Origin of the sequence: Siccibacter colletis (assembly GCF_000696575.1) — a bacterium.
In the GTDB taxonomy this organism is placed as follows: Bacteria; Pseudomonadota; Gammaproteobacteria; order Enterobacterales; family Enterobacteriaceae; genus Siccibacter; species Siccibacter colletis.
The window spans coordinates 1-43794 of sequence record NZ_JMSQ01000018.1 but is presented as its reverse complement, the minus strand read 5'-3'; the positions used below and the strand labels follow the sequence as shown (position 1 = coordinate 43794).

At 56.3% G+C, this 43794-nt stretch carries 43 protein-coding genes and 2 pseudogenes; 31 read left to right on the top strand and 14 right to left on the bottom strand.

What is annotated here, in order from left to right:
* The 14 genes from tssD (ET34_RS23005) to ET34_RS0116355 all read left to right on the top strand — a co-directional run.
* A partial coding sequence (tssD, locus tag ET34_RS23005) for a type VI secretion system tube protein TssD (RefSeq protein ID WP_236633886.1) occupies positions 1-204 on the top strand: 204 nt, incomplete at its 5' end.
* A 144-nt stretch (positions 205-348) separates the two neighbouring features.
* A complete protein-coding gene (locus tag ET34_RS0116410; RefSeq protein ID WP_031523869.1) occupies positions 349-2310 on the top strand; it encodes a type VI secretion system Vgr family protein in 1962 nt (653 codons plus the stop codon).
* Between the two features lie 195 nt (positions 2311-2505).
* Positions 2506-2796, top strand: a complete 291-nt coding sequence (locus tag ET34_RS22600) for a hypothetical protein (protein ID WP_152548410.1) — start codon at positions 2506-2508, stop codon at positions 2794-2796.
* A 54-nt stretch (positions 2797-2850) separates the two neighbouring features.
* The gene (locus ET34_RS22360) at positions 2851-4107 is read left to right on the top strand and encodes a hypothetical protein (RefSeq protein WP_152548409.1); all 1257 of its coding nucleotides are present in this window, start codon (positions 2851-2853) and stop codon (positions 4105-4107) included.
* Complete coding sequence (locus tag ET34_RS0116395; RefSeq protein WP_031523867.1) at positions 4058-5005, top strand: hypothetical protein; 948 nt, start codon at positions 4058-4060, stop codon at positions 5003-5005. The genes ET34_RS22360 and ET34_RS0116395 overlap by 50 nt, the downstream gene beginning before the upstream one ends.
* Before the next feature lie 434 nt (positions 5006-5439).
* Positions 5440-6078, top strand: coding sequence for a hypothetical protein (locus ET34_RS23000; protein ID WP_236633884.1), 639 nt, complete (start codon positions 5440-5442; stop codon positions 6076-6078).
* Between the two features lie 509 nt (positions 6079-6587).
* Entirely contained in the window at positions 6588-7592 is a 1005-nt protein-coding gene (locus tag ET34_RS0116385) for a hypothetical protein (protein ID WP_035891609.1), read from the top strand.
* A gap of 62 nt (positions 7593-7654) precedes the next feature.
* Positions 7655-8467, top strand: a complete 813-nt coding sequence (locus tag ET34_RS0116380) for a DUF4123 domain-containing protein (RefSeq protein WP_031523864.1) — start codon at positions 7655-7657, stop codon at positions 8465-8467.
* A gap of 102 nt (positions 8468-8569) precedes the next feature.
* Positions 8570-9502: a hypothetical protein gene (locus ET34_RS22050; RefSeq protein WP_072002050.1), complete on the top strand. Its 933-nt coding sequence runs from the start codon at positions 8570-8572 to the stop codon at positions 9500-9502.
* Between the two features lie 359 nt (positions 9503-9861).
* The gene (locus ET34_RS0116375; RefSeq protein ID WP_031523862.1) at positions 9862-11460 is read left to right on the top strand and encodes a hypothetical protein; all 1599 of its coding nucleotides are present in this window, start codon (positions 9862-9864) and stop codon (positions 11458-11460) included.
* Positions 11411-12358 (top strand): hypothetical protein, encoded by a 948-nt coding sequence (locus ET34_RS0116370; RefSeq protein ID WP_031523860.1) that lies wholly within the window; start codon positions 11411-11413, stop codon positions 12356-12358. Before ET34_RS0116375 ends, ET34_RS0116370 begins: the two co-directional genes overlap by 50 nt.
* A gap of 125 nt (positions 12359-12483) precedes the next feature.
* Positions 12484-12750 carry a type VI secretion system PAAR protein gene (locus ET34_RS0116365; RefSeq protein WP_031523858.1) on the top strand — a complete coding sequence of 89 codons (267 nt, stop codon included), beginning with the start codon at positions 12484-12486 and terminating at the stop codon, positions 12748-12750.
* Positions 12747-13307 (top strand): LemA family protein, encoded by a 561-nt coding sequence (locus ET34_RS0116360; protein WP_031523856.1) that lies wholly within the window; start codon positions 12747-12749, stop codon positions 13305-13307. Before ET34_RS0116365 ends, ET34_RS0116360 begins: the two co-directional genes overlap by 4 nt.
* Positions 13308-13369: 62 nt before the next feature.
* Complete coding sequence (locus ET34_RS0116355) at positions 13370-14659, top strand: GIDE domain-containing protein (protein ID WP_031523854.1); 1290 nt, start codon at positions 13370-13372, stop codon at positions 14657-14659.
* A 4-nt stretch (positions 14660-14663) separates the two neighbouring features.
* On the opposite strand, the gene ET34_RS0116350 is transcribed toward ET34_RS0116355, so the two are convergent.
* The gene (locus ET34_RS0116350) at positions 14664-15626 is read right to left on the bottom strand and encodes a GlxA family transcriptional regulator (RefSeq protein ID WP_031523852.1); all 963 of its coding nucleotides are present in this window, start codon (positions 15624-15626) and stop codon (positions 14664-14666) included.
* Between the two features lie 48 nt (positions 15627-15674).
* Positions 15675-16451 carry an MBL fold metallo-hydrolase gene (locus ET34_RS0116345; protein WP_031523850.1) on the bottom strand — a complete coding sequence of 259 codons (777 nt, stop codon included), beginning with the start codon at positions 16449-16451 and terminating at the stop codon, positions 15675-15677.
* A gap of 211 nt (positions 16452-16662) precedes the next feature.
* Between ET34_RS0116345 and ET34_RS21080 the strand changes: the two are divergent.
* From ET34_RS21080 to ET34_RS0116330, 4 genes and pseudogenes are all read left to right on the top strand, one after another.
* Positions 16663-17009: pseudogene (locus ET34_RS21080) on the top strand (recombinase family protein); the annotation flags it as partial.
* A gap of 80 nt (positions 17010-17089) precedes the next feature.
* Positions 17090-17581 carry a type VI secretion system tube protein TssD gene (gene tssD / locus ET34_RS0116335; protein ID WP_031523848.1) on the top strand — a complete coding sequence of 164 codons (492 nt, stop codon included), beginning with the start codon at positions 17090-17092 and terminating at the stop codon, positions 17579-17581.
* 11 nt (positions 17582-17592) lie between these two features.
* On the top strand, positions 17593-17955 hold the full coding sequence (locus ET34_RS22045; protein WP_072002049.1) for a tlde1 domain-containing protein: 363 nt from the start codon (positions 17593-17595) through the stop codon (positions 17953-17955).
* A complete protein-coding gene (locus ET34_RS0116330; RefSeq protein WP_031523847.1) occupies positions 17952-18419 on the top strand; it encodes a hypothetical protein in 468 nt (155 codons plus the stop codon). Before ET34_RS22045 ends, ET34_RS0116330 begins: the two co-directional genes overlap by 4 nt.
* A 209-nt stretch (positions 18420-18628) precedes the next feature.
* Here ET34_RS0116330 and ET34_RS0116325 read toward each other — a convergent pair whose 3' ends face one another.
* From ET34_RS0116325 to ET34_RS22595, 4 genes are all read right to left on the bottom strand, one after another.
* A complete protein-coding gene (locus ET34_RS0116325) occupies positions 18629-19270 on the bottom strand; it encodes a response regulator (RefSeq protein ID WP_031523846.1) in 642 nt (213 codons plus the stop codon).
* Positions 19271-19273: 3 nt separating this feature from the next.
* Complete coding sequence (locus tag ET34_RS0116320) at positions 19274-20764, bottom strand: PAS domain-containing sensor histidine kinase (RefSeq protein WP_051640566.1); 1491 nt, start codon at positions 20762-20764, stop codon at positions 19274-19276.
* A 162-nt stretch (positions 20765-20926) separates the two neighbouring features.
* Positions 20927-21469 carry an RNA polymerase sigma factor gene (locus ET34_RS0116315; protein ID WP_051640565.1) on the bottom strand — a complete coding sequence of 181 codons (543 nt, stop codon included), beginning with the start codon at positions 21467-21469 and terminating at the stop codon, positions 20927-20929.
* Complete coding sequence (locus tag ET34_RS22595) at positions 21459-21797, bottom strand: hypothetical protein (protein WP_152548408.1); 339 nt, start codon at positions 21795-21797, stop codon at positions 21459-21461. Before ET34_RS22595 ends, ET34_RS0116315 begins: the two co-directional genes overlap by 11 nt.
* A gap of 15 nt (positions 21798-21812) precedes the next feature.
* On the opposite strand from ET34_RS22595, the gene sctW reads away from it, so the two are divergent.
* The 12 genes and pseudogenes from sctW to ET34_RS23255 all read left to right on the top strand — a co-directional run.
* Complete coding sequence (gene sctW / locus ET34_RS0116310) at positions 21813-22949, top strand: type III secretion system gatekeeper subunit SctW (protein WP_031523842.1); 1137 nt, start codon at positions 21813-21815, stop codon at positions 22947-22949.
* Positions 22950-22974: 25 nt separating this feature from the next.
* Positions 22975-25098: a type III secretion system export apparatus subunit SctV gene (gene sctV, locus ET34_RS0116305; protein ID WP_031523840.1), complete on the top strand. Its 2124-nt coding sequence runs from the start codon at positions 22975-22977 to the stop codon at positions 25096-25098.
* The gene (locus ET34_RS0116300; RefSeq protein ID WP_236633881.1) at positions 25098-25961 is read left to right on the top strand and encodes an FHA domain-containing protein; all 864 of its coding nucleotides are present in this window, start codon (positions 25098-25100) and stop codon (positions 25959-25961) included. Before sctV ends, ET34_RS0116300 begins: the two co-directional genes overlap by 1 nt.
* Complete coding sequence (sctN, locus tag ET34_RS0116295; RefSeq protein WP_031523837.1) at positions 25961-27313, top strand: type III secretion system ATPase SctN; 1353 nt, start codon at positions 25961-25963, stop codon at positions 27311-27313. The genes ET34_RS0116300 and sctN overlap by 1 nt, the downstream gene beginning before the upstream one ends.
* Positions 27297-27761: a hypothetical protein gene (locus ET34_RS0116290; RefSeq protein WP_031523835.1), complete on the top strand. Its 465-nt coding sequence runs from the start codon at positions 27297-27299 to the stop codon at positions 27759-27761. The genes sctN and ET34_RS0116290 overlap by 17 nt, the downstream gene beginning before the upstream one ends.
* Positions 27758-28318: a type III secretion system HrpP C-terminal domain-containing protein gene (locus ET34_RS21315; protein WP_051640562.1), complete on the top strand. Its 561-nt coding sequence runs from the start codon at positions 27758-27760 to the stop codon at positions 28316-28318. Before ET34_RS0116290 ends, ET34_RS21315 begins: the two co-directional genes overlap by 4 nt.
* Complete coding sequence (locus tag ET34_RS0116280; RefSeq protein ID WP_031523832.1) at positions 28315-29349, top strand: FliM/FliN family flagellar motor switch protein; 1035 nt, start codon at positions 28315-28317, stop codon at positions 29347-29349. Before ET34_RS21315 ends, ET34_RS0116280 begins: the two co-directional genes overlap by 4 nt.
* 6 nt (positions 29350-29355) lie before the next feature.
* On the top strand, positions 29356-30009 hold the full coding sequence (sctR, locus tag ET34_RS0116275) for a type III secretion system export apparatus subunit SctR (RefSeq protein ID WP_031523830.1): 654 nt from the start codon (positions 29356-29358) through the stop codon (positions 30007-30009).
* Positions 30010-30016: 7 nt separating this feature from the next.
* Entirely contained in the window at positions 30017-30277 is a 261-nt protein-coding gene (gene sctS / locus ET34_RS0116270; protein WP_031523828.1) for a type III secretion system export apparatus subunit SctS, read from the top strand.
* Positions 30277-31089 (top strand): type III secretion system export apparatus subunit SctT, encoded by an 813-nt coding sequence (gene sctT, locus ET34_RS0116265; protein ID WP_031523826.1) that lies wholly within the window; start codon positions 30277-30279, stop codon positions 31087-31089. The genes sctS and sctT overlap by 1 nt, the downstream gene beginning before the upstream one ends.
* Positions 31086-32171, top strand: a complete 1086-nt coding sequence (sctU, locus tag ET34_RS0116260) for a type III secretion system export apparatus subunit SctU (RefSeq protein ID WP_031523824.1) — start codon at positions 31086-31088, stop codon at positions 32169-32171. Before sctT ends, sctU begins: the two co-directional genes overlap by 4 nt.
* A gap of 293 nt (positions 32172-32464) precedes the next feature.
* Positions 32465-32539 (top strand): annotated as a pseudogene (locus ET34_RS23255) (DUF4225 domain-containing protein); the annotation flags it as partial.
* 2 nt (positions 32540-32541) lie between these two features.
* On the opposite strand, the gene ET34_RS0116250 reads toward ET34_RS23255, so the two are convergent.
* Entirely contained in the window at positions 32542-32856 is a 315-nt protein-coding gene (locus ET34_RS0116250) for a hypothetical protein (RefSeq protein ID WP_031523823.1), read from the bottom strand.
* 167 nt (positions 32857-33023) lie between these two features.
* On the opposite strand from ET34_RS0116250, the gene arsC reads away from it, so the two are divergent.
* Positions 33024-33449 (top strand): arsenate reductase (glutaredoxin), encoded by a 426-nt coding sequence (gene arsC, locus ET34_RS0116245; RefSeq protein WP_031523821.1) that lies wholly within the window; start codon positions 33024-33026, stop codon positions 33447-33449.
* Between the two features lie 18 nt (positions 33450-33467).
* On the opposite strand, the gene ET34_RS0116240 is transcribed toward arsC, so the two are convergent.
* From ET34_RS0116240 to ET34_RS0116210, 7 genes are all read right to left on the bottom strand, one after another.
* Entirely contained in the window at positions 33468-33884 is a 417-nt protein-coding gene (locus ET34_RS0116240; protein WP_031523820.1) for a type III secretion system chaperone, read from the bottom strand.
* Between the two features lie 36 nt (positions 33885-33920).
* Positions 33921-39959 (bottom strand): AvrE-family type 3 secretion system effector, encoded by a 6039-nt coding sequence (locus tag ET34_RS0116235; protein ID WP_031523818.1) that lies wholly within the window; start codon positions 39957-39959, stop codon positions 33921-33923.
* Between the two features lie 26 nt (positions 39960-39985).
* Positions 39986-40171, bottom strand: a complete 186-nt coding sequence (gene hrpT / locus ET34_RS0116230; protein WP_031523816.1) for an HrpT family type III secretion system protein — start codon at positions 40169-40171, stop codon at positions 39986-39988.
* 9 nt (positions 40172-40180) lie between these two features.
* Positions 40181-42208 (bottom strand): type III secretion system outer membrane ring subunit SctC, encoded by a 2028-nt coding sequence (sctC, locus tag ET34_RS0116225; protein WP_051640564.1) that lies wholly within the window; start codon positions 42206-42208, stop codon positions 40181-40183.
* A gap of 84 nt (positions 42209-42292) precedes the next feature.
* Positions 42293-42520 carry a hypothetical protein gene (locus tag ET34_RS0116220; protein WP_024550871.1) on the bottom strand — a complete coding sequence of 76 codons (228 nt, stop codon included), beginning with the start codon at positions 42518-42520 and terminating at the stop codon, positions 42293-42295.
* Positions 42521-42595: 75 nt separating this feature from the next.
* On the bottom strand, positions 42596-43189 hold the full coding sequence (gene sctL / locus ET34_RS0116215; protein ID WP_031523812.1) for a type III secretion system stator protein SctL: 594 nt from the start codon (positions 43187-43189) through the stop codon (positions 42596-42598).
* Complete coding sequence (locus ET34_RS0116210; protein ID WP_031523811.1) at positions 43176-43772, bottom strand: hypothetical protein; 597 nt, start codon at positions 43770-43772, stop codon at positions 43176-43178. The genes sctL and ET34_RS0116210 overlap by 14 nt, the downstream gene beginning before the upstream one ends.
* Positions 43773-43794: the final 22 nt, after the last annotated feature.

The window sequence follows — 43794 nt, the reverse complement described above, 5'->3', positions numbered from 1 at the left end:
AAGCAGGAGCACTTCTTCTCCACCACCCTGACCGACGCCACCATCGTGGACATCGACTGCCAGATGCCGCACTGCCAGGACCCGGCGAAGTCGGACTTCACCCAGCTGATTGAAGTCTCACTGGCCTACCGCAAAATCGACTGGGAGCACACCGTCGCCGGCACCTCCGGCTCGGACGACTGGCGCGCGCCTGTCGAGGCGTAAGCTCCGTAACCCGGCTGCGGCCGGGTTTTTGCGTTTGTGCTGAGGTGTGGCGGAGCCAGACCTGAGCACAACTTCATTTTATGGCCCCCCGCACGGTGAAAACCGGGCGTGCGGTAGCTATGGGCGTTCACAGGAGAAGGGAAGATGGCAAACAGTACGGGACTCCAGTTCACGGTCAGCATCGGGTCGCTGCCGGAGAGCACGTTTGCGGTGGTGGATTTTGAGCTGGACGAGGCGCTTAACCGTCCGTTCGCGCTGAGCCTGAACCTGGCCAGCCACCTGCCGGGGATTGATTTCGGCGCGGTGCTCGACCAGCCGTGCGAGCTGAAGGTGTGGTACGAGGGGCAGCTGCAGCGCAGCGTCAGCGGGATTGTCAGCCGCTTCGCCCAGGGCGAGACCGGGTTTCGCCGCACCCGCTACCAGGCGCAGGTGCGTCCGGCGCTGTGGCGCACCGGGCTGCGCACCAACGCCCGCATCTTCCAGGCGAAAAAGCCGGACGCCATCATCACCACGCTGCTCACCGAGGCGGGCATCACCGACTTCGCCTTCGCCCTGCGCCACGACCACCCGGAGCGGGAGTACTGCGTCCAGTACCGCGAGAGCGATTTAGCCTTTATTACGCGTCTGGCGGCAGAGGAAGGGATGTTCTTCTTCCACGAGTTTGAGGCCGGCACCCACCGGGTGGTGTTCGCCGACGACGCAGGCGCAGTGGCGAAGGGCGAGCCGCTGTTCTTCAACCTGGCAAACCAGGGCCTGTCCCAGGGGGCCTACGTCCGGCGCTTTCACTACGCCGAGGCGGTGAGCACCGCCGGGGTGGAGCTGAAGGACTACAGCTTCAAAACCCCGGCCTACGGCCTGTCGCACAAAAAGATGAGCGGCGAGCTGGACCACCAGGGCGAGCAGTACGAGCACTACGACTACCCTGGCCGCTACAAGGCGGACCCGAACGGGAAAGCCTTCGCCGGGTTCCGGCTCGACGCCCTGCGCGCCGGGGCGGTGACCGGAAGCGGGGAGTCGAACTGCGCCGGGCTGCGTCCGGGGCAGAGTTTTGTGCTGAGCGAGCACCCGAACCCGCAGCTGAACATCGCCTGGCAGACGGTGGGGGTGACCCACACCGGCCGCCAGCCCCAGGCGCTGGAAGAGGAGGGCGGCGGGGAGCCGACCACCTTCAGCAACAGCTTTACGGTGGTGAAGGCATCAACCACGTGGCGCGCAGTGATGGCGCACAAGCCGATGGTGGACGGCCCGCAGATAGCCACCGTCACCGGCCCGGATGGCGAGGAGATTTACTGCGACAAATACGGCCGCATCAAGGTGCAGTTCCCGTGGGACCGGTACGGCACGCGCAACGACCAGAGCTCGTGCTGGGTGCGGGTGAGCCAGGGCTGGGCCGGGGGGCAGTACGGCATGGTGGCCATCCCGCGCATCGGGCATGAAGTGGTGGTGAGCTTCCTGGAAGGCGACCCGGACCAGCCGATCGTCACCGGACGCACGTATCATGCGACGAATCTCTCTCCCTATCCGCTGCCACAGCATAAAACCCGCATGGTGCTGCGCTCGGACACCCATAAAGGCGACGGCTACAACGAACTGTCGTTTGAAGATGAAGCCGGGAAAGAGGAAGTGTTCCTGCGCGCCCAGAAAAACATGGCCGTGCGGGTGCTCAATTCAAAAGACGAGCGCGTGGAGTACAACCGCACCACCAGTATTGGTCATGATGAGGAGCTTGTCGTCGCCAATGACCGCAAGATCACGGTTGAGGGCAACCAGGATCACAAAACCACCGGCAACGTGATCGCGCTGACCGAAGGCGACGTCGGCGTGCAGGTGAAAGGTGACCTGGCCCAGAAGATTGCCGGGGTGTTCAGCATCGACAGCGCCGGCGATCTCACCATCCAGAGCGGCAGCAAATTAACGCTACGGGTAGGCGGCAGCTTTGTAGTGGTGCATGCGGGCGGCGTGGATGTCAAAGGTCCGGCTATCAACCTCAATTCAGGTGGCAGCCCTGGCGACCTGCTGATCCCGGCAGACCCGGCGATCCTGAAAGCCGCCGCCGCGCAGGGAACGATGTTTGTTGCACACTGCCCGAAGGAAGATAAGGCATGAATCAACGGATGACCTGGGCAGTGATTGATGGCGTGAACGATAGTGTTTGCGCCAAATCATTAGGGGCTTGATTCCAGTTTAAGCGCCTGAATTGCATATGATTACTAAAAAGAAAAAAGGGAACGAAATGGGCACTTCGACGACCTGGGCAATAATTGATGCTGCTGCTGAGCAGGATCTATTCGAGGACCAAATATGACAAGCTTAACAGCAGGTTCGCCATCGTGTAACTGTAAAAACCCTGATACATGTATCCACTCATTTACATTATCCTTTAACAATAAAGAGTATAAATATAAACAAAGCGGCTTCATTGATTCACTCGATATTATTGATGCTGGAGATGGTGAAAATATATCGCTCATGCTAGTTGGAAAAAATTGCATATCTAATAATCCAATGTGTCCTCGTGGGGTTATCTATGATATAGACCATCTGGACTCAATTAGCACCTTTAATAAAGGATTGGTCAATTACAAACTATAATATAAAGAATCAAAAGCAACATTGCAGAGGGATAATGATGCGATAGATTTTTTTGTGGATTACATCATCAATGAAAACCCAATCTCTAAACTACCAAGATCCACTTATTTTTTAAGGGTTGGACAATGTTCTGGAGAACCATTTATAGACAAGGCGTTAAGTTTAAGTGAAGGTGTTTCACAAATTCTTCATCTGGCACCAAGAGATTCTTTATGGTCTATAATAAATATTTATCCCAATTTATCATGGGATATTAATGCGAAGATTTCTTTGGATAATACCATCAAAGAATATAGCGATAAGCATCTAAAGGAACAACAAAAAAAGGCTAATGAATCAAAAGGAAACTCAAGGCGTGGATATCGAGGATGGACTAAAAGGGATCGAGTAGACATGACCACTTCGCTAGCTATGACAGGAGAGTTCAAATCTAAAATAGGCGCTTTAGAGCGAAATTATTCGATAAGCATGGGTAAGGATTTTAAAAAAAGCTATAAAAAAATTGAACTGCTTAATAAACCAATACAAACCATAGAGATGTTAACTAGCGCGTTTTCAACTCAAGATGCAGGTAGCGATGGTATAAAACTACTTACGACAGAAGTAATTTTTCCTACTTTAGAATTTAAAGGCGCTGGTGAGTTAAAGTACGATGATAATAAAAACGAAATTTATATAGAGAAGAATGTTACTGTAGGGATGACGCCTTTAATAGGAGTGCGAATTACTCTGGATTTACTGCAGGCCTTTGCAGCTTGGTATCATGCGGATGTTGTATTGGCGGCTATTCGGGAAAAGTTGGTAGCAGGAGAAGAAGACTTCAAAAACGGTGAAGATGCTGCTTATCTCGGCACAAAATTACATTTGATAGTTGAAGGTAACGTTGATTTAAAAGTTTCATTAAAATCATCCTCACAAAAAGAATGGGAATGGGAAACAGACGACTCATTAGAAGCCAAGTTATCCATTTCAATTGATGCTAATATTAGGGCAGGTATACGTTTATATGCTGTAAATGGCGCAATTGAAATTGGAGGAAGTGCTACAGCCGAAGGTTGTTTGGGGCTTGAAAGCAACAAAGGTGAGAACGTTGATTTAGTCTTTTATCACAATGGTATTGTTGCAAAATTTCATGTGGATTATACTTACGGCACAGGTCAAGGTGTAAGTAACATGAATGATGACTCTGGCATACCTAATTTGACTAAAGATTTAGGCTCTTCACAACCAAAAGCAAAAGTAGATAAGGAATGGATAATTTATGATAAGCTGGAAAAAGAAAAATCTATCTACAGGTTTGCTATTTTTTAGTTGCTTATTACCAACATTACTAAGCGCGGAATGTTTAGCCGAGACTAAAAAAATGATCTCAGAAAAATACCTAGTATCATTCAAAACTAAAAAAAGCACTTGTATCCTCCGTGTTAACGATTTACATGGTGCTGATAGCACATTGGCAGATTTACGAACAATATCTATGGGTTACAACTCCACAGCCTTCCTGGAAAATGGCCAAAATAAAGTCGAAGTACTCATGGGGCCGATGGACCATACAGATCCAGAGACACTATTTAGAGATAGTGAATGTACGGTTTCGATTAGCAAAGATAATCCTGACCAAAGTATTGAAGTCGCTAATTTCATAATGAATGTAAATGACAACAATAAAATATCTGCAGCTGATTCTGTAAATCACACTTATTCGAATCAAGGAAAATCCTTCTATGAAGGGTATAGCAATAATCCAAATGATTTTGGTCTCTATAAATTGGAGAGTAATATTTTTATAAAAGGCCTTCCGAAATGGTCTTGGGTAGATGCAACTCCTGTAACGGAAAATGATTTATCTAAGATACGTGCTGCGTATGAAAAGATATGGAAATTAATGTATGATCGTGATATCGAGGGGCTAATAAACATTTCCAGGATTTCTATAGAAGAGTTGGCATATGCAGAGGGTGCATCTCAAAAGTTAATTTTTATGTCAACCGATCTACCTCAAAATGTGGCTAATAATAATCTTCGAGCTATGCCCATAGATTGGAAAAAATATAGACTAAAAACTTATAGAGGGGGGCGCCTTTTTCGAATGACTGTGGGTTTTTTTGAAAACTCTCCTCTAAAAATGATGAACGCTGACGGTAAAGCTGTTTACGCTTATGCCCCTTATTTTTCAATGATAGATGGCAAGGTTGTTTTAGTAAGGTGAATTTTTAGGCTGCTAACGCAGCCTGCTTTCACGTTATCGGGAAAAACTATGCATATAAATTCTGTATTATGAGATGATACCATCAGGGATTGATATGCATATAAAACAAAGCGCTACTCATTTCGTATTGATGTACTAATGACGACGATTTATGCAGACGACAATGGCGTGAATTTTCGTTCAGCTTTTAGTATCAATAAATCCTTTTGCGCGATAATAACCAATGGAGTTCTCGGGATCGATAATCGAAACTCTGCTTTGGTTGGGCGCGGATACGGAACTTTTTAGTTGTCATTTAAAAAGTATTTTTGATTTTATTCAGCGTCTGTGAACGATTACTGGCGCATTAATCTCTCGAAACTAATTTTATTAGCACATAAAACATCCTACAAGGCATCACTTTGCAAGGCTCATTTAAAAATCAAAAGGAACTTATGATTATCAAAATTGCCGTAGTTAAGTCTTTATTGCTGTCAGTTCTGCTCGTCTCCACTGCAACTTTTGCTGCTAATGACAAAATGAGAATTCGATCTGTATTCGATATCAATAAATCATTTTGTGCTATAAAAACTAACGGCGTCTTAGGAATGGATAATCGTGAATCAGCCCTTGAAGGCGAAGGCTTAGGTACTTCAAGTACCAATGCCTTACTTGTTCTTGAAAATGGAATAAATGATATTACTCTTGAGATTGGTGCGCTAGGATGGTTCTCCGGTGAAAAAAAGAAACAAGAAGAGCGTGAACGTTTCGATCCTGATTCTTACTGTAAATTAGCTCTGACACTATTCTCTGGGGAAAACAGGAAAACGATCACCCGGATGAAAGTAACTATCAACAATAAAGGTATACCCCAAGTGTCCGAAGAAGACACGGATGGCAATAAAGTTGATGTAAAAAAAATATTGGCATGGCAAGTAGAAAAAGGACATTTTGATAAAGATTACTTTAACGAAAATTATTATCCTGCCGGAATGACGGTTTACCAGTTCACACAAAAAGTCTACCTGAAAGGGCTTCCGGAATGGCGTTGGGTTAAGGCTACACCATTTACTGGTAAGCCTGAGCAGATTTAGGCACTGAAAAACGCTTATGCTGAGCTTTGGCGTTTATTTTCTGCAAAGGATAATGAAGCCATCAAAAATAATATGAAATATCTACTAAATGCCTGGGCTACTGCAACCGACTCCAATGTTGATGACATATATAACAGTCATCAGTTTGTTGAGGGCTTCAAAAACAAAGGATTTAGGATGATCCCAATCAACTGGAATGACTATCAGGTTGAGGTAATGAATAAAGGCAGGCTTGTACGATTTGTAAATAAATCCGACCCAACCGTGTACCCTTTATCTAATTATTTTACAGATGACGACGGCGACATTGGTATTGAATCTTTCACACCAATTTTTTCGCTCGTAGAAGGTAAGTTCATACCTGTGATTTAAAGAACAGAGTCAATATTACAAATTTTCTAAGTGGATAGCGATAGTGTAACTATCGCTAAATTCCCACTGCACTAATCACCAATCACCAATCACCAATCACCAATCATTGGATGAACCTGACAGGGAATGTAATACAGATGAAACAAAGATTTGTTAATGTATGGTTTATGTTTGGCATATTGTTGACGCCGGGCATTTATGCTAAAAGCAATATCGTCCAGTTTCGATCATTGTTTGACATTAATGAATCCTTCTGCGCCATCAAAACCAATGGCGTATTAGGAATGGATAATCGTGATTCAGCTCTTGAGGGTGTTGGGCTCGGTACTTCTAGCACTAATGCTATGCTTCTGCTGGAAAATGGAGTTAACGACATTACCCTTGAAATGGGCTCACTTGGTTGGTTTTCTAAGGAGAAAAAGACTCAGGAAGAGCGTGAGTTTTTCAATCCTGATTCATATTGTAAATTGTCGCTAACACTTTTCTCTGGGGCAGACAGGAAGACAATCACCCAGATGAAAGTGACTATTAATAGCAAGGGTGTCCCTCAGGTAAATGAAGAGGATTCAGATGGGAATAAAGTTGAGACTAAAAAAGTGTTAGCCTGGCAGACTGAACAAGGTCACCTTGACAAAGATTATGCTATTGAGAATTATTACCCTTCAGGAATGACGCTATACCAGTTTACCCAGAAAGTTAGTCTTAAGGGACTTCCAGAGTGGCATTGGGTCAATGCTACGCCATTCACTGGTAAGCCTGAGCAGGTTCAGGCACTGAAAAATGCTTATGCTGAGTTATGGCGTTTATTTGCTGCAAAAGATAATAAAGCCATTAAAAATAATATGAAGTATCTTTTAAACGCCTGGTCAATCGCTACTGGTTCAAGCGTTGATGAACTTTACAGTAGTCATGCATTTGTAGAGGGGTTTAAAAATAAAGGCTTCAGAATGATTCCAATCAACTGGAATGATTACCAGATAGAAGTAATGAATAAAGGCAGACTTGTACGATTTGTAAATAAGTCCGATCCTACAGTGTATCCTATCTCTTATTATATTAAAGGCGATAAGGGTGATAATGGAATGCAGTGGTTTACACCTATATTTGCATTAATTGATGGAAAGTTTATACCTGTCATTTAAGCCTGGCAATTCAATATCACACATCCTTCAAATCCCCCCGGCATTGAGGAAGAAAGTTAAAAATGCGTACTCCTGTAAACTGGGCAATCATTGATGCTGCCGCTGAGCCAGCGCTGTTCACTATGCTTGATGAACTCGACCCGCCGCATGCATGTCTTTATGCCGATCCGGTACCGGATGAGATCGGGCGTCTTGCGCCGTGGCTGGTACAGGTTACGTCTGACGTTCACACCTGGTTACTCAAGCGGGAGAAACCCTGGGGCATCATTGCTACCAGTTCTGTAGAAATGCCGGCGCTACGCCAGCACCTGCGTAAATACCTTCACGTCCAGATTCCGGATGAAGAGAAACCCGTTCTGTTTCGCTTCTACGATCCGCGAAATATCTGGGCGATGCTCGACATATTGCCTCCCTGGGATCAGCACTCTTTTTTGGGGCCTGTGGAAACCATTTCTACGCGCTATGCAGGAATTGAGCGTACTGAAAATTTTGCTGAATTACGTGAGCAATATCCGCGCGGCAGCGGTTCACGGCGCAAAATGATGCAGATCACCAGCTCCCAGATGGAACAGCTGAGTGAAATTTTTGAACAACGTTATGTTGATCAGCTGGTTGAGAAAATGGCGGAGTGGCAGGTCGAAAACATCACCATCGACCCGGGTGACGTCGCTAACACTTTCCGCTGGCTTAAAGCGCAAGGCATTACGGATGATCGGAGCATTCGCGGTCTGTTCCGTTTGTTCTGTCACAAGAACTGCATCGCTGTCGCGTCGCTACCTGCAAACTATAAATCCGTGCTCTGCGATGATGCCGAAGAGGGTGTATATAAAGCGGAATCGCTATTGATTCAGGAAATGGGTGATGTCCCTCTGTAGATCATCAATGTATTACTCTTCAATATACGCTATTTCTTAAATAGGCGTTAAACAAGGATTGGTAACCATGAAAATGCCATTTAGAAGAAGGAGAGAGTTTTCATGACGAGCCGCGAAAGGGTAAAAAGAATCTCACTGCTTTGCTTGAGTTTATTTAGTTCTGTCGGCTACGCTTCTGTTGCTACCTCAGAGAGTAAGCTAATTTATCATGTTCAGTTTAAGTCTAATAAAAGCACGTGCATACTAAGAATAAATGACATACCCGCTATAGATACCCATCTTGCGCGCATGGGCACTATGTCCGCCGGTTTCAATTTCAGCGCATTTTTGGAAAATGGTCATAATCGAATAGAAGTGCTTATGGGGCCGCAGGATCCTAATAAAAGTGAAACGCTTTCCAGAGATTCATCATGTCAGGTTGTGATTAGCAAAGATTCGATAGATAAATCCATCGAAATTGCAAATTTCGCTCTTTCAGTTGTGGAGGATGGTGATATTTCTGCGCGCTCTTCTACAAATCATAACGGCAACAATAATCACACCAAAATTTTAGAAGGCTGCACTAAAAATAAAAATGATTACGGGTTGTATAAGCTCGAATCTAGTCTAATTATCTCAAATTTACCAAAATGGTCATGGGTAGATGCCACGCCAGTATCGGAAAAAGATTATCCAGCAGTTAAATTAGCATATCAAGAAATCATATCTGCATTTGCTCGAAGGGATATTCAAAGCCTTAAAAGAGCTACTCAAGTATCTAATGAAGAAATGGCCGCAGCAGAAGGAACTTCACCCGAGCTGATCTTTGCTTCAACAGGATTAGCTGAGCACGTTCTCAACAAAAAACTAAATTTGGTACCTGTTGGCTGGAATAATTATAGAATTATACCATATCGCGGGGGCAGGCTTTTTCGGCTGGGTGTGGGTTACTACCAAAACTCACCTTTAAGGCTGAAGGATGAAGCCGGTGATATTATTTTTGTTTATAAGCCCTATTTTTCAATGATAAACGGAAAGGTAGTGCTTGTGCGATGAAATCATATTTACTTGAATGAGAGAGTAAATTATCTATTCATGTAAGTGACAAGATATTACCCGAGTTAAATGACGTCTATAAAAACATCTGGACCTTAATAAATAATAGAGACATTGCGACATTAAAAAGTATCACCAGTATATCAAGTTCTGAAATGGGTTTGGCGGAAGGATTGCCCCCAGAAGTGATATTTCAATCCTATGATTTACCCCAAAATGTAGGCAATGAGAATCTTGCACCCGTAAAGCTTGAGTTCGACAAATATTTTTTGAGAACTTAAAGCATTGAGCATAAAACTTTCATTTCTACCTGGTAGTGAGAAACCGTTAATACGCCTCTGCAAATTTAAGGATGATAAATGACAAGTCTGACGGCCGGTTCGCCATCGTGTAACTGTAAAAATCCCGATACCTGTATTCATGCTTTCACCTTAAAAGTGAAAGACAGAACCTTCGCCTATAAGCAAAACGGGTTTATCGACTCTGTGGATGCTATCGACGAGGGCGGCAAAGGCGTGCCGCTGTCGCTCACCTTAACCGGTAAAGCCTGCGTGTCGCATAACCCGAAATGCCCGCAGGGTGAGATCTACAGCATCGATCAGAGTAAAACGCTCAAGACCTTCAATAACGGCGTGACTAATTACCCCGCGCGTTTTGACAGCAGCAAAGTGCGGTTCTTCGACCGATACGACTCGATTGATTTTCTGGTCGATTACGTATTAGCGAAAGACGTGAAAACCGTCATGCCGAAAACGGCGTATATGCTGCATGTCGGGCAGTGTAAGGGCGAAGCCTTTGTGCAAAAACCACTGACGTTCGCGGATGGGGTGTCTCAAATTATTAATCTCGCGCCGAGCGGAACGGTATGGGCCAATATCAACGTCTATCCCGATTTTAAATGGGAAACCAGCGTGTCGATTGGTGTCGGGCAAACCGTGGATGAGTACAGCGACAGGCAGTTGAAGCAGCAGCAGCGCGCCCAGAACACCAGCGCAGGCATGCCGCAGCGTGGGCATCGCGGCTGGACCCGCCGACCTCGCTACGGTATTACCAGTTCGCTGGAAATAGAGGGCAAACTCACCGCGAAAATGGCTGGGATAAGTCAGGATTATTCTGGCTCGCTGAAAAAAGATTTTGAACGTAAAGCCCAGCGGATATCGCTTATTAATAAATCAATGCAGGCCATTGATACCGTCACGAAAGCACTTTCCAGCGGCGACGGCGGGAAAATTGAACTGCTCACCACCGAAATTATCTTTCCTAAGCTTGAGATTAAAGGCAGCGGCGAACTGAAAGAGGACGCCGACTCAAAGACGCTTTATATCGAAAGGCAAGGGTCAATCGGGCTTGCGCCGCTGGTCGGTATGAAAATAACCCTCGATCTGCTGCAGGCGTTCGCCGCCTGGTATCGCGCCGATGTGGTGCTTGCTGCCGTTCGTGAAAAGCTGGCCTCGGGTGAGCAAAGCTATCAGGAAGGCGGCAATGCGGCCTTTGCCGGCATGAAGTTTGAACTGGTCGCCGAAGGCGAAGTGGCTTTTACGCTGGCCTTTAAATCTGATGCGAAGAATAAATGGGAGTGGCAGAAAGTCGATAGCGCTGAGGCAAAGCTTAAGCTGACTATTGAGGCCAACGTGCGCGCGGGCATTCGCATTTATATTGCAAACGGGGCGTTAACGGTAGGTGGAAAAGCGGTGGCCGAAGGCTGCCTGGGCTTAGATAACTCTATAAAAGATAAGCTTGATTTGGTATTTTACCACAACGGTATCGTCGCCAAAGTCTACGTGAATTACACCGTTGGGCTGGCGTCTAAATCTGAACGGGTTTCGCAATCCCAGGGCCTTCCAGGCAGAAATACTTCGACCGGGAAATCAGGGAAGAGTGACAACATTGAAAAGGAGTGGATTATTCATGACAAGCTGGAAAAGAAAGATTCAACCGCGCGTTTTAATCTCGCTTAGCGTGTTGATGAGCGCTTTATTACCGCCAACTTTTTCTGCCAGGGCCGATGACATGATTAACGAAAAATACCTTTTCTCCTTCAAGACCAATAAAAGCACCTGCATCCTGCGGGTAAATGATTTTCCCGCCGCCGACAGCACCACCGCTGATTTTGGCACCCTGTCGGCGGGCTTTAATTTAACGGCGTTCCTTGAGAATGGCCCTAACCAGATTGAGCTGCTGATGGGGCCGCAGGATCACGCCGATCCGGATACCTTATTCCCCGACTCCTCGTGTCAGGTCACTATCAGTAAAGACACAAAAGACGAAAGCGTCACGCTTGCCGAATTTAGATTAACGGTCGATGCGCAGGGGAATATCACTGCGCAGGAGTCTGCCGATTATCAGGGCGGTGCGTATCACTCAAAAGTCCTCGAAGGCACCACCAAAAACCCGAAAGACTTCGGTCTCTATAAGCTCGAAAGCACCGTGACGGCGAAAGGGTTGCCGCGCTGGGCCTGGTCGGATGCGACGCCGGTAAGTGAAAAAGATCTGCCGCTGATTAAAAAAGCCTATGCCGATATCTGGAATATGATGAAAGCGCGGGATATTGAGGCGGTGAAAAAAGTCACCCGCATCTCCAGCGAAGAAATGGCCTGGGCCGAGGGCACCACGCCGGGTGTGGTATTACTCTCCACCGATTTCCCGGAGCATGTGGTCGATAAACAGTACGCGCCGGTGCCGATTGCCTGGGATAATTACGAACTGAAAACCTATCGTGGCGGACGACTGTTCCGTTTAGCGGCAGGCTTTTTCCAGAACTCGCCGCTGCAATTCCAGAATGCGGATGGCGACGTGGTGTTCGTGTATAACCCGTACTTCTCGCTCATTAACGGCAAGGTCGTTCTGGTTCGTTAATGCTGGCTGTCACCGCGGCTGTCTCTGGCCGCGGTTCAACGCCTTTCTTTAGTAAATTCCACTCAGCACAGGCGCATCGGTCGGGGTTGATTGCGAACTCTGGCCCACTATAAGGACATTTCATCATGGGAAACGCAGTAAAAGTCGGTGATACCGGCACCGCACATGGCAGTCATCCGGCGACACCGGTCACCGCCGGCTCGCCAACGGTAAAAGTAGACGGCGTGCCGCTGGCGAGGGTTGGCGATCCGCTGGCGGATCACGGGCATCCACGCGCTATCGCCGCCGGGTCTGGCACGGTGTTTGTCGACGGTAAACCCGCAGCGCGCACCGGGGATGCGGTAGGCTGCGGCGGGGTGGTGATTGGCGGCGGCACGGTGAATATCGGATGAACACGTTATTTGCGCTGGTCCTGCTGATTTTTGTGCTGCTGGGCGGCGTCGGGATGCTGATTTCCATCTACAACCGCATCGTGATGCTGCGCCATCACGTCGATAAAGCCTTTGCCAATATCGAGGTGTTGCTGAAGCAGCGGGTGGACGAGCTGCCGGAGCTGGTAAAGGTGGTCAAAGCCAGCGCCGGCTACGAGCAACAGACGTTACAGCAGCTCACTGAACTGCGCACCGCGTTTATGAATGCCGGCACCCAGGAGGAGAAAATCACCCTGGTGAACCGGATGGACGGCGCGCTGAAATCGCTGTTTGCGGTGGCGGAAAATTATCCCGATCTGAAAGCAAGCAGGGCGTACCAGCAGCTGCAGCGCCGCATCTCTCAGCTGGAAGACAATATTGCCGACCGCCGCGAGTTCTTTAACGAGAGCGTGACGCTGTACAACGTCGGGATTAATGAATTCCCCAATCTGATCCTTGCCAGGCTGCTGCGCTACCAGCCAAAGCCGCTGCTGCAGTTTGCTCCCGAAGAGACACGCTATACCGGCATCTCTCTCTGATACCGATGTGCCGGAGTCGGATGGCTCCGGCGTTACCCCCTTACCACAAGACGTAACGCGTAATGGACTTCCTCAACGTTCTTTTCAATCTGGTCTTTGGGCCATTCTCCTTCCTCATCCTGATGGTGCTGTTCCTTATCTGGCAGGCGTGGAAAATGCTGCCGTCTAAACGGCAGAAAAAAGCGAGCCGCGGGGGCGGGTTCAGCACCTTCTGGCGCGGGCTGCTGGTGGTGCTGCTGCTGTCGGTGTTAATGGCTTTGCCAGCCCTCGGCGGGCCGGGCTTCGCGCTGCTCGCCCTGATCATCCTGCTGATCTCGCTGATCCCTGGCGATGAACGCCGCTTCTTTAAATACCAGCAGAATTTACCCACCAGCAAGATCCGCTCGCTGGCGATGGGGATTGTTGAGCTGCAGGGGCGCGCCCGCGCCGTTAAGACTCTGACCGCGCCGCTCAGTGGCCGACGCTGCATCGGGTACCGTCACACCATCCACGAAGAGGAGCGCGATGATGATGGCGACACCCGTTCCCGGCTGATCCACAAAGAGGAGCGCTGTCTGCCCTTTGTGCTGGAGGACGACACCGGGGAAGTGCAGGTCGATGCGAAGGGGCTGGGGCTGTATGTGCTGCCGGTGTTCAGGGAGCAGCAGAGCGGTGACCGGGTCGCGCGGGAATACGTGCTGGAGCACGGCGCGGAATACCTGCTGGTAGGAAAAGCGGTACGTCGCGGCAGCGGCGTGGGCATCGTGCGCGACAACATCCGGCGCGTGTTTGGCATCGCCCCGGTCGGGCATCTGAAACGCCGGGTGAAACTCAACGCCCAGCTTGCAGTGTGGTATGGCTACACTGCGGCGATCGCGATTGCTGCTGCGCTGATCCTCGTGCTGCCGCTGGAGGTGGTGCACGGCCAGTTGTTAATTCATTACGCCGACTGGCCGCCGTACCGCTATTTGTTTGATGCCGCAGACGCAGGGCAGGGGAGCGTCGAGCTTCCGGCCAGCATCGCCACGCTGGTGACCACGCCGGGCTATATGCTGGTGCTGGGCATCTTCGGCGCTATACCGGCGCTGGTGCTGTTTGCCACCACCATGCGCTTTCCGCCCCTGGCCCGGCTGTCAAAAATATGCGCCGGCACCGTGGCCGTCAGCTTCCCGGCGTCCTTTGTTGGCATGATCGTCATGCAGCTCGCAGGGTTTGACGGCATCTATCTGTTTCTGTGCTGGGCTATTCTGCACATCGGCTACGCGGTGTTTGTGGTGCTGAACTATCGCCAGCTGGCCGCGGTAATGAATGACTACAACCGCGACGATCCGCCGTTACGTAAAAGGCCGCCGGTCAGACGGCGTAAAAGGTGAGTTGTCAGATGCCGGGAGCCGCGCCGCGAAAGGTTTTGCGCCACTCGCTCGGGCTGACGCCGAACTGCGTTTTGAAGCTCTGACGGAACGAGACCGGCGACTGAAAACCTGCCAGTTCAGCGACGGCCTCGACGCTGCGATCGGTGGTTTCCAGCAGCTCCTGGCTGCGCTGTAAACGCTCGGCGGTGAGCCAGTCGCCAACGCTCATCCCCGTCGCCTTTTGAAAATGGCGGGTAAAGGTGCGGCGGCTCATGCTCACGGTGCGCGCCAGCGTGTCGAGATCGTGCGTCAGGTGCAGGTTGCGCCGCAGGTAGTCCAGCAACTGATTGATGTGCGCATCGCGGGTGCTCTCGGGCACCGGGCGTTCGATAAACTGCGCCTGACCACCTTCGCGGTAGGGCGGCATCACCATTCTTCGCGCCACGCGGTTGGCGAGAGCGCTGCCGTAGTGTTTGCGCACCAGATACAGGCAGCAGTCAATGCCTGCCGCGGTACCGGCGGAGGTGATCAACCGATCGTCATCGATATACAGCGCGTTGGTATCAAGCTGAACCTCGGGAAAACGCAGGGAAAAGTCGCGCTCATACTCCCAGTGGGTCGCCGCACGATGGTGATTGAGCAGCCCGGCCCAGGCCAGTACGTACGTCCCGAGACACAGCCCGACCACTTCCGCGCCGCGCTCCCAGGCGGCGGCGATGGCGTCCAGCAGCGCCCGGGACGGCTTCTGTTCCGGATGATGCCAGAAGGGAACGATCACCACATCCGCCTGGGCGATCTGCTCCAGGCCATGCTCCACCTGCACCAGCATACCGTTGCCGGAATCCACCACGCCGGGCGTCTCGGCACACAGGCTGAGCCGGTAACGGTCCGGTTCCGGCATCATCAAACCAAACAGCGTACAGGGCACCGAGAAGTGAAACGGGCTAAAACCCGGCGTGGCGACCACGGCCACGGAAAGAGCAGGCATACAAGACTCCGGTTAATCAGGACGCGCCGCACCCGGCGCGTCATACACTCAGAACAGACAGGACTCGCCGTCGGCAGGGATCACCACGCTATCCTGGATCCCGTGCTGCGTCACGTAAGTGCGCAGTTCATCCCGGGTCAGCAGACAGTGGTTCACCGCCTCCATGTGCGAGGCCACGACGATGGCGTCCGGCAGCGCCCGGTGCGTGCGCAGCACATCCTCTTTGCCCATAATAATGGCACCAATATCATCCACCTGCGCGAAACCGGCGTTCAGCACCACCACGTCCGGATTCCAGCGCGCCAGGCTCTCCTCATAGGGTTTCACCCAGATGGTATCCCCGGCGATATACAGCGTTTTTTCGTCGGCATGGGTAAACACCAGTCCACAGGCATCCCCCAGGAAAGCGGCCACCTCCGGAATGGCATACGCGGCATCGCTGCCGTGCTGGCCATCGGTTTTATGAATGCCAATCCCCGCAAGCGTGTTGCTGTCAGCCAGCGGCTGAACGTTGCTGAAGCCCTGGCTGCGGATCAGCGCCGCGTCGCTGTCATTCTGGGTGTAGATCGGCATTGCTTTAGGGATGGCGGCGACCGCGGCTTCATCCCAGTGATCGCGATGGGTGTGGGTGACAAGAATGGCATCGACATCAAGCAGGGTTTCCAGCGGCAGGGGCAGCGCGACGCGGGGGTTGCGCAGGTGCGAGCGTGCCGTGCCGGGGAAGCCTTCCCAGGCCTCTTTTTCGGCCAGCATCGGATCAATCAGAAAACGGGTGCCGGCGTACTCCAGCAGCAGGGTGGCGTTGCGAATTTGGGTCAGTTTCATCATCTACTCCAGGGTTCGTGTGGTCAGTGAAGCCAGTGTAGAGCGTCTCAAAACGCCTGATGAGTAGCCTGATGGTCAACTAACGATGGAATCGGGCCAGAATAAAACGTGACATAATCGGGGTCAGAGCCTGGGCAGATGCCCAGGCCAGAAGCTTTACTGCGGGTCGTTTGCCGCCGGCGCGTTGCCATTGCGCAGCGTGCCGGCGCGGATCCATAGCGTTGACGTCTGCTATAAAAATGGGATCGCCATCCGGTTTCTGGAAAACGGCCTTAGTACAGAAGGTTCGATGGGGAAAATGGTCATTCAGATCCTGGCCGCTGTGGCAGAAGCTGAGCGTGAGCGCATTCTGGAGCGAACCAGTGATGGGATCGCTGCAATGGCGTCTGGTGTGAAGTTCGGCAGAACACCGCACAGTGCGACGGTATCAGCACTCGGACTCATCCGGTAGGGGCAGTCATTTAAGATAGTGGCAGAAACACGGGGATATCCCGCGCTACATATTTCCGTCTGAAGCGAAAATCAAAATCAATTCATTTTGCTGATTTTAATCAATAAAAACGCAAGTGGAGTTTTCTTCAGAAAGAAACAGAAGGTGATAATCACTGCTCTTTAATCACGAAAAAGGATTTCACAGAATGACTATACCGGTTTATTTATGGCTGAAGGACGATGGGGGAAATCCCATCAAAGGCTCTGTTGATGTACAGCAACGCGAGGGAAGCATAGAGATAACCGCGCTGGCTCACATCGTATCTCTCCCCACAGATGATCTGTCCGGCAAGATAACGGCCACTCGCGAACATGCTCCCTTTATCCTTACCAAAGCGCTGGACTCTTCCAGCCCGTATCTTCATCAGTTCGTCAGCTCCGGGAAGCTCTTAAAATCTGCCGAGCTCAAATTCTATCGCATTAATTACGCCGGACAGGAAGAAGAATATTTCAACGTACTCCTTGAAAATGCCCGCATTACCAGTCTCGTCGCCTTCATGGAAGATGTTAAAGATCCGGACTACGAACGTCACGATCACCTTGAAGTGCTCGAAGTGACGTATGAAAAAATCACCTGGAAATATCTGGACGGCAATATTATTCACTCTGATTGCTGGAAAGAGCGCAGCGCGGCATAGGAGAGCGACACATGGCATGGATATACCATCAGAGTACCGGCGAACTGTGGCACAACGGTAAGTTAATGGGGAAAGGCTATTCGGGGAGCCTGAACAATAAAAACAACCCGGATCGGCAACACGTTAAAGGTATGGGGCCCATTCCTCGCGGTACCTGGCATATTGGCGGACATACCAGTTCAAAGGGACCATTTACCATAATTTTGACACAGACCTCTGGCGAAAGTTATGGCCGCTCTTTATTTCGTATACACGGCGAAAGGAAGCCTCCGAAAGTACCTGGATTCGCTTCTGAGGGTTGCATAATACTGGGGCCGGTTATTCGCACAAAAATCATTCAGTCAACAGATAAAACGCTGGAGGTAGTGAGATGATTTTGCGAATCATTTTGCTGACCGCCTGCATTATCTCGTCCTCCTGCATAGCATCATCAAATGAATGGAAAGCTTATATCCAACTGATCGAGCAGGCTGACAACAAAACACTCCATGCGTTTCCGGGGAAAATTGACAGTATTGGTGATACCCTTGACGCTGCACATACAGAGGAATTGACTACAGCTCTTAGCATGGCGTTGATTAAAGATCCAATATCTGTAATTAACGCAACCAACTCGCTGGACAAAAGTACCGACTCCTTAAAGCAGCGCTTTGGCACATTAATGATATGCAGCATTCCACTGATGACGAATGCCACAATGACACAAGTTGAGGAGTATTTCGCGAAGACAGAACCCGTGCTGGAAAAGGCGGGAGCTGCTGCCTCAGAGTGTCTGAGCAATATGCGTGACACGATTGAAGAGCTCAGACAAGAAACTGCACAAAACCCAATAAAGTAATCCTCAGAACAAACCTGGCGCTTGCCGGGTTTTTTTGACGAACGCTAATTTGTTTTTATTCATGTAAAACAAAAAGTTAATCTCTTAGCGTGGTTTTTTACACGGTTGAACCTCAAATTCCTGAAAGGCGTTACCGGTGAGTGGCAACATCGCGGGGCGGGTTCCGGAAAGGGCGAAAAAACGGCGGGATGCGACCCGCCGCGCGGGGGTCAGCGCACCAGATTGTGGCTCAGGGAGTATTTCACGATGTCGGCATTATTGGTGAAGTTCATGCGCTTCATCATGCGTGACTTGTAGGTGCTGACGGTTTTATTGCTGATGGATAACGTATCGGCGATGGCGTTGATGGTCTCGCCATGCGCCAGCATGATCATGATCTGCCGTTCACGCATGGTCAGGCTCTCATGTGCTGCGCGGTTGTTGCCCTGATAGTCGGAAAACACAATCTCCTGGGCGAGGTCGTGGTCGATGTAGCGGGAGCCGCGCGCCACGGTACGAATCGCCTTCAACAGCGCCTCCGGCGGTTTGTCTTTGGTGATGTAGCCCAGCGCGCCGCTGCCTAACACCCGGCGGGCGATCTGCGGCTCGTTGTACATGCTAAGCACCAGAATGCGCAGCGCAGGATACTGCGGCCTGATGCGGTGGATCAGGTCTTCGCCGCTGATGCCCGGCATCGAGAGATCCAGCAGCAGCAGGTTTACCTGATGATGGCGCAGGCGCTCCAGCACCTGGCCGCCGTCCGGCGCTTCGCACACCACGTCAATTGCGTCATCAAGGGCGAATATCTGCTTCAGGCCTTCGCGCATGATGGCGTGATCTTCGGCAATCATCAGCCGTATCCGCTCTTCCATTGTTTATTCTCCTTTATGTTTATCGCCGCAGGTCTGGGAACGCGAGCCGGGCAGGGGAAAGCTCAGCCGCACCCGGGTGCCTTTGCCGCGCGCGCTGACGATCGTCGCTTCGCCATTGAGCATCCGCGCCCGCTCCTGAATGCCTGGCAGGCCAAAGGCGTTTTTACGCACCCGCGCAGCGTTGAAACCCTTGCCGTTATCGACAACCTCAATAGTGATGGTGTCAGGCTGCGGTTTAACGATGATATAGACCGTACTGGCGCTGGCGTGGCGCGCCACGTTGGTTAACGACTCCTGCACCACGCGGAACGCGGCGGTGAGCGTCGCTTCATCCAGATTGACGGCGCTTTCGTCCGGCGCCACCAGGATACAGCGGCAGCCGCCATCCTTGTTGAACCGATCGCGCAGCCACTCCAGCGCCGGGATCAGGCCCAGATTCAGCACGTTCGGCCGCAGGCGCGTCGAGACATCCCGCACCACCTGAATCGTGCTGTCCACCAGCCCCATCAGATTATCGAGCTGCTCGCGCTGTCCGGCGAGAGGCTGGCCGGCACGCATCGCCAGCAGCGACAAACCGGTACGCAGCGACGTAAGATGCTGGCCCAGCTCGTCGTGAATATCCCGCGCCAGCTGCTTGCGCTCCGCTTCGCGATCCTGCTCGAAATTCTGCGCCAGCATGCGCAGCTGCTGGTGGGCGGCCCGCAGCTCCTCTTCGGTCTGACGGATCGGGGTGATGTCACGCCCGACGGCCAGTACGCTCACCATCTTGCCCGCCAGGTCATATTCCGGCACGCAGCGCACGTGCAGGGTACGTTTCCTGCCATAGCGCTGCAGCGTCAGCTCATCCTCCGCGCCTTTCTCATCCACCAGCGTTTTCGATACCAGCTTAAAAAAGCTCAGCCCGACGTCGCCTTTCGGCACGCTTTCGGTGAGCGGTTTATGGTGGATTTCCTGCTCGCTGACGCCAAACCAGTTCTGCACCGCCGGGTTGGCATAGAGGCAGCGGGTATTGAGGTCAAAACGCAGGATCAGATCGGGGGAGTTCTCCACCACCATATTCATCTGCTTCTCGCGCAGCCGCTGCTGCTCTTTCTGCCGACGCAGTTCGCGCACGTCGTGCACGATGCAGAGAATGTGCTCCTCGCCGCGCTGGTCGTAGCCGACGCAGCTGATTTCAACCGGAATCAGCTCGCCGTTGTGACCGGCATGGTGCGAGGTGAAGGTAATACCTTCCGGGCGCACGCTGAGCTTCCACCACAGGGCGAAGACATCATCATCGCGCAGTTCCGGATCGATACTGGAGAAAGAGAGCCGGGAAAACGCTTCGCGCGAATATCCCAGCAGCTCACAGGCTTTATCATTGACATATTTGATACGCAGATCACAATCAATCAGATATATCGCGTCATGCACTCGATTAAGTGCAATGTCAGATAAATTTGCCGTCTCGCGATCGCTATATTCAGGACGGTTTGCAATAGCCTGCAGTAGCATAATTCCCTCTATGTTTTTGCTGACGTCGTCACCGGTGAACATCGGCAACCCATAATATTGGTGGCATTAACTTTCTCCTCTGAACTATTTCAGGTGTCGGGTTAATTGACGTTAACAACATAGTAGCAGCTTAATCATGTCAGACTATTGTCAATATTCGCCTCAGGCATAAATACGCGTTTTTAACGCTTCTCTGGCGCGCGACAGACGTGAACGCACGGTGCCGAGGGGAATATTCAGATGCTGGGCCACATCCTGATAACTGCCTTCTTCCTCCACCAGGATCGAGAGCATCGATTTAATATCCGGTGCCAGCGAATCAATCGAATCGAGGGTATTTTGCAGCAATTGACGGTGCTCCGTCAGGTCGCACGGGTCGTTCTCCAGCAGCAGGTCGGCGGTGATCTCATCGTCCAGACACTCCAGCAGCCCGACGCTGTGCTGGCTCTTGTAGTAATTGCGAATCAGATTAACCGCAATACCAAACACCCAGGTTTCCGGACGTGATGCGCCCATAAATTTATGGCGATTACGCAACACTTCGAGGCAGGTCATTTGCAGAATATCTTCCCCGTCCTCAGGATTGGCAATTCGCTTTCGAATGAAATTGAGCAGCTTTTTATTATGCGTGAGAAAAACCTCGTCCCAGTTCACATTTAACGCAACATCATTTGCAAATTGAGTTTCTGCGATATCAGGGGTCATGGTGCTGAACATTATTTTCTCTCCGGTGGATGTCATCGTGACCTCCATGACATAGCAAGGGCTGTGCCAGCAGCGGAGCAGCAGATAATTCGCTGTTTTGCGTACTTTTTAATTCCCCTCCAGGACTTATCTGAGACAATTTTTGTTTTCGCCGCAGGATCGCGAATGCAATTAATTGCATTTTGCCGCTGCGATATATTTTCCCTGCACCTCCTTCTTGCTGGGTGCGCAAAATGGCGCTGCCGTTCCTGAAATATTTCATCGGGATTTTTTTACTTTTTCTGGAACCGCGAGGCCGCCGCCGACACTGAATGGGGGTGATGACCAACGAGGAGTTCCGGCGATGATAAAAATGCAACACGCGCTACTGGTGCCGCTGGCGTTAAAAGCGCTGCACAAAAGTAGCGAACAGTCTGCTGCTAAAAATGCCGCTCACTCCCCGGATAACGTCCGTACCCGCGCCGAAACCCTGAACGATTCGCTGGAAGAGATTGGTGTGATGTTCAGCGAGAAGATGGAGCGCAAGAATAAAGCGCTCAACCGCCGTAGCCTGCAGAGCAACCTGCTGCGCAACAAGAACGCCATCGGCAAAATCGACGAGCTGACGCACCTGTTTGAACTGCTGGACAACAACGATCAGCGCCGCACCGAAGAGCAGCTCGGCCAGCTGCGCGACCTGCTGAGCCAGTCACCGCCGCCGGACAGCGAGGCGCTGCTTGAGAAAGCGGGCGGCGACCCGGCACGCTGCAACGTGCTGCTGCGTATTCTGGAGCAGCAGGCGCATGCGGCGGGGGATGATTCCCTGGTGCAGGCGCTCAGCGGGCGCCTGCACCAGCTGCAGCTCACTCACGGTAACATCATCCGCGCCGGCACCAACACCGCTGCCGCCATTGCTGAACACACCCGCGATCCGCAGCACAAGCAGTCGCTGCGTAATCTCTATTACGACACCATCGTTGATCAGCAATCCGCCGTGATGATGCTCGACATGCTGCTTGAGCAGGTGGAGTCGCGTCATCTGCTGCCAAAGCTGCGCACGCTGCAACGGGCGCTGGCAGACGACATCGCTGCGCTGGCCCCCTCCATCAGCATAGGTGCGCTGGTACGCATTCAGCGCGGGCTGCGCGATGCGGCACAGATCAGCCAGTCCCTTGCTGACAGTAGCGCCTTTATCAAGCGTATGAAAAGCAAACTGCCGGAAGTAGCGATGACCGGTCTGGATCTGACGCGCCGCGCCTTGCAGATCAGCTACAGCGGGGCATACCAGAGTGACTATCAGCACCTGGCGGAGGACATCGTCGGGGAACACACCCGGCATCTGCCGCTGTTTTACGCCGGGCTGTTTCCACTGATGCATGGATTACCGCCGTCGCTGTGGCAGGAGCCGGACAGCCGTAAAAACGCGCTGACGCTGCTGCGCAGCATTATCAGCGATGTATCAAAAGCCGAGACGCAGGCCAACATGCGTAAAGACGTTTAATTCCGCACCCGACGAGGCCCTGGCGATGAATGCCCTTTTTCAGATCCTGAACCGTATAGCCATCAGCGCAATGCAACGCTCCGAAGTGGTCGGGGCTGCGTTTGCTATGGCGCTGGTGTTTATGCTGATCATCCCGCTGCCGCTGGCGCTGATTGACGTGCTGATTGCGGTTAACATCTGCCTGTCATCGCTGCTGGTAGTGCTGGCGATGTACCTGCCGAAACCGCTGGCGTTCTCCACCTTCCCGGCAGTGCTGCTGCTGACCACCATGTTCCGCCTCGCGCTCTCTATCTCCACCACGCGCCAGATCCTCATCCAGCAGGATGCCGGGCACGTGGTGGCTGCATTCGGCAACTTCGTAGTGGGCGGCAACCTGGCGGTGGGGATGGTGATGTTCTTAATCCTCACGGTGGTGAACTTCCTTGTGATCACCAAAGGCTCGGAGAGGGTGGCCGAAGTGGCGGCGCGCTTCACGCTGGATGCCATGCCGGGTAAACAGATGTCCATCGACAGCGACCTGCGGGCCGGGATGATTGACGTCTGGCAGGCGAAGACCCGCCGCAGCGAGCTGGCGAAAGAGAGCCAGCTGTTCGGGGCGATGGACGGGGCGATGAAGTTTGTGAAGGGCGATGCCATCGCCGGGCTGGTGATCCTGTTTATCAACCTCATCGGCGGCTTCAGCATCGGCGTGTTGCAGCTCGGCATGCCCGCCGGGGACGCGATGCACGTCTACTCCATTCTCACCATCGGTGACGGACTGATTGCCCAGATCCCGGCGCTGCTGATCTCCCTGACTGCCGGGATGATCATCACCCGCGTCTCCTCGGATAACGAGCAGTCGGTGGATAACAACATTGGCCGTGAGATCGCCGAGCAGCTCACCAGCCAGCCCAAAGCCTGGCTGCTCTCCTCCTTCGGAATGGTGGGCTTTGCGTTGCTGCCAGGGATGCCGACCGGCGTGTTCCTGGTGCTGGCCGCGCTGACCATGATCAGCGGCGGTTTCCAGATCTGGCGCGCCCGTCAGGAGCTACAGCTGGCGCAGCCGCAGATGGAGAACGAAGTGGTGCCGCCGGAGCTGAACGGCAAAGAAGATCTGCGCCAGTTCAATCCGACGCGGCCATACCTGATTAACTTCCCCTCATCCTGTCGCGGCAAGCCGGAAACCCTGGAGCTGGTGCAGGAGATCCGCCGGCTGCGCAACCGCATCGTCTATCACTTCGGGTTTACGCTCCCGGCCTTTGATATTGAATTTGTCGATCACCAGCCGGAAAACGAGTTTCGCTTCTCGGTGTATGAGATCCCGAAAGTGGTGGGCACCTTTAACGTGCCGATGCTGGCCGTGAAGCGCAGCTGGCTGGAGAGCATTCCCGAGGCCCAGCGCGAAGGCATCGTGGAGGGTGAGGAACTGCGCCGCGAGGCGGACCTTATCTGGCTGCCGGCGGAGCATCCGCTGCTGGAGAACGACGACGTTGAACGCTGGAGCGCCCGTGAACTGCTGGTGAAGCGCATGGAAAACGCCATCCACGCCAGCAGCCCGCACTTTATCGGCCTGCAGGAGACGCGGGCGCTGGTCTCCTGGCTGGAAGCCGAACAGCCGGAGCTGTCTCAGGAGTTGCAGCGCGTGATGCCGGTGTCGCGCTTCTCGGCGGTGCTGCAAAAGCTGGTGGCGGAACGTATTCCGCTGCGCTCGGTGCGCGCCATCGCCGAAGCGCTGATCGAGCACGGTCAGCACGAACGCGACATTCATCTGCTCACCGACCTGGTGCGTATCTCAATGAAAAACCATCTCTGCTATCAGTATGCCCGGGTTGACGGCCTGCATGTCTGGCTCATCACCCCGGAGCTGGAAGAGCAGCTGCGCGACGCCCTGCGCCAGACCCAGAACGACATCTTCTTTGCCCTGGCGCAGGAGCAGGTTTCCGCCATTCTGCAGGAAGTGGGTCAGGCCTTCCCGGTGGACAACGATCAGCGCGCGGTGCTGCTGGTAGCCCAGGATCTGCGCAGCCCGCTGCGCGCGCTGATCCAGGAGGAGTTCCACTATGTTCCGGTGCTCTCCTTTGCGGAGCTGCAACCTAATCTCGCGGTTAACGTGCTGGGTCGCCTCGACCTTGACCCGGCCGTTTACTCACTTACCACCTGGGAGAGTTAATGATGTTCGAGCTGCGCGTGCTGTCCGGCCTTCATTTAGGCGCGGCGTTGCCACTCTTTGGCGACAGTTGGGTACTGGGCCAGTCCGGGGATGCGGACCTGCTGTTGAGTGACGAAGGCATAGGGGCTGCAATGTGGCGGTTACACCGTCACGAATCCGGATGGGCGCTTGAGCAGCCGGGCGGCGAGCAACACGCGCTTGCCAGCGGCACGCCGTTTGCCGTGGGCCCGGTATGGCTGGCAGTCGCCGATGCCGACACGCCCTGGACACCCTTTGTAGCGCCGGTGCAGCAGGCCGCCGCCAGCGTTGCGGCGCCCGCGCCCGCGCCAGCCCCGGCACCGCGCAAGAGCCTGTTTACCCGCACCATGCGGGTGGCGATGGTGAGCATGATGCTGCTGCTGACCTTTACCGTGGTGAGCTGGATTTTGCAGCCGACCGTGGCGCAAACCCAGGTGGTGTCCGGCCCCGGCAGAATGCTCAACGTCAGCGACGTCAAAGCCCCGCTGTTAAAGATGCTGCGCGAGCGCGATCTCGGCAGCGCCGTGGCGGTGATCGTTCACGAAAAATCCGTTGAGCTGAAAGGCAAGCTGAGCGACGCCCAGATGGAAATCTTCAATCGCATGATGGGCCGCTTCAATGACGAATTTAAAACAGCGGTGCCGGTGGTGAATAAAGTGGAGCCGCTGAAAGTGGAGCTGCCGTTCCGCATCGTGCAGATCACCACCGGATCGCGCGCCAACATCGTTACCGATGATGGTCAGCGGCTGTTTATTGGTGATGAGGTAGACGAGCTGCGCCTGGTATCCATTACCGGCAATCAGATTGAGTTCAGCGGCCGGGAAAATATCAAGGTGAGCTGGTGATGACTGACGCGCTCAACGGCTGGTTCGAACAGCAGCGTCAGCGGCTGGCGGCGGTGTCGCCGGTAAAAGCCTGGGGGCGCATCACCGGTATCAGCGGCATTTTGCTGGAGAGCAGTCTGCCCCAGGCGCGCATCGGCGATCTGTGCCAGGTGGTGCGCGACGACGGCAGCAGCGTGCTGGCCGAAGTGGTGGGATTTAACCCGCAGCATACGCTGCTGTCGGCGCTGGGGCAGCTGGACGGTATCGCCCAGGGCGCACGCGTGATCCCGCTGCGCCTGCCGCACAGCATTGTGGTGTCCGAGGCGCTGCTGGGTAGCGTGCTCGACGGCTTCGGGCGACCGCTGAGCGACGAAGGCGTGGGCGCGTTCGCCATGCCGGGGACCGTCAGCGATGCCGTGAGCGTGCTGGGCGACGCCCCGGCACCTACCGATCGCCCGCGCATCGACACGCCGCTGCCGACCGGGATTCGCGCCATTGACGGCCTGTTAACCATTGGCACCGGGCAGCGCGTCGGCGTCTTTGCCGGGGCAGGCTGCGGAAAGACCACGCTGCTGGCCGAGATGGCGCGCAACACGCCGTGCGACGTGATTGTGTTTGGCCTTATCGGCGAGCGCGGACGCGAACTGCGCGAGTTTCTCGATCATGAGCTGGATGAGGAGCTGCGCCGCCGCACGGTGCTGATCTGCGCCACCTCGGACCGCAGCAGCATGGAGCGCGCTCGCGCCGCTTTTACCGCCACCGCCATCGCCGAAGCCTGGCGCGACCAGGGGAAAAGCGTGCTGCTGATCCTCGATTCTCTGACCCGTTTTGCCCGCGCCCAGCGTGAAATCGGCCTCGCGCTCGGCGAGCCGCCGGGACGCGGCGGGCTGCCACCCTCGGTATATACGCTGCTGCCGACGCTGCTGGAGCGGGCCGGGCAGACCTCACGCGGGGCCATTACCGCACTCTATTCGGTGCTGATTGAGGCCGACTCGATGAATGACCCGGTAGCCGATGAAGTGCGCTCGCTGATCGACGGTCATATCGTGCTGACCCGCAAACTGGCGGAGCGCGGCCACTATCCGGCCATTGACGTGCTGGCGAGCCTCAGCCGCACCATGAGTAACGTCGCCACCCGGGAACACATCGGTAATGCGGTGCAGGTGCGTCGCATGATGGCGGCCTGGCAGCAGGTGGAGATGCTGATCCGCCTCGGCGAGTACCAGGCGGGTCATGATGCCATGACCGACGCGGCGGTCGACGCCCAGGATGCGATTAACGGCTATCTGCAACAGGCGATGCATGAACCCACACCCTATGACGACACGCTGCAACATCTTTCGGAGGTAAGCCGCTATGCGCCGACATCGTAATCCGGACGACGATCTGGTGGTGGAAGAGACCGGTATCGAGCTGCAGAAAGCCTTTGCGCTGTTACTCCCAATCCGCCGCCAGCGCCTGCGACGCAGCGAGCGCCAGCAGCGCCAGGCGGAGCAGGCATTGCGTGACACCGTCACGCAGGGCGAACGCATTGAACGCGCGCTGGGGGAGCAGCAGACGCACTATCTGGCGCTACGCGAGGCCTTTGTCGACCGCCATATGGAGGGGACGCAGAAACAGGAGCGCCTGATGCAGGGGCTGAACCAGGAGCGCAGCGCCTGTGAAGCGGTAGCCGGACACAAAAACGCGCTGACCCAGTGCCAGCATCAGCAGCGCCAGCGTGCGGAATACCTTGAGCAGGCGCAGCGCGAAACCCAGGCCCGGCAGCGCGATCTGGAGAAGCTGGAGTACATGATTCAGGAAAGCGAGGTGCTGCGATGAGCGCATTACCCCAGGCCCGCGATACGGGCAAACAGACAACCTCTCAGCCACAGCGGGCGCAGGCACCCGTGCGCGAACGCCAGACTAACAGCAGCGATGCCGCCGCGCCGGATCGTAAAGCGAAGGGCGCACCGGTACGTCAGGATGCTTCCCTGTTTGACGCGCTGCTCGGCCAGCCCGAGACCGGCCTGATGCCGACCGGCGTACCGCTGACTGCCAGTGCGTATCCGTGGCTGCAACCACCGGCCACCCAGGACACCGGGCAGGTGGCCTCGCCGGCGCGGGTCTGGCAGCAGATTGAGCCGCCGCTATGCGGCATGGTGGAGAAGCAACCTCCTGGCGCGGTGGCGATGACGCTGCTGCTGCCGAAGCTGGGGGAAGTGGATGCCCGGCTGAGCGCGACGGGAAACGGCAACGGCTGGGATATCAACCTGCGTTTTGCTCCGCAGGCGCTGTTAATGATGGCTCCGCATCAGGAGCGCTGCCGGGAATCGCTGCGCCGTCGTCTGGCCTGCCAGGTGCGGCTGCGCTTTGAACAACGCGGAGGCCAGGCATGAATACCCTGGCGCTGCGCAGGCTGTCGCGCAGCGAAGTGCGGCTGCGACAGAAGGTGGGCGCGGGCTGGTTTTACCCGCTCGCCGATGATGAAACCCTGGGTGGGCTGACGCTGCGCCTCGGGGAGCCCGACGCCGCGCCGGCGACAGCCCTGCGCACCGGAGCCGGTACGCTGTGGCTGAGCGAGGCGGAGACGGTGTGCGGTGTCCTGTCGCGCTGCCCGACCGTCATCACCCCCGGCACAGAGCAGGCATGGTACTGGCCACTGTGGAACCACTACCTGATCGCCGGGGCGCGGACGCTGTTTGGCACGCTGGAGCCGGATGTGCAGGCGCAACCGGACGCCGGGCTGGTGTGGCTCAGCCTTGAGATTGAACTGGGCGAGGCGCGAGCCGCAAGCCGGGTGGGCGTGGAGGCCGCCACGCTGGAGCGGCTGCTGGCCCAACCTGGCTGGGTGGCGCTGCGGGCGGAGGGCGTGGAGGAGATGGCGCTGCGCCTCCCGCTGAACCTCGGGTCGCTCACTTTACCGCTGGCGCAGCTGCGCGCGCTGCGTCCTGACGATGTGGTGCTTCCCACCCGCTGCGGGTTTTTACCCAGTGGCGAAGGGGAAGTGCAGCTGGGCGGCGTGCGCATTCAGGGTGCGCTGCAGGGAGACGCCGGACATAGCGGCCACTTTTATATTACCGATTTGGAGATAACCGACGTGAATGAAACCCCCGAAGATTATGCAATGGACGGCGTGCCGAACCCGGAAGAGGCTCACACGACAGAAACCAATACATCGGCCTTTGATCCGCTGCCGCTGGCCCTGACGCTGCGTTGCGGCCACCTCAGGCTGACGCTGGGTGAAATCAGCCGCCTGAGTGTGGGATCGACCCTGATGGTCGATCACGTAGTGCCGGGTGAGGCGCTGCTATGTCACGGCGAGTATCCGCTGGCGAAAGGCGAACTGGTGGACGTTGAGGGGCGGCTCGGACTGCAAATCACCCATATGCTGCCGGATGCTGCCAGCCCACTGGGACGCGACAGGTAAGCCGCTATGGAAATGGGACCGCTGAACCCGATTATGCTGGCGCTGTTTCTTGGCGCCCTGACGCTGCTGCCGATGCTGCTGATCATCTGTACCAGCTTTCTTAAGCTCTCCATGGTGTTGCAGCTGACCCGTAACGCCATGGGGGTGCAGCAGGTGCCGCCGACGATGGCGCTCAACGGCATCGCCCTGGCCGCCACGCTGTTCATCATGGCCCCAGTGTTCAGCGACATCACCGACCGGGTAAAGACGCTGCCCATTGATTTCAGCTCGATGGAGCGGCTGGAGTACACCCTGGGTAACGGCATTGAACCGCTGAAAAAATTCATGACCCGCAATACCGACCCGGACATTCTGGTGCATCTTCAGGAGAACACCCACCGCATGTGGCCGGAGGAGATGGCGCGCACGGTGCAGCCGGACAACATGCTGCTGGCGATCCCGGCGTTCGTGCTGTCCGAGCTGCAGAGCGGTTTCAAAATCGGCTTTCTTATCTTCATTCCGTTCATCGTGGTGGATCTGATTGTCTCCAACGTGCTGCTGGCGCTGGGGATGCAGATGGTATCGCCGATGACCGTCTCGCTGCCGCTGAAAATTCTGCTGTTCGTGCTGGTCAGCGGCTGGACGCGGCTGCTCGACGGCCTGTTTTACAGTTACCTGTGAGGACAAGATGGATATTCTGACGCTGTTTCGCCAGGGGATGCTGCTGGTGGTGATCCTCTCCGCGCCGCCGCTGATCGTCGCGGTGCTGGTAGGGATCGTGATTTCTCTGTTGCAGGCCGCGATGCAGCTTCAGGACCAGACGCTGCCGTTCTGCATCAAGCTGGTGGCCGTCGGGGTAACGCTGGCGCTCAGCGGGCGCTGGGTGGGGGTTGAGCTGATGCAGCTCGCCCAGACCGCCTTTGCCATGATGTCCACGGTTAACGCCTGATGCTGCTCGGCGCGCCGCTTACCGACCTGTTTCACAGCATCCTGGCGCTGGCGCTGGGGATGGCGCGCATCTTTCCCTGCCTGCTGCTGACCCCGGTATTTAACTTCAGCGTGGTTAAAGGGGTGATGCGCGCCGCTATCGTGGTCGCGCTGTCGCTGTTTATCGCCCCGACCATCAAAGTGGAGATCGATGCCCTCGAACCGGACATGCTGCTGCTCGCCGGGCTGGTGATGAAGGAGCTGGTGATCGGCTGCCTGATAGGCCTGCTGCTGGCGATGCCGTTCTGGCTGTTTGAATCGGTGGGCGGGCTGTTCGATAACCAGCGCGGGGCGCTGATGGGCGGGCAGATTAACCCTCAACTTGGCCCGGACGTCACGCCGCTCGGCAAACTGATGCAGCAGTCGATCATCCTGTTGCTGATCATCGGCCTCGGCTTATCCACCATCACCCAGATCATCTGGGACAGCTACCACCTCTGGCGCGCCACCGAGTGGATGCCGTTCCCCTCGGAAGCCGGTTTCCAGGTGTATCTCAGGCTGCTGGGCAAAACCTTTACCGACATGGTGCTCTACGCCGGGCCGCTGGTGGCGATTATGCTGCTGATGGATTTCGCTATCGGCATCATGAGTATCTACAGCCCGCAGCTGCAGGCCACCGCCCTGACCATACCGGTGAAGTGCCTGCTCGGAATGCTGTTCTTTATCCTCTATCTGCCGTTGCTTAACCACCTTGCCGGCGAACGGCTGTATGAGCTGAAGGATCTGATCCACATCCTGCCGCATCTGGTGGAAGCAAAGGGGGTGACGCCGTGAGCGAAAAAACCGAAGACGCCACGCCCCAGAAACTTCAGGAGTCGCGAAAGAAGGGGCAGGTCAGCCAGAGCCAGGATATTCCCAAGCTGTTGATCTGCATCGGCGTACTGGAGGCGATCTTCGCGCTGGTGGATACCGGGATGCAGCGGATGCAGGCGATGATGCTGCTGCCGCTGACCCGGCTGCGCGACCCCTTCGACCACGCGATGGAAGAGGTGATCGCCGACTCCTTTGTGGTGTTTCTGGTGCTGGTCGGGCTTGTGTGTGCCATTGGCCTGGTGCTGCGCATCATCGGCGGCTGGGTGCAGTTCGGGCCGCTGTTCGCGGTGGAGGCGCTGGTTCCCAATTTAGATGCCCTGAACCCGGTGAATCAGTTTAAGAACATGTTCTCCGCTCGCCAGTTTACCCAGCTGCTCACCAGCGTGTTCAAGGCCATCATCATCGGCATTATCGTCTGGCTGGCGATAGAGCCGGAGATCCCCGGTCTGGCCCAGCTGGCGCTCGGCACCCTCGACGGCTTCTGGCAGGGGGTGATGGCCCTGTTCGTCAAGGTGACGCGACGGGTGCTGATGGTGATGCTGGCCCTGAGCCTGCTCGATTTTGGCATCCAGAAGTACTTCTTCCTCAAGCAACAGCGAATGAGTCACGACGACATCAAGAACGAGTTCAAGCAGAGCGAAGGCGACCCGCACATGAAGGGCCACCGTCGCCAGGTGGCGCACGAGATCCTGAATGAAGAGCCGCAGCCTCAGCGCCAGATCGCGCTGGAGGAGGCCGACGTGCTGCTGGTTAACCCGACGCACTTCGCGGTCGGGCTGTATTACCGCCCGGGAGAGACGCCGCTGCCGCGTCTGATGTTTAAGGCCAGCGATGAAGAAGCGCGCACCCTGATCGAAGAGGCGCAGCGCAAGCGTATGCCGGTGATCCGCTACATCTGGCTGACCCGCACCCTGTATCGCACCACCCGAGAGGGGGCGTACATCCCGCGTGAAACCCTCACCGCCGTGGCGCAGGTCTATCGCCTGCTGCGCGAGCTGGAGGACCACTATCTCGATGAGGTGATCGAAATTCGTGACGAGTAGCCGGAAAGCTGGGGATAACAGGTGTTTACCGGCGCAGGTGACAGGCTATGAGCGAAATCAGGGAAAGAATCAATGATGAAATAAACACGTTAAGAAAATACAGATGGAGTCACATAATGTGTCTTTTTCCGACTGCAACGACGGTTTACAGCTAAAAATAAAGGGGTATTATCGGCGATGTAATATACAGGGAGAACAAAAATGGATGCTGTGCTACTTGATATAATGCGCTCAGACAGGAATAAGAATTGGGCGGAAACAATGGTTAATCTTGAGGCCAGAAAGCTTATTAACTAACGATGAAAATTGTTGGGTATGGCGTAAAAGCAAAGGTCATCTTCGACCTTTTGGCCACAGAGAATAACTGAACCTAACTCCGATTTATTCTTCTATAACGCCAGGATTTATAGGCTAGCACCGGTGGTTGTATAAATATTGCAACCGCAATACCGCAAAGTAGCCCGACAGAGCCAGCGAAAAGGCTTTCGGCTGAACCAAACAGAACCAGCAAAACGAAAACCACAAGGCAACCAGCTACGACAAAAATTGCTATGACAAAGCGATTAGCCAGGTCCTGGATGGTATCATCAACAGAACCACCGTAATTTTCGGTATTATTTTTAATTTTCTGAATATCGATGCTGCTGAAACCTGATGCCAACAGATTAGCGTCGTTCACTTTCATAGCATTCCACCTTTTATCCTTAAAATGTAGATACTCTCCGCAGCAAGTATACATAAAAATTCCGGGCAAAGCCGGAGGGCCACGATCTCGATGAGGTGATAGAAATTCGTGACGAGTAGCCGGAAATTTGCCGATAATGAAAGTTTACCGGCAACAGGCGACGAGCTATGAGCGAGATTACTATCTATCACAATCCAGAATGTGGCACCTCACGCAATACCCTGGCGTTAATTCGCAACAGCGGCGTGGAGCCGCGGGTGGTGCTGTATCTGGAAAATCCCCCGTCGCGCGTCGAGCTTTCCGGGCTGATCACCCGCATGGGGATTACCGTGCGGGAGCTGCTGCGCACTAACACCGAACCCTATGAGCATCTCGGGCTGGATAATCCGGCCATCAGCGATGACGAACTGCTGGATGCCATGCTGGCGTATCCCATTCTTATCAACCGGCCGATTGTAGTCACACCAAACGGAACCGCGCTGTGCCGGCCTTCGGAGCGGGTGCTGGATATTCTGCCGGATGCGCAGCGTGGGGAGTTCACCAAAGAGGACGGGGAGAAGGTGATCGACAGGGACGGCAACCGGGTTAGCTGATACCCGGTTACGCGTCGATCAGCGGCCTGACAGGGTATCGAGCAGCAGGTCGCGTGCCTCACGGGCCTGCTGGATAAACGCCTCAAGCAGCGGGGCGAACGTCACCTCGTTCAGGGCGCTGACCGGCTGCTGATGACACAGGCGGATCTGGTTATCTTCGTCCAGCGCCAGCCAGCAGCCGCGCATGGCGTTCATTTCAAAGTTAAGGGTCATCATTAGCCGCCACGCGGCAGGCTCTGACTCGTAGCGGTGCATATCCAGCAGCTGGCAGTGCAGCAGCAGGGCGTCGCCCTGGGGCGGCATCTCCAGCACCAGCGCTTCCTGGCCCTGTTCGTCGTACAGGGCGCAAACGCCGTTATCGAGCGTCAGCGTGGCCCCGGTGCGCGGGGCGAAGCCGGACAGCAGCTGTTGGATGCGGGTCTGATCGGGCGTCATCTCATTTTTCTCCTTCAAAATTCAGGGTGGCGCACCTTACAGCACGCCGCGTTTATCCTGTACTTCTGCGCTGGTCAGGGCATTCACCACTGCCTGGCTGGCGTCGGCAATCTCGCCCTCAAGGGTAAAGGCATTCGGCGTGCGCTGGTCTGCGCCATAGCTGAAGTTAATCTTACCGAGGTTACGCGCAATGCTGACGCTCGCCTGGCTGGACGCGCCGGCAACCAGCAGCGGCAGGTTAAAGCCTTCCTGTTTGGTATCGGTCTCGGTAAAGCTGATCGACTTGACGCGCATCTGGCTACGATCCTTCAGCAGCGCCTGAATATCTTCCGGACGCGTCTGGTGATCGAGCCACTGCTGCTGCATGCGGTAGCGGGTATCGTCCACAAACTCCAGTGTCACCGAGGCCTGCGTGTTACGGTTCTTCTGCAGCTCGCGCACCACCTCCTTCAGCATCGGTTTTTCCGCCATAAAGCGGGAGATGGCTGCGGCGTTGCTCTCCGGCAGTTCAGAGGCGAACAGGCTGTGGATCACGTGCATCAGGTTGTCGTGGTCGATCTTATGCAGGTTGTTGTAGGTAGACTGATATTCGGCACTGTTCAGGGCATGGCTGCGCAGCGCGGCCGCTTTCTGCTGCACCTCCAGCTGGCGCGCCGCGTTAAGCACCGCGTATTGCGCATTGTTGGTCGGGGTCATCGCCAGCAGGGTCGGCAGCAGCTTATCCAGCTTCATGTTCACCGCCTCTTTCTCGGGTTTGAGGAAGGTGGAAAACTTCTCGCTGTTTTTCTTTGGTGCTTCAGGGGTTTTATTGGCCGGGGTGTCCATGATCGCTTTCGGCCCGCCGCGCGCGGCGATCTCTGCAATCTCTTCCGCCTGTTCCGCGGCCGCGTTATCCTCCTTCAGCAATTTCTCGTACGCTTTACGTTCCGTCGCGCTGAGCGGACGCAGCGTGTGACTGGTGGCGCGATCGCGCAGGCTCTGCTCCTTCAGCGCTTTCAGTTCGGGCGTCAGAGAAGGCAGATCCTCTTTCGGCGGCTTGTCGGCGTCTTTCAGCTCCTGGAGCAGGGCGTTTATCTTCGGCTCATCAAACCCGGATTCCACCTGTTCGATCAGCTTGTCGAGCTGCTTCTTCGCCACCGGCTCGGCGCGGCCAATATCGAGGCTCATGCTCTGCTTAGTGCGGTTATCGATGCTGGCCTGAATGTTGGTGCTGTTGATGCCGAATACCGGAATTCGCGTGGTCTGCGGCCCGCCGGTCGTGACCCCCACGCCGCCCATGATCCCGGCCCCGACGCTGACGCTGTTCAGCATGCGCAGGCGGTTATCGCTCTGTGCGCTGGTGGAACCGATGCTGCTGCGGGTGACGTTGCGCTCGCGCTGGGCCGAGGCAAGATTCGCTGCCGCCTGGACGCTGACATTGGCGCGCACCAGCGCCCGGTTTTTGGTGGGATCGCTCTGGCTGGTCGGCAGGTTAAGCCCGCCGCCCGCCATCGCCATCGCGGTGGCATCGACGTTGAAGGTGAGGATGGTGCCGTTCTTCACCCGGTGGCTGACGCCGCTCTCCAGCAGGCTGGCGGGGTCCAGTTGGCCGCTGGTGAGCTTCTCAAGAAACTCCTGCAGGTTAGCTTCGCTCACCGTAAAGCTGACGCTGTTCTGCATCTGTCGCTGAAGCGCCAGGGCGATAATGCCGTTTAACCGCGCCGAGGGGGTAATGCTGCGGTTGTTACCCAGATCGGCTTTGATCTGGCCCGGGTTGGGTGCCTGGCTGAGCGGATTCCAGCCCACCGCGCCAAATGCCGTGCCGGTGCCGCCGCCGTTGCGGCTGAAGGTGACGGTGATACCGCTGTCGCTGCGGGCGAAGCTGGCATTATAGGCGCGATCGAGGTTACCGCGCACCCCCGGAACACCGATGATCTCCCCGCCGGGGATCACCGACAGGGTGAGCATTCCGCCATAGTTGCGGCCAAAGCCCATGTTCTCGCCGGACTCCAGCGAGGAGATGGTGCGAAACATACGCTCGGTCATCTGCTCCTGGGTGCTGGCTTTCATCACGGTACGGGTGGTGACATTCACCCCGTGATGCGGTTTGCTGAACGCGTTGGTCATGGTACGGATGGCGTCATAGCAGGCTTCCAGCTGCTTATTGTTGACGAAGCCCATGCTGGTGGCCTTCTGAATCGGATCGTCGCCGTAGTCCTCATCTCGCAGCACGCGAAACGCCTCTTTCGCCGTATTGATACGCGACAGGTTGACCGGGCTTTCAGCGGCGGCACTCTCCATCTCATCTACCAGCTCGTGCAGCGCTTTCATGGTCAGGCCGTCAAGGATCAGACGCGATTTCGTCAGGCCCATATCATCATGGGGATCGCGCTGGCGACCCATCGGTGCCTGGGCTTTCTGGTGATGCACCACCACGCCTTTTTGCTCCAGCGCGTGCATCAGCTGCGGACTGCCCTGGCCCGCAGAGAGCGGGTAGTGGGCATGGAAGCGCGCCAGATCCTGCACCAGGTTCTCTTTGTCGCTGTACGGGTTCATCGACTGCGTCAGCGCTTTACGCCGGGAAGGCTCAAACTGCGTCTTCACGCTACCGTCTCCCTCCAGCGCGCCTGAATGCTGGCCAAGCAGCGTTGCCTGATGACGGGCGCTGTCGGCAACGTTCTCACAGAAGGCGTTCACGTGCTCCATAAAGCCACGGTCAAACGGGCCATTTTCGAGCGCTTTCAGCCGATCCGCCAGCGGGGTGAGCGGCGCTGCGGGCGGAGCGGCAAGGGCGGTTTTCATCTGCTGATGCAGCGTGTTCTGGTACTGATACTGATCCTCCAGCTCGGCGCGGCCTTTCCAGCTGTGTACCGCGCTGCGCCAGACGGTTTTGGTCGGGCGCGGGGCGCGGGAGAAATCCACATCCAGCACGTGCGCGCGCAGGCGATCGCGCAGTCCGCTGTTAACGTGGTTACCGTCGCGCCCGGTCATACCCATCAGGTTCACTTCGCCCTTCAGGGTCATACCGTGAACGTTGACGCTTTTCGAGGCTTCATCGAGTCGCTCCAGCGCTTTCTCTACCCGGCGACGGTGGGATTTGGCTTCCAGCTTGGTGTCGGGATCGTACTCAGGCTGCACCAGCCAACGGTTGTGGCTGGCAATCTGCTGCGCATTCTGGTTGGTGACCGCCGCGCTGCCGCTCGCCTCAGCCGCATCGCTGCCGGTGGCGTTGTTGTCCACCACGGTGGCCCCGAGCCGCATCCCGGCCAGCTGCAGACTGGCGCTGCGTCCGGCCTTGTCAGAGACCATCAGACCGCCGCCCGCCATATTATGCAGGTGCTCAATCTCGCCCAGCTCCGGGGGCAGATCCACCGGCTGCCAGCTGGCGTTGGGGCGGGTGCCCGGCGCGGCCTGCCAGTCCTCCTTCGGCATGGTGTAGAGCTTGCCCTGTTTATCCAGCACGTAGAGGTTCTGTTTCTGGTCGCAGGTGATATCCACCAGTTCGTTACCTTCCCCGGTTGCCGCCAGGGTATTGGCCGTGCTGGCATCAACGTGCGGAAGATGATTGCCGATACCCGCTTTGGTCAGGGTCTGCATCATCTTCGCTGGCTGGCGGCTGTCGGCCTGATTCTGGTGGTACTGGATCTCATTCTTGTCGCTGATGGCCGCCAGCTTCTGGGCATCCACCGGGGCGATGGCGCGGGGTTTGTTGTCCTGGCTGAAGCCGGGCAGGGGCAGGTCGGCGGTGACGCTGCTTTTCATCTGGCGCATCACAAACTGGTTGTTAACCCCGCCAATCTTGTCGCTCTTCAGGCTGACTTTCACCCGCGCCGGTAGCCCGTCGTCGTTGATGATGTACGCCTGACCATCCTGACCACGTTTCAGGCTGGTGGCGCTCTCCGACGAGGCTTCCCAGCGCCCGGAGTTCTTGTTCATCACGTAAATCTTGCCCTCGTGCAGCATCATCTGCCCGAGACGCCCGAGGTCCACCACATCCTGCGGCAGCGGGCGCGGCTGTAACAGCCCTTCATGGTGATCCATTACCAGACTTTCGCTGAGGTTCCACTGCGGGCGGAACTGCCCCTGCTGGTCGAGGGCGCAGACGTGGCGCTGGTCGCTGGCGTCTTTCACCACCGCGAGCAGTCTGCCGCTGCCGTGATTGAGGAAGCTGTCGAGGGTGAAGCTCTCGCCGAGATAGCCCGTCAGTTCAGCGGTGCGTTCGCTGGCGGCGGTCAGTGACATCTGCTTGTCACCGGCCTGCGGCAGCGGGCCGGTAAACAGCTTGCCGTTGCTGTCGATGGCAAACACCTGGTCATCGTGAATGGTCATACCGCGGGAGTGAAAATCAACGCTGGCCCCGCTGGCATCGGTGGTTTTCAGCGCCAGCGGGAAGTGGCGAGACTTGTCATCCCCGAGACGCGTCAGGAACATCACCGACTGCTTATTGGTCTTTTCATTGGTCAACGTCACCAGGGTTTCACCGCGCTGGCTGGTGCAGTAGCCTGCGATTTTATCGTCGAACTTCTTCGATTTTTCGCCGGTGGAGAGGTTATGCAGGGTCTTTTTATCGTGAATGGCGTACAGGGTTTCGTCCGCCTGCTTTGTCAGCTTGCTGTAGCTCTTCTCTTCGTTCTCATCCACCTCATCCCAGTGCATGGCGCGTTCGTCGAGGCGATAGAGCCTGCCGCCGTGCTCGCGGATATGTTCGCTCACCGTTTCGGTGATGGCACCTTTCTCACCCTGTTCGCGATCGTGGGCGAAGATCCCGGTCAGGGCAGCATGGACCGCTGCGTCGGGCAGCAGCACGGTGCGCTGGACCGCCGGCCCTCCCGTCAGCCGCGCCGGGGCGCGTACCGTCGCGGTGCCGGCGTTGTGTAACTGGATCTTCACATCCGAGCGTGAGGTCAGGGTTTTCAGGCCGAGCTTGTCCTGGGCGCGATCGAGGCGCGACGGCTCCGCCTGCTTCCAGCTCTCCATCGGCACGCTCTGGGTCAGACCGACAAACGCGGTTTTCGACCCCTGCAGGCTGAACAGCCGTCCGTGGGTATCCATCAGCAGATGCTGGCTGTTGCTGCTGTTCGCCTGGTGTGCCTGCCAGGTATGCTGCGGGCGCGCCACGGTTTCGTTAAGGATATTGCGCAGGTTCTCCGATACCGCATCGGTGACGTTCAGCTTGCCGCGCGCATCCAGCGCCAGGCTGGCGATCTGCGGACGCAGCCGGGTATGGTGCTCAGCGGTGTCGCGTCTGGCCGCATCAAATGCCACCTGCTGGGTAGCATTCAGCTCGCTGCGCTTCAGTTCGGCGTACTGCTCTTCCTTGATGGTGGCCAGATTCGGCGGCTGCGCCAGCTTTTTACGCGCGGCGGCGCTGCCTTGCGGGCCTGGGGGGTCGCGTTCGGGTTCACTCTCGCGCATCGGCTGCTTACCGCGCGCTTTCTCGCTCATTGGCGGGGCGGCCGGTGGGGATTCAGGCTGTTCTGCAGGAGAGGAGGCGGTGGGCCTGTCGGGCGGGATGGTGCGTACGGTGTTCTGGTATGTCTGGAAAGCGAGATCGATGGCGTTGGCGGCGAGATCGGCGTGCGATCGGCGCTCCGGTGAGGCGGTGCGCGTATTCGGCGGCGTCGGCGGGGTGGACGGTCGCCTGCTGAGGGTAGCCGGATCGCGGTCCCTGGCGCTGGCGCGGGTAAAACCTGAGGTATCCGGGGCGGCGTCGCGCGGCGGCAGGTTGGTCGAGGGTACCCGGCTCGGCTCACCCGGCGTGCGGCCCTGGGCGCTGCTGCGGGTAAAGCGGCTGCTCTCTGCCTGGGGCGGCGTCTGCGGGCGCGGGGAGGGGGTGCGTTCCCGGTGCAGCTTATCGCGCAGGCGCGTCAGGCTCTGACGCAGGCTTTTCCCGCTGCGGGCGGTGGTGCTGGCCGCTCCCTGCTGGAGCGGTGTTGCAGCGGCGCTGGCAGCGCCCTGAGACGGTAGCGACCCGCCCGCCGCGTGACGGGCGCGAGCCGGAAGCTGGCGCAGCGGAATAGACTGCCCAGCCTGGGCTCCGGTCTGAATTTTACGGCTGGCGCTGAGACTGGCTAACAACGGTATCTTGATTACCATAACTGTTCCTCACTGCCATAGCGGGGTTAATGATCCACGGGAACCTGGGTGTAGTCCCAGGGGCCGTTGCGTAACTCCGGCTGCCACCAGATGGTCAGCCGGTGCAGATCAGAGGTCGGACGGCAGCTCATCTCAAGGCAGCCGGTGGTTTTGGGGGCGCAGGCGCTGAGTAACAGCGCCGCGAGAGGTAACACCAGAACGCGGCGAAACATACATTCTCCTTAACGACTCAGTAAGCGGCCTGACGAGGACGACGGGGTCACGGCACCGCCGGACGCCGACAGCAGCGAGACGCGGGACGGACGCGCCGGGCCGTTTGGCTCAAAGGCGACAAAGACTTCTGCCGATTCACCCGGATTAAGGGTCGGGCGCGGCCAGACGGCGACGGCCAGCGTGCGATCGCTGCGGCAGGCGGCTTCATCGAAGCGCTGCGCTTTGGTGCTGTTATTGGTGATCACCCCAACGGTCAGCTGTACCGAGGCGTTGCCGTACCACTGATGGCGGCGGTAGTCGTTGGTAAAGGTAGAGGGGATCAGACACAGCGAGCTCAGCGTCTGGCCGCTGCCGCCGGCGGTCATGCCAGTGGGAATTCGGTTGCGTGCCAGGTCGCGCATCGCGTCTTCCACCACCTGTTTCATATCGGTGAACTTATGCCGCTGGCTCACTTCGTTCATGGCGCTGTCGAGCTGCTCGCGCGACTCGGCGGCGATATAGCGCGACGGATCGACCTGGTCGCCTATCAGGTGCGGAGTGATGATAAACAGCCGCTCGCGCTGGGAGGTTTCATGCCGGGTGGAGGTAAAGAGTTTGCCGATCAGCGGAATGCTGCCGAGGATCGGCACGCGGCGCTCGCGATCGCCACTCTCTTTGGTGTGGAAGCCGCCCATCACCAGCGAACGGCGCGCCTGAACCATCGCCTGGGTGCTGATCACCCCGTTGGTGGTGCCATCCGCTTCGCCGTCATCGTTCTTGCTCAGCTTCCCGTCTTCAACATCGACAATCAGCTGGATGGCGGACTGCGGGGTATCGTTGATGGCGCGCGGGGTGACGCGCAGGCTGGTTCCCGCTGTGACCGACTGGATATCCGCCACGCGCTCGCCGATGGCGCGAATGAAGGCCGTATCGCTGAAGTCGATCACCGCTGGCTGGTTCTCCAGCGTCAGAATCGACGGGTTAGCGATGATCGATGCGGTGCCTTCGCCTTCCATCGCTTCAATATTGGCGAAGAAACGCTGGAAGTCGGTGACGAACAGCGTGCTGGCCCCGGCGAGCATGTTCGTGGCGCCGGTGACGTTGCCGAACTGGCCGCCGAGGGCGCTGGAGAGGCGCTGCATCTCACTGCGGTCGATGTCCACGATCACGGCATCAATTTCAATCAGCTTCTGCGGTACGTCGATGGCGCTGATCAGCGACTGGTAGGCGGCGCGGAATTTCGGGTTATCGCGCACCAGCAGCATGTTGTTACGCACGTCCGCCGACACCTTACCGGCCAGTGCACTGCCCACGCCGGAGGGCTGATGCTGCGACTTTGAGGTGCCGCGGCTGATCATCTGATTAAGGATGTTCTGCGACTGTTCGCGCATCGAGGAGTAGGTGTTCTCGCTCTCGCCCTGGGATGCCGACATGCCGCTGGCGGTATTGCTGTTCGCCTGGCCCAGCAGCTCGTTGAGCATGGTCGCCACGCCCGGCACCAGCAGGGTCTGATCGCGGTATTTAATGGTGCGATCCGCCACCGCCGCGTATTTGAGCGGGAAGGCCATCATCTCTTTATCATCCGACTTCGGTTTCTCTTCGGATTTGCGGGTGAAGTCGGCGATCAGGCGCACGTACTCCGGCGGGCCGGTGACCAGCACCACGCCCTCATCCGGCAGTTCACCCCAGCCGAAACGGGGTTCCAGCAGGCCGACGCCGCGCAGCGCTTCTTTGATGTCCGGCGCGGCGTCAGGGGAGATCTCCAGCCGCTGCGAGGTCTGTTCTGACTGCGGGCTGACGTAAAGGGTATTGTTGTAAACGAACCACTGGAAGCGGTACTCCAGCGCCAGGCGGTTGAGAAACGCCTCCGGGCTGTCGGCGCGCAGTTTACCGGTGACGTTGCTGTCGCCGAGGGTGCCGAGATTAATCTCGACCCCAAAACTGCTGGCAAAATCTTCAAGGATGATGCTAATCGGGGTGTTGTCCGCCGAATAGGCATAGGCCCCATTTTTCCACTCGTCCGGCACGCGGGCCGTTGCACTGCCGATGCTGAGCATCAGCACAATAACTGCCGCCCACAGGCGGCATATCACAGGAAACTTCAACACGCCTCACTCCTTGCTGCCAGAGATGGCTGAGACTCAGTTAATGGCATCAATGATGGCCTTGCGGATCCCGAACTTAAACTGGGTGTACTGCGAACTGGCCCAGCCGGCGTTGGACATATCCAGCAGCTGGTTCTGGAAGGCATACATATCCGCCACGCTGTAAGACTCGCCGGACATCTCTTTGGCGAACTGATACGCCTCGTGATGGGTGCGGGAATAGTGTGTTGATAGCTGACGCTGAAACAGATCGTTGGAACTCATGACAAAACCTCCTCGCGTTAAACACCTCCTTATGTGGAGCGCAACGCGGTCTGGTTCCCGTCAGGCGTGATTTTTTTACAGCGCCCCTTCAGACTCCCGCGTGAGCTGGGCGCAGAGGGCAGACCAGCTCACCACCAGCTCACCGCGTTCGGTGACCAGGCGCAGGGTATCCGGCTCCAGAAGATCGTCCCCGCACAGCGTCCAGCGCAGCTGCGGCTGCTGTGCCAGCCAGCCGCTGATGGCCTGTTCACGATCAAGGGCGCAATAGAGCGTGGCGCTTTGCTGGCGCGGATGGTGACGCAGCAGCTGGCGCAGCAGGGCGTGGAAGCGTTTCTCCTCCCCGGTGTCATCCAGCAGCTGTTGCAGCGCCTCGTTGAGCAGGCGATCGGCGAGCAGCAGAAGCTGACTTTCATCCTGCTGGCGCTGCTGATGCCAGTCTGAGAGCAGTTCATCCGCCTGCTGCCAGAACTGCGCTTCGGCGTGCAGGCGCTGTTGCGCCAGTTCGGCTTCGGCCTGTTCCCGTGCGGCGCTGATGATCGCTTCTGCCCGTTCATGCGCCCGGGCAAGGATCTCCTGCGCGTTCTGATGCTGCGCGAGGACGTCTCGCGCCAGCACCGGACCCTCCGGCATGCTGCCGTCCAGCAGGGTAATGGACTTAAGTTTCCACATCCGCAACCTCCTGAGGTGTCGGCTGGCGCTGCACCTGCCACAATGCGGCTTCCCACAGCGGGCGCAGATGACGCACCGGGATGATCGGGGCGTCAGCGCTGAGCGACGCGCTCAGTTCATGGGGAAACAGCACCCGCAACCGCGGCCAGAGATCGGGCCACAGCGCCTGCAGCAGCTGCAGGCTGCCGCAGCAGGCGCCTGAGTGAAACAGCCCGTCCGGCAACCAGCGCTCCGGCTGTAACCCCTTCGCCACCCGCCGCGCCCAGATCTTCAGCGCGGCGGGCAGCGCGGTTTGCGCACCGCCGATCTCCGCGACCAGCAGCAGCAGCGACATACGCTGCGCGACGGGCAGGGCGCTGAGGGTCAGGGCCAGCGGTTGCGGCTCGCCCAGCGGCGTGGGGGGAATAGCCAGAGCGCTGTGGATCAGCGACGGGCGCTGGGTCAGCAGATAACGCTGGGCGTCGGGGGGCAGGGCCAGAGGCAGCAGCGGATGCCAGCTCTCATCGGCCTGAAGCCAGTAGCCGTACTGCCACCAGGTGAGCCATTCGAGCCGCAGCGGGTTCTCAGCATCAATCTGTTCCATGCGTTATTTACCCTGTTGCACA

Bases quoted from the DNA above. Each gene is read 5' to 3' on its own strand.
- ET34_RS22050 (WP_072002050.1), top strand. From the start codon at position 8,570: ATGACGAGCCGCGAAAGGGTAAAAAGAATCTCACTGCTTTGCTTGAGT.
- ET34_RS0116380 (WP_031523864.1), top strand. From the start codon at position 7,655: ATGCGTACTCCTGTAAACTGGGCAATCATTGATGCTGCCGCTGAGCCA.
- ET34_RS0116345 (WP_031523850.1), bottom strand. From the start codon at position 16,451: ATGAAACTGACCCAAATTCGCAACGCCACCCTGCTGCTGGAGTACGCC.
- arsC (WP_031523821.1), top strand. From the start codon at position 33,024: ATGAGCGAGATTACTATCTATCACAATCCAGAATGTGGCACCTCACGC.
- ET34_RS0116280 (WP_031523832.1), top strand. From the start codon at position 28,315: ATGAATACCCTGGCGCTGCGCAGGCTGTCGCGCAGCGAAGTGCGGCTG.
- ET34_RS21315 (WP_051640562.1), top strand. From the start codon at position 27,758: ATGAGCGCATTACCCCAGGCCCGCGATACGGGCAAACAGACAACCTCT.
- ET34_RS23000 (WP_236633884.1), top strand. From the start codon at position 5,440: ATGATTATCAAAATTGCCGTAGTTAAGTCTTTATTGCTGTCAGTTCTG.
- ET34_RS0116370 (WP_031523860.1), top strand. From the start codon at position 11,411: ATGACAAGCTGGAAAAGAAAGATTCAACCGCGCGTTTTAATCTCGCTT.
- sctC (WP_051640564.1), bottom strand. From the start codon at position 42,208: ATGCTCAGCATCGGCAGTGCAACGGCCCGCGTGCCGGACGAGTGGAAA.
- ET34_RS0116250 (WP_031523823.1), bottom strand. From the start codon at position 32,856: ATGAAAGTGAACGACGCTAATCTGTTGGCATCAGGTTTCAGCAGCATC.
- sctN (WP_031523837.1), top strand. From the start codon at position 25,961: ATGACTGACGCGCTCAACGGCTGGTTCGAACAGCAGCGTCAGCGGCTG.
- sctV (WP_031523840.1), top strand. From the start codon at position 22,975: ATGAATGCCCTTTTTCAGATCCTGAACCGTATAGCCATCAGCGCAATG.
- ET34_RS0116220 (WP_024550871.1), bottom strand. From the start codon at position 42,520: ATGAGTTCCAACGATCTGTTTCAGCGTCAGCTATCAACACACTATTCC.
- ET34_RS0116330 (WP_031523847.1), top strand. From the start codon at position 17,952: ATGATTTTGCGAATCATTTTGCTGACCGCCTGCATTATCTCGTCCTCC.
- ET34_RS22045 (WP_072002049.1), top strand. From the start codon at position 17,593: ATGGCATGGATATACCATCAGAGTACCGGCGAACTGTGGCACAACGGT.
- ET34_RS0116365 (WP_031523858.1), top strand. From the start codon at position 12,484: ATGGGAAACGCAGTAAAAGTCGGTGATACCGGCACCGCACATGGCAGT.
- ET34_RS0116300 (WP_236633881.1), top strand. From the start codon at position 25,098: ATGATGTTCGAGCTGCGCGTGCTGTCCGGCCTTCATTTAGGCGCGGCG.
- sctL (WP_031523812.1), bottom strand. From the start codon at position 43,189: ATGTGGAAACTTAAGTCCATTACCCTGCTGGACGGCAGCATGCCGGAG.
- ET34_RS22600 (WP_152548410.1), top strand. From the start codon at position 2,506: ATGACAAGCTTAACAGCAGGTTCGCCATCGTGTAACTGTAAAAACCCT.
- ET34_RS0116210 (WP_031523811.1), bottom strand. From the start codon at position 43,772: ATGGAACAGATTGATGCTGAGAACCCGCTGCGGCTCGAATGGCTCACC.
- ET34_RS0116325 (WP_031523846.1), bottom strand. From the start codon at position 19,270: ATGGAAGAGCGGATACGGCTGATGATTGCCGAAGATCACGCCATCATG.
- hrpT (WP_031523816.1), bottom strand. From the start codon at position 40,171: ATGTTTCGCCGCGTTCTGGTGTTACCTCTCGCGGCGCTGTTACTCAGC.
- ET34_RS0116410 (WP_031523869.1), top strand. From the start codon at position 349: ATGGCAAACAGTACGGGACTCCAGTTCACGGTCAGCATCGGGTCGCTG.
- ET34_RS0116385 (WP_035891609.1), top strand. From the start codon at position 6,588: ATGAAACAAAGATTTGTTAATGTATGGTTTATGTTTGGCATATTGTTG.
- ET34_RS0116315 (WP_051640565.1), bottom strand. From the start codon at position 21,469: ATGACCCCTGATATCGCAGAAACTCAATTTGCAAATGATGTTGCGTTA.
- ET34_RS0116360 (WP_031523856.1), top strand. From the start codon at position 12,747: ATGAACACGTTATTTGCGCTGGTCCTGCTGATTTTTGTGCTGCTGGGC.
- ET34_RS0116290 (WP_031523835.1), top strand. From the start codon at position 27,297: ATGCGCCGACATCGTAATCCGGACGACGATCTGGTGGTGGAAGAGACC.
- ET34_RS0116395 (WP_031523867.1), top strand. From the start codon at position 4,058: ATGATAAGCTGGAAAAAGAAAAATCTATCTACAGGTTTGCTATTTTTT.
- ET34_RS0116355 (WP_031523854.1), top strand. From the start codon at position 13,370: ATGGACTTCCTCAACGTTCTTTTCAATCTGGTCTTTGGGCCATTCTCC.
- ET34_RS0116320 (WP_051640566.1), bottom strand. From the start codon at position 20,764: ATGCTACTGCAGGCTATTGCAAACCGTCCTGAATATAGCGATCGCGAG.
- sctW (WP_031523842.1), top strand. From the start codon at position 21,813: ATGATAAAAATGCAACACGCGCTACTGGTGCCGCTGGCGTTAAAAGCG.
- sctR (WP_031523830.1), top strand. From the start codon at position 29,356: ATGGAAATGGGACCGCTGAACCCGATTATGCTGGCGCTGTTTCTTGGC.
- sctT (WP_031523826.1), top strand. From the start codon at position 30,277: ATGCTGCTCGGCGCGCCGCTTACCGACCTGTTTCACAGCATCCTGGCG.
- ET34_RS0116235 (WP_031523818.1), bottom strand. From the start codon at position 39,959: ATGGTAATCAAGATACCGTTGTTAGCCAGTCTCAGCGCCAGCCGTAAA.
- tssD (WP_031523848.1), top strand. From the start codon at position 17,090: ATGACTATACCGGTTTATTTATGGCTGAAGGACGATGGGGGAAATCCC.
- ET34_RS0116375 (WP_031523862.1), top strand. From the start codon at position 9,862: ATGACAAGTCTGACGGCCGGTTCGCCATCGTGTAACTGTAAAAATCCC.
- sctS (WP_031523828.1), top strand. From the start codon at position 30,017: ATGGATATTCTGACGCTGTTTCGCCAGGGGATGCTGCTGGTGGTGATC.
- ET34_RS0116350 (WP_031523852.1), bottom strand. From the start codon at position 15,626: ATGCCTGCTCTTTCCGTGGCCGTGGTCGCCACGCCGGGTTTTAGCCCG.
- ET34_RS0116240 (WP_031523820.1), bottom strand. From the start codon at position 33,884: ATGACGCCCGATCAGACCCGCATCCAACAGCTGCTGTCCGGCTTCGCC.